Source organism: Shimia marina (assembly GCF_001458175.1).
Taxonomy (GTDB): domain Bacteria; phylum Pseudomonadota; class Alphaproteobacteria; order Rhodobacterales; family Rhodobacteraceae; genus Shimia; species Shimia marina.
This window is the reverse complement of record NZ_CYPW01000009.1, coordinates 1-57,159: the sequence shown is the minus strand read 5'-3', so window position 1 is coordinate 57,159 and position 57,159 is coordinate 1. Positions and strand designations below refer to the sequence as shown.

General features: G+C 57.1%; 51 protein-coding genes, 1 tRNA gene, 2 pseudogenes and 1 riboswitch (1 of these 55 only partly in view). Of the genes and pseudogenes, 29 read left to right on the top strand and 25 right to left on the bottom strand.

The genetic code is table 11. The features are described from left to right. The 3 genes from SHM7688_RS06760 to SHM7688_RS06750 form a co-directional block, all read right to left on the bottom strand. Positions 1-230, bottom strand: partial view of an ATP-binding cassette domain-containing protein gene (locus SHM7688_RS06760; protein WP_058239176.1) — the 5' portion only. 1,582 nt of this gene lie to the left of the window's left edge; 230 of the gene's 1,812 nt are visible here — the first part of the coding sequence; the start codon lies at positions 228-230; the stop codon falls past the left edge of the window. A gap of 32 nt (positions 231-262) precedes the next feature. Then, on the bottom strand, positions 263-1,009 hold the full coding sequence (locus SHM7688_RS06755) for a GNAT family N-acetyltransferase (protein ID WP_058239175.1): 747 nt from the start codon (positions 1,007-1,009) through the stop codon (positions 263-265). A 96-nt stretch (positions 1,010-1,105) separates the two neighbouring features. Then, complete coding sequence (locus tag SHM7688_RS06750; protein WP_058239174.1) at positions 1,106-1,579, bottom strand: outer membrane protein assembly factor BamE; 474 nt, start codon at positions 1,577-1,579, stop codon at positions 1,106-1,108. Between the two features lie 111 nt (positions 1,580-1,690). Here SHM7688_RS06750 and SHM7688_RS06745 point away from each other — a divergent pair, with 111 nt between their 5' ends. The 8 genes from SHM7688_RS06745 to SHM7688_RS06710 all read left to right on the top strand — a co-directional run bounded on the left by SHM7688_RS06745 (position 1,691) and on the right by SHM7688_RS06710 (position 7,695). Then, on the top strand, positions 1,691-2,251 hold the full coding sequence (locus SHM7688_RS06745; RefSeq protein WP_058239173.1) for a YceD family protein: 561 nt from the start codon (positions 1,691-1,693) through the stop codon (positions 2,249-2,251). A 138-nt stretch (positions 2,252-2,389) separates the two neighbouring features. After that, the gene (rpmF, locus tag SHM7688_RS06740; protein ID WP_058239172.1) at positions 2,390-2,596 is read left to right on the top strand and encodes a 50S ribosomal protein L32; all 207 of its coding nucleotides are present in this window, start codon (positions 2,390-2,392) and stop codon (positions 2,594-2,596) included. A gap of 20 nt (positions 2,597-2,616) precedes the next feature. After that, positions 2,617-3,705: a phosphate acyltransferase PlsX gene (gene plsX / locus SHM7688_RS06735; RefSeq protein WP_058239171.1), complete on the top strand. Its 1,089-nt coding sequence runs from the start codon at positions 2,617-2,619 to the stop codon at positions 3,703-3,705. 23 nt (positions 3,706-3,728) lie between these two features. Next, the gene (locus SHM7688_RS06730; RefSeq protein WP_058239170.1) at positions 3,729-4,703 is read left to right on the top strand and encodes a beta-ketoacyl-ACP synthase III; all 975 of its coding nucleotides are present in this window, start codon (positions 3,729-3,731) and stop codon (positions 4,701-4,703) included. A 139-nt stretch (positions 4,704-4,842) separates the two neighbouring features. After that, a complete protein-coding gene (gene ihfA / locus SHM7688_RS06725; RefSeq protein WP_058239169.1) occupies positions 4,843-5,145 on the top strand; it encodes an integration host factor subunit alpha in 303 nt (100 codons plus the stop codon). A 15-nt stretch (positions 5,146-5,160) separates the two neighbouring features. Beyond that, the gene (locus SHM7688_RS19370; RefSeq protein WP_083498974.1) at positions 5,161-6,408 is read left to right on the top strand and encodes a MerR family transcriptional regulator; all 1,248 of its coding nucleotides are present in this window, start codon (positions 5,161-5,163) and stop codon (positions 6,406-6,408) included. Between the two features lie 75 nt (positions 6,409-6,483). Beyond that, a tRNA-Pro gene (locus SHM7688_RS06715) sits at positions 6,484-6,560 on the top strand. Positions 6,561-6,618: 58 nt separating this feature from the next. After that, entirely contained in the window at positions 6,619-7,695 is a 1,077-nt protein-coding gene (locus SHM7688_RS06710) for a 2'-deoxycytidine 5'-triphosphate deaminase (protein ID WP_058239168.1), read from the top strand. 25 nt (positions 7,696-7,720) lie between these two features. Here SHM7688_RS06710 and SHM7688_RS06705 read toward each other — a convergent pair whose 3' ends face one another. From SHM7688_RS06705 to SHM7688_RS06675, 7 genes are all read right to left on the bottom strand, one after another. After that, positions 7,721-7,933: a hypothetical protein gene (locus SHM7688_RS06705; protein WP_058239167.1), complete on the bottom strand. Its 213-nt coding sequence runs from the start codon at positions 7,931-7,933 to the stop codon at positions 7,721-7,723. 94 nt (positions 7,934-8,027) lie between these two features. Next, on the bottom strand, positions 8,028-8,732 hold the full coding sequence (gene scpB / locus SHM7688_RS06700) for an SMC-Scp complex subunit ScpB (RefSeq protein ID WP_058239210.1): 705 nt from the start codon (positions 8,730-8,732) through the stop codon (positions 8,028-8,030). Further along, complete coding sequence (locus SHM7688_RS06695) at positions 8,722-9,525, bottom strand: segregation and condensation protein A (RefSeq protein WP_058239166.1); 804 nt, start codon at positions 9,523-9,525, stop codon at positions 8,722-8,724. The genes scpB and SHM7688_RS06695 overlap by 11 nt, the downstream gene beginning before the upstream one ends. A 24-nt stretch (positions 9,526-9,549) precedes the next feature. Next, positions 9,550-10,533, bottom strand: a complete 984-nt coding sequence (nagZ, locus tag SHM7688_RS06690; RefSeq protein WP_058239165.1) for a beta-N-acetylhexosaminidase — start codon at positions 10,531-10,533, stop codon at positions 9,550-9,552. Beyond that, entirely contained in the window at positions 10,530-11,549 is a 1,020-nt protein-coding gene (locus SHM7688_RS06685; RefSeq protein ID WP_058239164.1) for an SPOR domain-containing protein, read from the bottom strand. The genes nagZ and SHM7688_RS06685 overlap by 4 nt, the downstream gene beginning before the upstream one ends. A gap of 89 nt (positions 11,550-11,638) precedes the next feature. Then, on the bottom strand, positions 11,639-13,384 hold the full coding sequence (argS, locus tag SHM7688_RS06680) for an arginine--tRNA ligase (protein ID WP_058239163.1): 1,746 nt from the start codon (positions 13,382-13,384) through the stop codon (positions 11,639-11,641). Positions 13,385-13,459: 75 nt separating this feature from the next. Then, a complete protein-coding gene (locus tag SHM7688_RS06675) occupies positions 13,460-14,599 on the bottom strand; it encodes a deoxyguanosinetriphosphate triphosphohydrolase (RefSeq protein WP_058239162.1) in 1,140 nt (379 codons plus the stop codon). Between the two features lie 93 nt (positions 14,600-14,692). Between SHM7688_RS06675 and SHM7688_RS06670 the strand changes: the two genes are divergently transcribed. Together SHM7688_RS06670 and xth are read left to right on the top strand one after the other, a co-directional pair. Beyond that, positions 14,693-15,016: a HesB/IscA family protein gene (locus SHM7688_RS06670; RefSeq protein ID WP_058239161.1), complete on the top strand. Its 324-nt coding sequence runs from the start codon at positions 14,693-14,695 to the stop codon at positions 15,014-15,016. Positions 15,017-15,115: 99 nt separating this feature from the next. Continuing rightward, on the top strand, positions 15,116-15,895 hold the full coding sequence (gene xth, locus SHM7688_RS06665) for an exodeoxyribonuclease III (protein ID WP_058239160.1): 780 nt from the start codon (positions 15,116-15,118) through the stop codon (positions 15,893-15,895). Between the two features lie 30 nt (positions 15,896-15,925). Here xth and SHM7688_RS06660 read toward each other — a convergent pair whose 3' ends face one another. Beyond that, positions 15,926-16,600, bottom strand: a complete 675-nt coding sequence (locus SHM7688_RS06660) for an arylesterase (RefSeq protein ID WP_058239159.1) — start codon at positions 16,598-16,600, stop codon at positions 15,926-15,928. A gap of 18 nt (positions 16,601-16,618) precedes the next feature. On the opposite strand from SHM7688_RS06660, the gene SHM7688_RS06655 reads away from it, so the two are divergent. Together SHM7688_RS06655 and SHM7688_RS06650 are read left to right on the top strand one after the other, a co-directional pair. After that, the gene (locus SHM7688_RS06655; RefSeq protein WP_058239158.1) at positions 16,619-17,314 is read left to right on the top strand and encodes an ABC transporter ATP-binding protein; all 696 of its coding nucleotides are present in this window, start codon (positions 16,619-16,621) and stop codon (positions 17,312-17,314) included. Then, positions 17,311-19,827 (top strand): ABC transporter permease, encoded by a 2,517-nt coding sequence (locus tag SHM7688_RS06650; protein ID WP_058239157.1) that lies wholly within the window; start codon positions 17,311-17,313, stop codon positions 19,825-19,827. Before SHM7688_RS06655 ends, SHM7688_RS06650 begins: the two co-directional genes overlap by 4 nt. A gap of 103 nt (positions 19,828-19,930) precedes the next feature. On the opposite strand, the gene gcvP is transcribed toward SHM7688_RS06650, so the two are convergent. The 4 genes from gcvP to SHM7688_RS06630 all read right to left on the bottom strand — a co-directional run bounded on the left by gcvP (position 19,931) and on the right by SHM7688_RS06630 (position 25,216). Further along, the gene (gene gcvP / locus SHM7688_RS06645; protein ID WP_058239156.1) at positions 19,931-22,780 is read right to left on the bottom strand and encodes an aminomethyl-transferring glycine dehydrogenase; all 2,850 of its coding nucleotides are present in this window, start codon (positions 22,778-22,780) and stop codon (positions 19,931-19,933) included. A 139-nt stretch (positions 22,781-22,919) separates the two neighbouring features. Next, positions 22,920-23,279, bottom strand: coding sequence for a glycine cleavage system protein GcvH (gcvH, locus tag SHM7688_RS06640; protein WP_058239155.1), 360 nt, complete (start codon positions 23,277-23,279; stop codon positions 22,920-22,922). A 19-nt stretch (positions 23,280-23,298) separates the two neighbouring features. Then, positions 23,299-24,423 carry a glycine cleavage system aminomethyltransferase GcvT gene (gcvT, locus tag SHM7688_RS06635; protein WP_058239154.1) on the bottom strand — a complete coding sequence of 375 codons (1,125 nt, stop codon included), beginning with the start codon at positions 24,421-24,423 and terminating at the stop codon, positions 23,299-23,301. 163 nt (positions 24,424-24,586) lie between these two features. Beyond that, positions 24,587-24,673: riboswitch (glycine riboswitch) on the bottom strand. A gap of 96 nt (positions 24,674-24,769) precedes the next feature. After that, on the bottom strand, positions 24,770-25,216 hold the full coding sequence (locus SHM7688_RS06630; protein ID WP_058239209.1) for an RrF2 family transcriptional regulator: 447 nt from the start codon (positions 25,214-25,216) through the stop codon (positions 24,770-24,772). A gap of 93 nt (positions 25,217-25,309) precedes the next feature. On the opposite strand from SHM7688_RS06630, the gene SHM7688_RS06625 reads away from it, so the two are divergent. Further along, positions 25,310-25,891 carry a gamma-glutamylcyclotransferase family protein gene (locus SHM7688_RS06625; protein ID WP_223229265.1) on the top strand — a complete coding sequence of 194 codons (582 nt, stop codon included), beginning with the start codon at positions 25,310-25,312 and terminating at the stop codon, positions 25,889-25,891. Between the two features lie 91 nt (positions 25,892-25,982). Here the strand turns inward: SHM7688_RS06625 and SHM7688_RS06620 are convergent, their stop codons facing one another. Next, positions 25,983-26,918, bottom strand: a complete 936-nt coding sequence (locus SHM7688_RS06620) for an MBL fold metallo-hydrolase (RefSeq protein WP_058239152.1) — start codon at positions 26,916-26,918, stop codon at positions 25,983-25,985. A gap of 203 nt (positions 26,919-27,121) precedes the next feature. Between SHM7688_RS06620 and gltX the strand changes: the two genes are divergently transcribed. Next, positions 27,122-28,447 carry a glutamate--tRNA ligase gene (gltX, locus tag SHM7688_RS06615; protein ID WP_058239208.1) on the top strand — a complete coding sequence of 442 codons (1,326 nt, stop codon included), beginning with the start codon at positions 27,122-27,124 and terminating at the stop codon, positions 28,445-28,447. A gap of 87 nt (positions 28,448-28,534) precedes the next feature. Here gltX and SHM7688_RS06610 read toward each other — a convergent pair whose 3' ends face one another. Both SHM7688_RS06610 and SHM7688_RS06605 read right to left on the bottom strand, forming a co-directional pair. Next, positions 28,535-29,239 carry a GGDEF domain-containing protein gene (locus tag SHM7688_RS06610; protein ID WP_058239151.1) on the bottom strand — a complete coding sequence of 235 codons (705 nt, stop codon included), beginning with the start codon at positions 29,237-29,239 and terminating at the stop codon, positions 28,535-28,537. 166 nt (positions 29,240-29,405) lie between these two features. After that, positions 29,406-31,064, bottom strand: coding sequence for an NAD+ synthase (locus SHM7688_RS06605; RefSeq protein ID WP_058239150.1), 1,659 nt, complete (start codon positions 31,062-31,064; stop codon positions 29,406-29,408). A 215-nt stretch (positions 31,065-31,279) separates the two neighbouring features. Here SHM7688_RS06605 and SHM7688_RS06600 point away from each other — a divergent pair, with 215 nt between their 5' ends. Next, on the top strand, positions 31,280-32,686 hold the full coding sequence (locus SHM7688_RS06600; protein WP_058239149.1) for an MORN repeat-containing protein: 1,407 nt from the start codon (positions 31,280-31,282) through the stop codon (positions 32,684-32,686). A 57-nt stretch (positions 32,687-32,743) separates the two neighbouring features. On the opposite strand, the gene SHM7688_RS06595 is transcribed toward SHM7688_RS06600, so the two are convergent. Then, complete coding sequence (locus tag SHM7688_RS06595) at positions 32,744-33,403, bottom strand: SDR family NAD(P)-dependent oxidoreductase (protein ID WP_058239207.1); 660 nt, start codon at positions 33,401-33,403, stop codon at positions 32,744-32,746. A 466-nt stretch (positions 33,404-33,869) separates the two neighbouring features. Between SHM7688_RS06595 and SHM7688_RS06590 the strand changes: the two genes are divergently transcribed. Further along, positions 33,870-35,435, top strand: a complete 1,566-nt coding sequence (locus SHM7688_RS06590; RefSeq protein ID WP_058239148.1) for a 2-isopropylmalate synthase — start codon at positions 33,870-33,872, stop codon at positions 35,433-35,435. 43 nt (positions 35,436-35,478) lie between these two features. Next, complete coding sequence (locus SHM7688_RS06585) at positions 35,479-36,033, top strand: GFA family protein (protein WP_223229266.1); 555 nt, start codon at positions 35,479-35,481, stop codon at positions 36,031-36,033. Between the two features lie 86 nt (positions 36,034-36,119). Here SHM7688_RS06585 and SHM7688_RS06580 read toward each other — a convergent pair whose 3' ends face one another. The 3 genes from SHM7688_RS06580 to SHM7688_RS06570 are packed head-to-tail and all read right to left on the bottom strand — an operon-like array spanning position 36,120 to position 39,725. After that, positions 36,120-36,833, bottom strand: coding sequence for a ZIP family metal transporter (locus SHM7688_RS06580; RefSeq protein ID WP_058239146.1), 714 nt, complete (start codon positions 36,831-36,833; stop codon positions 36,120-36,122). Positions 36,834-36,888: 55 nt separating this feature from the next. Further along, entirely contained in the window at positions 36,889-37,275 is a 387-nt protein-coding gene (gene cueR / locus SHM7688_RS06575; RefSeq protein WP_058239145.1) for a Cu(I)-responsive transcriptional regulator, read from the bottom strand. Continuing rightward, on the bottom strand, positions 37,275-39,725 hold the full coding sequence (locus SHM7688_RS06570) for a heavy metal translocating P-type ATPase (RefSeq protein WP_058239144.1): 2,451 nt from the start codon (positions 39,723-39,725) through the stop codon (positions 37,275-37,277). The genes cueR and SHM7688_RS06570 overlap by 1 nt, the downstream gene beginning before the upstream one ends. Positions 39,726-40,094: 369 nt before the next feature. Here SHM7688_RS06570 and SHM7688_RS06565 point away from each other — a divergent pair, with 369 nt between their 5' ends. From SHM7688_RS06565 to SHM7688_RS06560, 3 genes and pseudogenes are all read left to right on the top strand, one after another. Then, entirely contained in the window at positions 40,095-41,411 is a 1,317-nt protein-coding gene (locus tag SHM7688_RS06565) for a cytochrome-c peroxidase (RefSeq protein WP_058239206.1), read from the top strand. 96 nt (positions 41,412-41,507) lie between these two features. Next, positions 41,508-41,618: pseudogene (locus SHM7688_RS19580) on the top strand (sugar ABC transporter ATP-binding protein); the annotation flags it as partial. A gap of 52 nt (positions 41,619-41,670) precedes the next feature. Continuing rightward, the gene (locus SHM7688_RS06560) at positions 41,671-42,591 is read left to right on the top strand and encodes a glucokinase (protein WP_158500670.1); all 921 of its coding nucleotides are present in this window, start codon (positions 41,671-41,673) and stop codon (positions 42,589-42,591) included. 47 nt (positions 42,592-42,638) lie between these two features. Here the strand turns inward: SHM7688_RS06560 and SHM7688_RS06555 are convergent, their stop codons facing one another. Further along, positions 42,639-43,556, bottom strand: coding sequence for a LysR family transcriptional regulator (locus SHM7688_RS06555; RefSeq protein WP_058239142.1), 918 nt, complete (start codon positions 43,554-43,556; stop codon positions 42,639-42,641). A 143-nt stretch (positions 43,557-43,699) separates the two neighbouring features. On the opposite strand from SHM7688_RS06555, the gene SHM7688_RS06550 reads away from it, so the two are divergent. The 3 genes from SHM7688_RS06550 to SHM7688_RS06540 all read left to right on the top strand — a co-directional run bounded on the left by SHM7688_RS06550 (position 43,700) and on the right by SHM7688_RS06540 (position 47,142). Beyond that, positions 43,700-45,277 (top strand): arylsulfatase, encoded by a 1,578-nt coding sequence (locus SHM7688_RS06550; protein WP_058239141.1) that lies wholly within the window; start codon positions 43,700-43,702, stop codon positions 45,275-45,277. Between the two features lie 264 nt (positions 45,278-45,541). Continuing rightward, positions 45,542-46,114, top strand: a complete 573-nt coding sequence (locus SHM7688_RS06545) for a lysozyme family protein (RefSeq protein ID WP_058239140.1) — start codon at positions 45,542-45,544, stop codon at positions 46,112-46,114. A gap of 290 nt (positions 46,115-46,404) precedes the next feature. Next, on the top strand, positions 46,405-47,142 hold the full coding sequence (locus tag SHM7688_RS06540) for a hypothetical protein (protein WP_144432509.1): 738 nt from the start codon (positions 46,405-46,407) through the stop codon (positions 47,140-47,142). Positions 47,143-47,310: 168 nt separating this feature from the next. Here SHM7688_RS06540 and katG read toward each other — a convergent pair whose 3' ends face one another. After that, entirely contained in the window at positions 47,311-49,494 is a 2,184-nt protein-coding gene (gene katG, locus SHM7688_RS06535) for a catalase/peroxidase HPI (protein WP_058239138.1), read from the bottom strand. A gap of 110 nt (positions 49,495-49,604) precedes the next feature. Here katG and SHM7688_RS06530 point away from each other — a divergent pair, with 110 nt between their 5' ends. After that, positions 49,605-50,528 (top strand): hydrogen peroxide-inducible genes activator, encoded by a 924-nt coding sequence (locus tag SHM7688_RS06530; RefSeq protein WP_058239137.1) that lies wholly within the window; start codon positions 49,605-49,607, stop codon positions 50,526-50,528. Between the two features lie 220 nt (positions 50,529-50,748). Here SHM7688_RS06530 and SHM7688_RS06525 read toward each other — a convergent pair whose 3' ends face one another. Further along, complete coding sequence (locus SHM7688_RS06525; RefSeq protein WP_058239136.1) at positions 50,749-51,252, bottom strand: hypothetical protein; 504 nt, start codon at positions 51,250-51,252, stop codon at positions 50,749-50,751. A 182-nt stretch (positions 51,253-51,434) separates the two neighbouring features. Between SHM7688_RS06525 and SHM7688_RS06520 the strand changes: the two genes are divergently transcribed. The 5 genes and pseudogenes from SHM7688_RS06520 to SHM7688_RS06505 all read left to right on the top strand — a co-directional run bounded on the left by SHM7688_RS06520 (position 51,435) and on the right by SHM7688_RS06505 (position 57,044). Beyond that, complete coding sequence (locus tag SHM7688_RS06520) at positions 51,435-52,682, top strand: MFS transporter (RefSeq protein WP_058239135.1); 1,248 nt, start codon at positions 51,435-51,437, stop codon at positions 52,680-52,682. A gap of 194 nt (positions 52,683-52,876) precedes the next feature. Then, positions 52,877-54,592 carry a methionine--tRNA ligase gene (gene metG, locus SHM7688_RS06515; RefSeq protein ID WP_058239134.1) on the top strand — a complete coding sequence of 572 codons (1,716 nt, stop codon included), beginning with the start codon at positions 52,877-52,879 and terminating at the stop codon, positions 54,590-54,592. A 727-nt stretch (positions 54,593-55,319) separates the two neighbouring features. Beyond that, positions 55,320-55,607, top strand: a pseudogene (locus SHM7688_RS20225) (Arm DNA-binding domain-containing protein); the annotation flags it as partial. An 18-nt stretch (positions 55,608-55,625) separates the two neighbouring features. After that, positions 55,626-56,579 carry a tyrosine-type recombinase/integrase gene (locus tag SHM7688_RS06510; protein WP_058239133.1) on the top strand — a complete coding sequence of 318 codons (954 nt, stop codon included), beginning with the start codon at positions 55,626-55,628 and terminating at the stop codon, positions 56,577-56,579. Between the two features lie 264 nt (positions 56,580-56,843). Beyond that, positions 56,844-57,044, top strand: coding sequence for a helix-turn-helix domain-containing protein (locus SHM7688_RS06505; RefSeq protein WP_058239132.1), 201 nt, complete (start codon positions 56,844-56,846; stop codon positions 57,042-57,044). Positions 57,045-57,159 lie beyond the last annotated feature (115 nt).

Genomic DNA, 57,159 nt, shown 5'->3' with positions numbered 1-57,159 from the left:
TCTTGCTCCATATATCCGACACTCACGCCAGGGGGCACAACGATGTCGCCACGATCCGCTTCCACCAACCCTGCCATGACTTTCATCAGGGTGGATTTGCCAGACCCATTGCGCCCCACCAGCGCCACACGGTCGCCAGGCTGCACCACAAGGCTCAGCTGATCAAATACGGGATCTCCGCCGAAAGTCAGGGAGATATCACTCATCTGCAAAAGAGGTATACGTGCCATGAGAAAGCGCGTAGCTCGCCCGGCGGCCAGCGTCAACCTCGACGCAGCCCCTCGCCAGAAATCGCGCGCAAGAGACGTTTGCGCGCAGGCGGAATGGCTTTCACTTCGACGCCCGTAAACACATGAAGTGTATTCATTTTTTGATCAACCACCGCATGATCGCTTACCCAGCCACCCATCATAAGATAACTGCGCAGCATCGGCGGCATCGCCAATTGCGCGGCCTTCAGATTGGGCTTGCGCCGCAACCGGTTGGCAAAACGGAAAACCTTGGGGGCTTTGACACGCGGCAACCAGCGTGGTGGTGCCAGATGACGGTCCCGCAACATGGCAAAACTGTCCAGATAGTGACTGGTATCCGTACCCTCAAAGGAGGCACAACCAAACAGAAGCTCCACAGCATGGTCGTCCACGTAGCGAGTCATGGCGCCCCATGCGATGCGCAACACATCCGGGTCATGGACGTCCGGATGCACACAGAAACGCCCCATTTCCACCATCGGTCCCGGAAAGGTCTTAAGCGCCTCAAGCTCGTAAAACTGCGCCGCATAAGAGCGCCCAATGTCCTGCCCACCGTTAAGGGATAACATCCTGAAAACACAGACCAAACGATTGGTCGCCGTCTCTTCGATCAAATAGTGTATGCACTGATCATCAAAGGCATCCACATCCAGCGCAGCGTCGGAGCCGTGAAATGCGAGATTCCGCAAACGCTGTGCCGCCTGCAAATCAGCCGCAGACGCGGCAGTTCTCACGCAATACCGGCCTTTTGTCAGCATGACGCCATATGCACCCTGTTGTTGCTTCACATCGGCACCCTAACAGAGATGCGGTGACACCCGAATGACAAAGCGCCGCCTTTGCAGACACAAACCTTAGAAGCCACCACCTGAAGAGCTTGGCACGCCCGTCGGGCCGAAGTTGCCAATGTTACCTGCCAACTGACGCAGCAACCCGCCACTTTCAATTCCGTTGTCAGTGATCCGACGCGTCAGAGGCACAACCTGACCGTCCTCCAGCGCATAGTGTTCAACATTTCGTGCAATGCCATTAGCATCAAATCCGATCGCCACAATCTGCCGCTCCACCACTTCCGGCTTACGCGGCCCAAAGTGTTTCACCCGCGTGCGCACATAGAGGTTCACATTGCCATCCAGCACACCCGTTGCAGAGGGCGGCCCAATCGTCTCAGTGACCGTATCGCGCGTATCAACCCCCAGCGTGATAGAAGAAAGCTCTTCTGTTGTAGGAACATAGCCGTGATTGCGATAGCGCGTTGCACAGGACGCAAGCGTCAAAACAAGCACTCCCATGACCGACAATTTGATCACCGTGTTGCGCGTCTTCATGCTTGCCCTCTTGTGTTGGCTCGTCTTGCCTTTTATCTCGCTTATAGAATGAATGCGCGACGTTCAAGAAACTAAGCGCCGTTTCAACACTTCAGTGCAAAGTCCCGCCGTATGTCCCAATCTTCCCTCCCGCAAACCTCGCTGCGTGTCGCAGATCTTCCGCAGAACCGCCCAACCGCCTTTGAAATCAAACCCGACACGGAGGCGCTGACCACATTGGCGGCAGAACTTGATATTCAACAAATCAAGAAACTTGTTTTCACCGGCGAAGTGCGGGCCTTTGGCGCCTCCGACTGGGAGCTTAAAGGGCAATTGGGGGCAACCGTGGTGCAGCCCTGCGTCGTCACCCTGTCTCCAGTGACCACCCGGCTGGATGAGCCCGTCGAGCGCCGCTTCCTCAAAACCGTGCCAGAGTTCAGTTCTGACGAGGAAGAAGTTGAAATGCCGGATGATGAAAACGCCGAGCCACTCCAATCTCATATCGATCTCAATGCCGTCCTGCAGGAGGCCTTGGCCCTGCTCATTCCACAGTTCCCGAGAGCTCAAGGCGCCCAACTGAAGGAATCAGTCTTTACGGAGGCCGGAAAAAAGGCCATGACCGACGAAGATGCGCGCCCTTTCGCCGGATTGTCTGCCCTGCGGGATCAACTCACAGCAAAAGACGACGAATAGGGCTTGCGTTGAGCGGAAATCGCAGTATTTTCGCGCGCTCATTCGAATTTAGCGTTGGACTCAGGCGCGCAGAACGCGTAGAGGCTCACAACGCTCAGGAAATCGGGCCTTCGGCCCCCGTAAATCAAAGGTTGCGACATGGCTGTCCAGCAGAACAAAGTATCGAAATCGCGCCGCAACAACCGCCGTGCTCACGACGCCCTGGTTGCAGCGAACCCTAACGAATGTGACAACTGTGGTGAGCTGAAGCGCCCCCACCACGTCTGCCCATCCTGCGGCACCTATGCCGAGCGTGAAGTGATCGCTATGGTCGACGACGTCGATCTGGACGACGACGCAGCATAAACAGTGAGATCATCGCCCGCATGGCCGGTTTGACTACATCAGCAAACCCCGATAGCGGGCGTACAGTGATCTCTGTTGACGCCATGGGTGGCGATCGCGGGCCGGCAGCTGTTGTTGCCGGCATTTCCCTGTCGGCCAATAAAAACCCGGATATTGCATTTATTCTTCACGGCCCCGAAGACGAACTCAAACGTCTGGTGGCGCGCAAGCGCAATCTTGAAGGCCGTGTGGAGATTCGCGACGCCCCGGATGTTGTCTCCATGGAAGACAAGCCGCGCGATGTGATCCGCCGTGGCAAAAGCACCTCCATGTGGTCCGCTTTGGAAAGCGTGCGCAGTGGCGAAGCTGACGGTGTCGTAAGCTGCGGCAATACCGGCGCCCTCATGATGCTGTCCGTGGTTCGGTTGCGCAAAATCCTCGGCGTGCATCGCCCGGCCATCGCCATTTTGTGGCCCTCGCGCTCCCCGCAGGGGTTCAACATCATGCTAGACGCTGGCGCAGACATTAGCGCGGATGAGCACGACCTGCTGCAATACGCACTCATGGGCGCATCTTATGCCCGCAATGGCATGGAACTCAAACGCCCCCGTGTTGGCCTCCTGAATGTTGGCACTGAAGAACATAAAGGGCGCAACGAGTTGAAGCTTGCGCATGATTTGATTGCGCAAAACGCCTCCATAGCCAACTATGACTTCGTGGGCTTTGTCGAAGGCAATGACATCCCCGGCAACCGTGCGGACGTGATCGTCACTGACGGGTTCACCGGCAATGTTGCCCTGAAAACCGGCGAAGGCACCGCCAGCCTGATTGGCAGCCTCCTGCGCGAAGCCTTCAAATTTTCGCCTCTCTCGCGGCTCGCTGCGCTGATGGCCTATACATCCCTCAATCGCCTTAATAAGCGCATTGATCCGCGTCGCGTGAACGGCGGCGTCTTTTTGGGGCTGAATGGCACAGTGGTGAAGTCGCACGGCTCCTCTGATGAAACAGGGGTATCTTCGGCCGTCAAACTGGCTTTCAAACTTGCGCAATCCGGCTTCTCCGAAAAGCTCGCTGCACGGGTTGCATCTGCCGTGTCCCTGCCGCAAGATGCCGAGAACACAAACGAATAAAAACAGCTGAGCAAGGCATCGATATGACGACACGCGCCGTGGTGATGGGCGTAGGCCACTACTTGCCGGAACGGGTCGTTCCTAACGCCGAGTTTGAACAAACCCTCGACACAACCGACGAATGGATTCGCACCCGCTCAGGGATCGAACGACGCCACTTCGCCGCCGAGGATGAAACGACATCAGATCTGGCCAGCTTTGCTGCCAAAGCGGCGCTGGAAAACGCCGGTCTGAATGCAGATGATATTGATGCCATCGTGGTGGCAACATCAACGCCTGACCTTACGTTCCCTTCCGTCGCGACAATGGTTCAGGAAAAGATCGGCATGACCCGCGGTTTCGGCTTTGATGTCCAAGCTGTCTGTGCAGGGTTTGTTTATGCCCTGACCAACGCGAACGCTTTGATCGTTTCTGGTCAAGCGCAACGGGTTCTGGTGATTGGCGCAGAAACCTTTAGTCGGATTATGGACTGGACCGACCGGGCCACCTGTGTGCTGTTTGGCGATGGCGCAGGGGCATTGATCCTGGAAGCTCAGCAAGGCAAAGGCGGTTCCGATGACCGCGGCGTTCTCAGTGCCGATCTGAATTCTGACGGCAGATACCGCGATATGCTTTACGTGGATGGGGGCGTCTCAACCAATGGGGAATCAGGCAAGCTGCGCATGCAGGGCAATGCCCTCTTCCGTCAGGCCGTCGAGAAACTGACATCCACAGCACATACTGCGCTGACCAAAATCGGCCTCACCGACGATGCCGTAGACTGGATTGTGCCACATCAAGCCAATATTCGCATCATCCAGGGCACAGCCAAGAAGCTTGGCATCCCAATGGAGCGTGTCATCGTAACAGTGCAGGACCACGGAAACACTTCCGCAGCGTCAATCCCTCTGGCCCTGTCAACAGGTGTTGCCAATAGACAGATCAAACGTGGCGATCTGCTCGTGACAGAAGCAATTGGCGGTGGGCTAGCCTGGGGCTCGGTTGTCCTGCGCTGGTAAGGGTCCACAGCAAGCGATATGTTCTAAGTCTTTGGCGAACATCAAAGATAATCTGGCTTAGCCGGGCGCTAGTCATTGACTTATAAATTGTGTTGCTTCTATGCTTTTTGAACGAAACACCGGTGACAGGGGGGAACGTATGACTGCCAAGACATTGACTCGAATGGATCTCAGCGAAGCGGTGTTCCGCGAAGTTGGATTGTCTCGCAACGATTCCGCACAACTTGTGGAAAGCGTACTCATGCACATGTCCGACGCGCTTGTCAGTGGCGAACAAGTCAAGATTTCCTCTTTTGGAACCTTCAGCGTGCGAGACAAAGCCGCACGTGTGGGTCGCAACCCCAAGACCGGCGAAGAGGTTCCGATTAACCCGCGTCGCGTTTTGACATTCCGGCCGTCACATCTCATGAAAGACCGTGTTGCCGCTGGCAACAAAAAATAAGGCGATACATAGCCCATGGCGAAATCTCGGGAGGCTTTTCGAACCATCAGCGAAGTCGCTGATTGGCTCGGTGTGCAGACCCATGTCCTGCGTTTCTGGGAAAGCAAATTTTCTCAGGTGAAACCCGTGAAACGTGCAGGTGGGCGTCGATATTATCGCCCACAAGACATGGAACTTCTCGGCGGCATTCGCAAACTGCTGCATGAAGATGGCATGCCTATCAAAGAGGCGCAGCAGCTTCTGCGTGACAAAGGCGTGAAGCATGTCTCCGCCATGTCACAACCTCTTGATGCGCCAGCTCCGAAAGCCAAGGATACCATCGAAGCGCAGGCGGAGCCTGTCGCAGCGGACGAGCCTTCAGACATCGAAGTTGCAGCCCAAGAGCAGTCCGCTTCTGAAGCGCCAGCTCCAGAAGCCCAGGATCTTCCGGCTGAAGATGAGGTCGATTCTGAGCAGGATGCCATTGCAGATCAGGAACATGTCGCGGATACGGCCCCGGTTGACGAGGACCTTGCGACTGACCCAGCTATCACGCCGTCTGAAGAGACGCTTCAGTATGAAGCAAGCCCAGCTGCAGACGCGCCAGAGCTGTCCGAACCTCAACCCAAAGCCACTGAGGTTGCAGAGGAACAGAGCGCAGACCTTCCCTCTGATTTGAATGCGCAACAGGAAGATACGCCATCCATGGAGCAGCAACCTGCACCTGTGATGGAAGATCTTTTTGCAGCGGCTCAAGAACCACAAGAGACACCGCCCCAACCAGATACTGCGGCGCCTCCATCTCAAACTGAGCCTAACACTGCGGTACAAGATATCCCGCCTGTCGCCACTGAAGAAGCTCCAGCGGCGCAGGGCGATGCAGCTCAGACCGAGGCATCCAACGCGCTCACGCCTCCATCGGACACTGCAGCGCCACAGGAACCAACAGCGCCACCTACAGAGTCAATGTCGATCACGGAGCCGCCAGCGCCCAGCGAAACTGCTTTGCAAAGCGATATCGAGACTGGCGCGGAGCCACCTGCCGAACCACTCTCCCCTGCCCCAGAGCCAACGGTGATGCCGGAGGCGTCCAGCGCTCAGCAAACAGACGTGCCCGCACCACAAGCTCCAAAACGCACCGCGCAGGACCTCGCCGATCAAGAAATCAAACGCGACGAGTTCCTAATGGTATTCAGTGCGCCAGCGCGCGTGGCCGACGCAGATAAAAGCCGCGCAGCTGAACTTCTCGCCCGTCTGGAGGCGCTGCACGCCAAAGCAAGCTGATCGACGCAAGTGTCGTAGAAAGATGTCATTTTTGACTTGCTCCCGCCCGCATTTAGGTTATGAAAAGCCCATCGTCGGGCTATGGCGCAGCCTGGTAGCGCGTCCGTCTGGGGGACGGAAGGTCGCAGGTTCGAGTCCTGCTAGCCCGACCATTAAAAACCGCCCGTGTGCCGAAAGGCCCGGGCGTTTTTTGTATTCTGGAGGACCGCGATGACTGGCGTATTGCCCAGCCAAACCATTGAAACCATGCTGCAATCTGGTGAAATCTCTGTAGATCAACCGGTTGCAGAAGGTCAGGTTCAACCCGCATCGCTTGATCTGCGTCTTGGGACTGTGGCCTACCGCGTGCGCGCCTCCTTCCTTGCGGGGCAGGAACGCTCTGTAAAAGATCGCCTATCCGAATTCGAAATGCACCGCATTGATCTGACCAATGGGGCAGTTCTGGAAAAGGGCTGCGTCTATGTGGTGCCCTTGATGGAAAGCCTTGCACTGCCTCAAGATGTGCAAGCCGTCGCAAATGCCAAAAGCTCGACGGGGCGTCTGGATCTCCTGACGCGCACCATCACCGACGGTGGCACAGAATTTGATCGAATCGCGCCGGGCTATACTGGCCCGCTTTATGCGGAAATTTGCCCGCGCAGCTTCTCTGTGCTTGTACGCCCCGGCATGCGCCTGAACCAAATACGCTTTCGCAAGGGGCAGAGCATTCTGACAGACGCCGATCTGCGCGTCCTGCACGACCGCTCACCGCTTGTGGACGGAGAGGCCGTGATTGATGACGGTCTGGGGTTTTCCGTCGATCTAAAGCCGCAGTCCGGAACTCTGGTGGGCTATCGTGCTAAACCCCATACTGGCGTCATCGATCTGGACAATATCGGGTATTACGACCCTGCGGAGTATTGGGAAGAGCTGCACGCCTCAGACGGCAAAATCATCCTTGATCCCGGCGCCTTCTATATTCTGGTGAGCCGCGAAGCGGTGCACATACCCCCAGCCTACGCGGCGGAAATGGCGCCATTCCTTGCCATGGTCGGCGAGTTCCGTGTGCACTACGCTGGTTTCTTTGATCCCGGCTTTGGCCACGATGCCGTCGGGGGCAGCGGATCACGTGGTGTGCTCGAAGTGCGCTGCCATGAGGCACCCTTTGTGCTGGAGCATGGGCAGGTTGTTGGCCGTCTGGTCTATGAGCGCATGTCAGAAGTGCCAGAACAGCTCTATGGCGCAGGCATCGCATCCAATTATCAGGGTCAGGGCCTGAAGCTTAGCAAACATTTCAAGGCGACCTAAGCAGCCTTGAGGCAGTACTAATCCTTCAGAATTTGTTCATACGGCGCATCGCGCGCATCGCCTGTTTGGCTTGCTTCGCTTGCGGCTGTGGCGTATTGCTCTGCGCTTGCTCATTGGGGGTGTTCTGGCCAGATTTTCCGCGATTGGACATCGCCTTAAACCCAGCGTTGATGCCACCATTGACCAAACGGCGGATGATTTGGCGGGTGATCATGTTCACAATCTGATTGGCATTCATTGAGCGCGCTCCATTCTCTCAAGGCGTTCATGTAAGCGACAATTGCGCCAATATTAAGACCCAAACACCAATCTGTGTTCAATAGTCAAGCGCGTCAATCTTCAAAAAGCTCCGGTTGCCCGTCGCTCAGATCCAGCACTTCGTCTTCTTCTTCGTCCGATTTAACGCCAAGTGGAATCGTTCCCGGCGGTGGACGGTTCTCCAAGAGACCGGCAGCCCGCAACTCTTTGAGCCCCGGCAAATCACGCGCACTGGCCAGCCCAAAATGATCCAGAAATACCGGCGTCACCACAAAAGTCACCGGGCGGCCCGGCGTCATCTTGCGACGTCCAAACCGGATCCATTCCATCTCAAGCAATTGGTCCACCGTACCGCGGCTCACACTCACACCGCGGATTTCTTCGATTTCGGCGCGTGTGACCGGCTGATGATAGGCAATGATGGCAAGCGTTTCGATGGCCGCACGGGACAGCTTACGCGTTTCAACGGTTTCCTTCTGCATCAGAAAGCCAAGATCAGGTGCCGTGCGCATCGCCCAGGCATCCCCCACTTTCACAACATGCACGCCCCGCCCTTCATAGCGTTTGCGCAGATGCACCAGCGCCTCTGCCGCATCCGCCCCATGCGGCATCCGGTCGTTCAGTTCCCTGACACTCACCGGTTCCGCGCTGGCAAAAAGGATCGCCTCACACATGCGCTCCTGCTCCGCCAATGGTGGCGCTTCAAACAGGCTTTCCTCCGGCGCGTGACCGCCTTGCGCAACCGTGTCCTCTTCAACCGGCGTCACGTCATCGCTCATCTCGGCCATCCCTCTTACGAACTTCAATTGGCGCAAAGGTCTCGCTCTGCCGAATGAAGACCTTGCCTTCTTTGGCAAGCTCCAGCGAGGCTGCAAAAGTGGCCGCCGTTGCGGATCTGCGCTTCTTGGGATCATTCTCCCAGCCATCTGGTAAATAACTCAGAATATCGGTCCATGTGCCCGCAAACCCGATCAACCCGCGCATACGCTCCAGCGCTTCTTCCATGGTAAACACCGAGTCTCGGTCCATGATGAAAGGACGGAATTCATCCCGCGTGCGCAATCTGGCATAGCCCTGCATCAGATCCAGCAGCGTTGCGGTGTATGTCACCCGGCGCACGCGCTCCATCTTTTCAGGCACGCCACGCGCGAAAAAATCTCGTCCCAGACGATTTTGCGCCATCAATTTGGCGGCCGCATCCCGCATCGCCTGCAAGCGTTCCAACTGAAAGGCCAGATGAGCCGCAAGCTCTTCACCCGATGGCCCCTCTTCCGTGGGATCCGGCGGCAAAAGCAGGCGTGATTTCAGAAAGGCCAGCCAGGCCGCCATCACCAGATAATCCGCGGCCAGCTCCAGCCGCAGACGCTTCGCACGTTCCACAAAGTTCAGATACTGTTGCGCCAGATCAAGAATGGAAATCTTGCGCAGATCCACTTTCTGCGTCCGCGACAGTGTCAGCAACAAATCCAGTGGCCCTTCAAACCCATCGACATCCACGATCAGAGCTTCCGCCGCCATTCGTTCGGCGACAGACATCTTCTCCATGTCTTCAAAAAGGTCTGTGTCGGCCATGCCCCCTGCCCTTAAAGCGCCCCGTCAGAGCGCTTTAAGTTCCTCGGCGAGCGCTTCAATGTCAACAGGCTTGGGCGCACGACGCGCCGCCAGCACAGCCTCAGATCGCGCCTGTGCTGCAGGGGTCATCGCACCAATGGCTTCTGCCACAGCCTTGCGCTCTGCCAAACTGCCGTTGCAATGCAAAATCACATCACACCCAGCCTCAATTGCGGCCTTCGCCCTCTGATCCACGGTTCCATTCAGGGCTTCCATGCCGATGTCATCGGTCATGATCAGCCCACCAAATCCAATATCATCCCGCATGAAGCGCATCATTTTATCTGAAATGGTGGCGGGGCGGTCATCTAACGCTTCAAAAACAATATGCGCTGTCATTCCCATGGGCATGTCATTGAGCGCGCGGAACGGTGCAAAATCGCCTTCCAGATCTGCTTGTGATTCAGTCACCCGTGGCGGCTCTTTGTGGCTGTCCACCACCGCGCGCCCATGTCCGGGCATGTGCTTTAGGATGGGATAGACGCCACCATCCCATAGCCCCTCTGCCACGGCGCGCCCGATCCGTGCCACCGACGCAGGATCCGCGCCATAGCAGCGGTTTTTCAAAAACGGATGTGTCTCATCGCGCGCGACATCCACCATGGGCGCACAATTGGCATCAATGCCAAGCGCCATAAGCTCATGCGCAATCAGGCGATAGCGCAGATACATCGCTCGCTCGGCCTTTTCCCCAGCCTGCATCACCTGCTCCAAAGGCGGCAACCAATCGCGCACCAAAGGCGCGCGCAACCGCTGCACACGCCCGCCTTCCTGATCAATCAGGATCGGAGCCTCATGCCCTACGGTCGCGCGCAACTCCGCGCATAGGGCCTTTACCTGATCCGCTGTATCAATATTGCGAGCGAACAGAATGAAGCCAAACGGCTGTACATCCTTGAAAAACTGCTTTTCTTCTTCACTGAGACGCAGACCATCACAGCCAAAAATGGCAGCGCAGAAACCGCTCATCGTGTGGTCACCGGAATACAATCCGCATTTTCCGCTTTCAGCGCAGAACACAAACGCCGCGCATCACTCACGGTATCAAAGCCCATGGCGCGCAAACGATAGAACACACGCCCACCGCTGCTGGCCTTCTGAATCACGCGCGTTTTGTCCCCGAGATAAGGCTCAAACCGGGTCTGCAAGCGCGTCCACTCTCTTTCGGCAATCTCCGTGCTTTCATAGGCCCCCAGTTGCACAAGCCGCGTGCCGGCAGGAATCGTTGAAGGATCGGCCGTTTTGAGAACGGATCCAACGGCGGCATCAATAGAGGCGATCTGCTGACTGGAGGCGGCAGACGACAAGGATACAGGGCGCAAGACAGGGCGCAGCGACCGCTTCAGGCCACCCTGCACCTGAGGTGCTGGTTGCGCGTCCACCGCGACAGTTTCGCTTTCTGGAACAGAAAGAGAGGCCTGCACGGGCTGCGTTTCCGTCGCTTCAACCGCTTCCAGAGGCGTGGCGCCTGCGGCCAGTTGGGCCGCCAGCTCTTCGACAGACAGCGGCGCGCTTACATCCAAAGGTTCAGGAGCCACGATGGGGGCTGGCGTCTCCACCTCAAGTGTTTCGCTATCAACCGCAGGCACCTGCGCTGCGATCTCAGCCGCTGCAGCAACAACCGCGGCCTCCACAGCGGAGGCATCCACGATGTCACGCTCAGTGATGGCAATCGGAGGCGGCGCAACAATCACCTGATCCGCTGGGCCAGCTGCGCTGCCATCGGCAGCAACCTTATTGACCATCAACCCCTGATGCCCGGCAAGGCGCCCACCCGGATCTTCGGGCTGCACCCGCATCGGGCCTTCCAGCGCACGCACAACTGGCACGCCACTGACATCGCGGGACAAAATTTTATACCCCCAGACACATGTTCCAGCGACCAACGCCAAAGACATGACCATGCCAGCTCGGTTCACAAGAAGCGCCGCATTCGGGGATTCGCCTTTGGGTGCGTGCGGCGCACCCATCGGAATTTCTGCCATTTTTGCCTCACTGCCCGTTTTCCACCAGCTGTGAAGCGGTGTCGCCGGGGTCGTCTTGCCTTGTCCTCAACCCCGACGAACGTGCAGCTTTAGCGCATCTCTTGCGCCGGAGTTACACCCAGAATACCAAGACCTGCGGAAATAACAACGGCCACGGCACGTGCGAGGCCGATTTTCGCCTGAGACGCCGCCGCATCACCTTCTTGCAGGAAGCGCAGGCTGTGATCCTCATCACCCTTCTTGTAGTGGCTGTGCAATTCGCTTGCCAATTCATATAGATAGAAGGCAATCCGGTGCGGCTCATTGGTGCGTCCGGCAATCTCCACAAGGCGTGGCCATTCCGCAACCTTCTTGGCCACATTGATCTCCGCATCGCTGTCCAGCTTGGTCAGATCCGCAGCCAGCAATGTGCTATCATCCACGGAAATCCCAGCGGCCTCGGCTTTGCGGATCACGGAACAGACCCGCGCATGGGCATATTGCACATAGAACACAGGGTTGTCTTTAGATTGCTCCAGAACCTTGTCAAAATCAAAGTCCAGCGGCGCATCGTTTTTGCGGGTCAGCATCACAAAGCGGGTCACATCCGGCCCCACCTGATCGACAACATCGCGCAGGGTCACAAATGTTCCGGCCCGCTTGGACATCTTGAACGGCTCGCCGTTTTTGAAGAGCTTCACCAACTGGGTCAGCTTGATGTCCAGAGGCACCTGACCATCTGACAGCGCAGAAACCGCGGCCTTCATGCGTTTCACATAGCCGCCATGATCGGCACCAAACACATCGATCAGCGCGTCAAAGTCGCGGGTGACCTTGTCATAGTGATAAGCGATGTCTGGCGCAAAATAGGTCCAGCTGCCATCAGATTTCTTCACAGGGCGGTCCACGTCGTCGCCATGGTCTGTGGAGCGGAACAGGGTCTGCTCACGCGGCTCCCAGTCTTCGGGCTTTTTGCCTTTTGGCGGCTCAAGTACGCCTTCGTAGATCAAGCCTTTGTTTTCAAGCGTTTCCAGCGCTCCTTCGATGCGACCGGTACCATAAAGCGACTTTTCGGAGAAGAACACATCCATCTCCACGCCCAACGCCTTAAGGTCGGCACGGATCAGATCCATCATGGCTTCGGTGGCAAATTCGCGGATCTCTTTCAGCCAAACCTCTTCTGGCTGGCCGACAAATTTGTCGCCATATTGCGCCTTCAGCTTTTCGCCAACCTCAATCAGGTAATCCCCCGGATAGGTGCCCTCTGGAAATTCAACGGTTTCCCCGTGCTGCTCCAGATACCGCAGGTAAGACGACCGGGCGAGCACATCCACCTGCGCGCCCCCATCGTTGATGTAATACTCCCGCGTCACATCATAGCCGACAAAATCCAGCAGCGATGCCAGCGCATCCCCAAACACAGCACCGCGGGTGTGCCCAACATGCAGTGGGCCGGTGGGGTTGGCAGAAACATATTCAACGTTGACCTTTTTATCTGCGCCCATGGCAGAGCGGCCAAAGTCCTGCCCTGCCTCAAGCGCGGCCTTGATCACATTTTGCCACAGCACCGGTGCCAGCCGCAGGTTCAAAAAGCCCGGACCGGCGACTTCCGCAACAGAGACACGTGCGTCTTCGGCGAGCTTTCCTGCGAGCACATCGGCAATGTCGCGTGGTTTCATCTTGGCAGGTTTGGCCAGCACCATCGCGGCATTGGTGGCCATATCCCCATGCAACGCATCGCGGGGCGGCTCAACAGCCACGTTTTTAAAGTCCAGTCCTTCAGGCAGCTTGCCTTCGGCTTGCATCGCTTCCAGCGCCTCAATCACAAGCGCGCGGATTTCGGAAAACAGGTTCATCAGACCGTCCTATGTATGTGTTATGGTCTTTTTTGGATTTGCGCTGGTTTACCACCCTAATCCGCCACGTCAACGCTACTCGCCAACAAGCCGCGCATGTTGCTGCAGCGCATATCGGTCTGTCATCCCGGAAATATAGTCCGACACTTTGCGCGCAATCGCCGTTTCATCCTGACAATGCTCCAGATCCGGATGCCAACGCTCTGGCAACAACATCGGGTCTTTGAGAAAGAGCGGGAACAGCTCTTCCACCACCAAAGTCACCTTCTTGCGCATCTCAACCACGGAAGGCGCACGATACATACGGCTGAACAAAAACGCGCGGATCTGCTTGAGATCCTGCCAAAGCGCGGCGGAAAACTGCACCATGGGCCTGCCACAGGCGCGCAACTCTTCCACGGATTGCGGACCCACTTCGGCCAGATTTTGGCGTGATGTGTCGATCACATCTCCGACCATCACGCCAAACACCAGGCGCAGGGCCTCATGACGGCGGCGAATATGCTCTAAACCGGGATAAATCCTGTCCACCTCGGCAAAGGCCTCTCCCACGATGGGCAGATGGCAGATTTCCTCTTCCGTAAACAGACCTGCGCGCAAACCATCATGCAGATCATGGTTGTTGTAGGCCACATCATCGGCCAGCGCCGCAACCTGCGCCTCGGCACTGGCATGTGTGTGCAGCTCAAGATCATGCACCGCATTGTAATCAGCCAAGGCATAGGGCAGCGCGCCTGTCACCGGCCCATTGTGCTTGGCGATGCCTTCCAGTGTTTCCCAAGTGAGGTTCAGCCCATCAAAATCCGCGTAGTGCCGTTCCAGAGATGTCACAATCCGCACGGCCTGTGCGTTGTGATCAAAGCCCCCATATGGGGCCATCAAAGCATGCAGTGCGTCCTCACCGGTATGGCCAAAAGGCGTGTGCCCAAGGTCATGTGCCAGTGCAATGGCCTCCGTGATCTCCTGATTGAGCCCAAGCGCGCCCGCAATGGTGCGCGCCACCTGCGCCACCTCAATAGAATGGGTCAGCCGGGTGCGGAAATAATCGCCTTCATGCTCCACAAACACCTGTGTTTTGTGCTTGAGCCGCCGAAACGCGCTGGCGTGAATGATCCGATCCCGGTCTCTTTGAAAAGACGACCGAAAACTGCTTTCCTCTTCCGGAAAACGCCGCCCCTTGGCGCGTGCCGGATCTGAGGCATAGGGCGCATACATGTGCGAGGTCCTTGTAGCCTGTCCTTAGCTTTTCTATATTGGGTTTTGCCCCCTCAAGGAACCGGGCAAATCGTGCGAATAGGACAAAAAATCATGCAGTTGCCTCCTAAAGTGACCGAAAGAGCCTTCGAAAGACTCGCAGAGATTGGGGCCGCCGATCAAGGTCAGGCCCTGCGCGTGGCGGTTGAGGGGGGCGGATGCTCCGGATTTCAGTATGAAATCAAGCTCGACACGCAGAAAGAAGATGACCTTGTGCTGGAAGGCGCAGGAGAAAAGGTTCTGGTGGACAGCATCTCTCTGCCCTTCCTCGCAGATGCGGTGATCGACTTTACCGAAGAATTGATTGGCGCGCGGTTTGTGATCAACAACCCCAATGCCACAAGCTCCTGTGGCTGCGGCACCAGCTTCTCCATGTAACCTGCGATGTCGCGCCTGCCTGCTATTGTGGCGGCTTCCCCCTTGTGGTTCCCGCCCATGGCTGGATAGATACAGCCATCCAGCAGACAGGAGCGCAGCATGAAAATCGCCACTTTCAACATCAACGGCATCAAGGCGCGCATTGAAACCCTGCCGCGCTGGCTTGATGAGGCGCAGCCGGATGTGGCGCTCTTGCAGGAAATCAAATCCGTTGATGAGGCTTTCCCGCGGGAAATCTTCGAAGAACGTGGCTACACTGTCGAAACCCATGGCATGAAAAGCTTCAACGGCGTTGCCATTCTCTCCAAACTGCCGCTGGAAGATGTGACCCGAGGCCTGCCCGGCGACGATAATGACGAACAGGCGCGCTATATTGAAGCCACTGTGATGGGCGAAAGGCCCATCCGTGTGTGCGGCCTCTACCTGCCCAATGGCAATCCCGCCCCGGGACCAAAGTATGACTATAAACTGGCGTGGATGAAACGCCTTCAGGCCCGTGCCGAAACCCTTCTGGCGCAAGAAGAACCCTTCCTGATGGCCGGAGACTACAACATCATTCCCCAAGATGAGGACGCCGCCAAACCCGAAGACTGGCAGGAGGACGCCCTCGCCCGCCCTGAAAGCCGCGCCGCCTATCGCCGATTGCTCAACCTCGGCCTGACCGAGGCGTTCCGCGCGCGAAACAAGATGGCTGGCATGTATTCTTTCTGGGACTATCAGGCCGGCGCATGGAACCGCAATAACGGCATCCGCATCGACCATTTCCTGCTCAGCCCGCAATGCGCGGATCTGCTGCTCGACTGCCAGATTGACAAGGAAGAACGCGGACGTTCCAAACCCTCCGACCACGTGCCGGTTTGGATTGATCTGGCCGCCTGACGCGTCAATTTCCCCCCGCGCTTTCGGCTCCTATCGCGACTGCATCTCAAGCAGTTGCACCACATAGGGGCCCAACTCGGGGACAATCCTTGCCACACCCTCTGCATTGGGGTGAATCCCATCCGCCTGCATCAGCCCGCGCAGCTCGTCAGCAGGAAGATACCGAATGGCCGCAAAGAAATCCGGCGCAAGCGACACGTCATATTGCGTGGCCAAGGCCCCATACATGCCGTCAAACGCCTGTTTGTAATCCGCGCCAAAATTCATCGGGGCCTCAACCCCAACCAGCAACACATCCACATCCGCGGCCTGACCGGCCTCAATGATGCCCGCGAGATTGGCTTTGCTGACCGCAGGATCCACCCCGCGCAGCGCATCATTGCCCCCAAGCGTGACAATCATGGCATCCACATCCGGCCCAAGGGTCCAGCCCACGCGCGCCAGACCACCCTGTGTGGTGTCCCCCGACACACCTGCATTCTGCACCATGACATCCAGCCCATGCCCGCGTAGCCAGCTTTCCAGTTGCGGCACAAAGCCCGCCTCCTGCGCAACCCCGTAGCCATGCGTCAGGCTGTCGCCCAAAGCCGCCACCACCACAGGCTCCGCCAATGCTGACCAAGCGGTTAGCGGAACCGCTAAAATGCTCAACGCCAGCGCCTTGCCCCGACGCACAAGCGCCCCATATAGAAAAGAAAATTTCATCAACAGGCGGCCTCTTTCATGTCCTCTATTCTCTCCCTCCAAGATGCGACTTTGGCGCTGGATAGCAATGCCGGACGGATAGAAATCTTGCATGGCATTACATTGGATGTTCAATCCGGTGAGACTTTGGCGCTGGTTGGCCCCTCCGGATCCGGGAAATCTTCGCTGCTTATGCTGATGGGCGGGCTTGAGCAGGCCACATCCGGCACCATCACCGCGCTGGACCATGATCTCTCCGCGATGGACGAAGATGCGCTGGCCCGGTTTCGCCGCGCGCACATGGGGGTGGTGTTCCAAAACTTCCACCTGATCCCAACCATGACCGCTCTTGAAAACGTCGCAACCCCTCTGGAACTGGCAGGTCGCAAAGACGCACAGGAGCGCGCCAAAGCGGAGCTCGCGGCCGTGGGTCTGGCCCATCGCGCCGAGCACTACCCCTCACAGATGTCTGGCGGCGAGCAACAGCGCGTGGCGCTGGCGCGGGCCTGCGCCCCCTCTCCGCGCCTGCTTCTGGCGGATGAACCCACCGGTAATCTGGATCATTCCACAGGCGAGACCATCATGGATCTGCTGTTTGATCTGCACGCAACACGCAACACAACTTTGGTTCTGGTCACCCATTCCAATGCGCTTGCCGCACGCTGCGAACGCGTTGTGCGCCTGAAAGATGGCCGCATCGACAGCGCCCTGACACCTGTTGAGGCCCGCGCATGAGTGTCGTCGCGGCCAGCCGCATCGCGCGACGGGAGATCCGCGGCGGACTGCGTGGATTTGCTGTTTTCCTCGCCTGCCTGATCCTCGGCGTCACCACCATCGCCGCCATTGGATCGGTACGCAGCGCCATTCAAACAGGCCTCGCCTCCGAAGGCGCCACATTGCTTGGCGGTGATGCTGAGATGAGTTTCACCTATCGTCGCGCCACCGATGAAGAGCGCGCATGGATGGTGGAAAACACCGAAGACAGCTCAGAAATCATTGATTTCCGCTCCATGGTTGTGGTGCCCAAAGAGGCTGGCACGGAACGCGCCCTTGCGCAGGTCAAGGCTGTGGATGACGCCTACCCTCTCGTCGGTCGCGTTGCCCTCAGCCCTGACATTCCCATAGCGACCGCGCTTGCAGGAAAGGGCAACCTGCCCGGCGCGGTTTTGCATGGATTGCTGGCTGATCGTCTGGCGCTCAACATTGGAGACAGCTTCCAGTTGGGCACACAGGTGTTTCTGCTCACCGCCCGTCTGGAGCGGGAACCTGACACCGCTGGCGGGTTCAATTTCGCCCCCCGCGCCATTGTCCGCACCCAAGACCTCGCACAAAGCGGGCTGCTTGCGCCCGGCACGCTGTTTACAAGCCATTACCGGCTCATGCTGCCGGATCAGGCCGACCTCGCCGCATTGGAGGCGGATGCACGTGCTCAATTCGAAAGCACGGGCCTGCGCTGGCGAGACAGCCGCAATGGCGCGCCGGGCATCACTCGATTTGTGGAACGCTTTGGCGCATTCCTGATCCTTGTAGGACTTGCCGGTCTTGCGGTGGGCGGCGTCGGCATCTCCACCGCGATCCGCGCCTATCTGGCACGCAAGACCGAAACCATCGCGACACTGCGCAGCCTTGGGGCCGAGCGCAGCACGATCTTTCTAAGCTACTTTTTACAAATCGGCTTCGTCGCCTTGATTGGCATTGCCGCAGGGGTGTTACTCGGCGCAGCTCTGCCCATCCTGCTGGGCCCGGTGATTGAAACCCTCTTGCCCTTCCCGGCAAAATTTCATCTCTATCCGATCCCCCTGATGGAAGCGGCACTCTATGGGGCACTTGCAGCCGCCATCTTCACGCTTTGGCCGCTGGCACAGGTGGAAAATGTCCGTCCCAGCGCGCTGTTTCGCGATCAACTGGGCCAAAACCGCCCCTTCCCCGCCCCCCGCTTTGTGCTTGCAACGGCTCTGCTCATCGCGCTGCTGTTGGGGCTCGCCAGCTGGCTGTCAGGCTCGACGCGCCTGACGCTCTGGTTTGCAGCGGGCGTGGCCATTGCCATGATCGCGCTCTCTTTGGCGGGCGCAGGTCTGCGCGCCGGTTTGCGCCGCCTGTCGCCCAAACGTCCAGAACTGAGGTGGGCGGTACAGTCTCTGGGCCGCGCAGGCGATGCTACAACTCCGGTGATCCTCTCTCTTGGCCTGGGTCTCAGCGTTTTGGCCACAGTCGGACAGGTGGATGGCAATCTGCGCAACGCCATTGCCAGCGACTTGCCAGAGGTCGCGCCCTCATTCTTCTTTGTGGACATCCAACGCGATCAGATGCCCGCCCTGCAAGACAACTGGCGTAACACCCCAACAATCAACAAAGTCGAAACCGCGCCCATGCTGCGCGGTGTGATCACCCGCATCAATGGCATGCCCGCCAAAAACGTCGCGGGCGATCATTGGGTCATCCGAGGCGATCGCGGCGTCACCTACGCCGGTGACATGCCGGAAAACACCAAGCTGACCGCCGGGACCTGGTGGGATCCAGATCACGCAGGCACACCTCAGATCAGCTTTGCCGAAGAAGAAGCGCTGGAAATGGGTCTTGAGCTGGGGGACAGCATGACCGTCAACATTCTCGGCCGCGACATCGAAGGCATCGTCACAAGCTTTCGCGAAGTGGATTTCTCCTCCGCCGGCATGGGCTTTATTCTGGTCATGAACGAAGCCGCTCTCGCGGGGGCCCCGCACAGCTTCATCGCAACCGTCTATGCGGAGCCAGCGTCAGAGGCCGCCTTGTTAAAATCTGTGTCCGAAGACTACCCAAATGTCACCGCCATCCATGTGCGGGACGCCGCCCAACAGGTCTCACGCCTCGTGGCGCAGCTGGCCAATGCCACCACTTACGGTGCCTCCACCATCCTGCTCACGGGGCTTCTGGTGATCTTTGGCGCGGCGGCGGCAGGTCAATCCGCGCGCACCTATGAAGCAGCCGTCTTAAAAACCATTGGCGCCACGCGCCCCCAAATCCTGCGCAGCTTTGCCTGGCGCGCAGCCCTGCTTGGGGCCGCTGCAGGCGCTGTGGCTCTGACCGTGGGGGTGACAGGCGGCTGGGCCGTGATGACATTTGTCATGGAGAGTGACTTCGCCGTCATCTGGCCCAATGCCGCAACGATCTTGGGCGCGGGCATTCTGGCAAACCTTCTGGCCGGTCTGATCTTTGCCCTGCCCTCTCTGGCCACACGCCCCGCCCGCATCCTGCGCGCGCGCGACTGATCCCATAAGGCTTGATCGCAAACAGCAGATCACAAAAAAGCCGGGCATAACGCCCGGCTTTTCTGTTTTCAGATCATAGGCTCACAAACCCTTAGAAACGACCCTACTCCGCCGCCTCATCATAGGCGTCCATAGGCGGGCAAATGCACACCAGATTGCGATCCCCATAGGCATTATCCACGCGGTTCACCGGCGGCCAGTATTTGTCCACACGGAACGCACCCGGAGGGAAACAGCCCTGCTCACGGCTGTAGGGACGCTCCCAATCTTTCACCAGATCTTCCATTGTATGCGGCGCGTTCTTGAGCGGATTGTTCTCCGCATCAATCTTCCCGTCTTCAATGGCGCGAATTTCTTCACGAATGGACAGCATCGCCTCACAGAACCGATCCAGTTCTGCCTTGTTCTCCGACTCCGTTGGCTCAATCATCAAAGTGCCCGCCACTGGCCAGCTCATGGTGGGCGCATGGAAGCCTGAGTCAATCAACCGCTTGGCAATGTCATCCACAGTCACCCCCGCACTTTCCGCAAATGGGCGCGTGTCGATGATGCACTCATGTGCCACCCGACCTGTCGGCCCTTTATAGAGCACGTCAAACGCTCCTTCGAGCCGCTTGGCAATATAGTTGCCGTTCAGGATCGCCACACGCGTGGCCTGCGTCAGACCTTCGCCCGCCATCATCAACACATAGGCCCAGCTGATCGGCAGGATCGACGGAGAGCCGAATGGCGCTGCAGAGACCGGCCCTTCTTCGCCACCGGTCTCAGGATGGCCGGGCAGATGCTCGGCAAGATGCGCCTTCACCCCAATCGGTCCCATGCCGGGGCCACCACCGCCATGCGGAATGCAGAAGGTCTTGTGCAGGTTCAAATGGCTCACGTCGCCGCCAATATCGCCGGGACGGGAAAGCCCGACCATGGCGTTGAGATTGGCCCCATCAATATAGACCTGCCCGCCAAACTCATGGGTGATGCCACAGACGTCATGCACCGTGTCCTCAAACACACCATGGGTCGACGGATAGGTGATCATGCATCCTGCCAGCGTATCGGCATGTTTTTCCGCCTTGGCGCGGAAATCTTCCACATCAATATCGCCATTCTCTGCCGATTTCACAGGAACCACTTTCCAGCCCACCATCTGTGCGGACGCTGGGTTGGTGCCATGCGCGCTCATCGGGATCAGACAGACATTGCGATGCCCCTCACCACGGGCCCGATGATAGGCCGCAATGGTCAATAGCCCCGCATATTCCCCCTGCGCCCCCGAGTTGGGCTGCATGGAGATCGCATCATAGCCCGTGATCTGACACAGCCGGTCGTTCAGATCCTCGATCATCCGCGTGTAACCCTGCGCCTGTGCCTTGGGCACAAAAGGGTGGATCTGGGAAAACTCAGGCCAGCTCACTGGCATCATTTCTACCGCCGCGTTGAGCTTCATGGTACAGGACCCCAGCGGGATCATCGCCCGGTCAAGCGCAAGGTCGCGATCTGCCAGCCGCCGCATGTAGCGCATCATCTCGGTTTCGGCCCGGTTCATGTGGAAAATTGGGTGTTCCAGATAGGCACTGCTGCGCAGCAATGCTTCGGGCAGACGATATTCCGGCGTGAAATCATCATCAGGCTGCACAATCCCAAAGGCGCGCCAGACCGCTTCAATGGTCTTGGGCTCGGTGGTTTCATCCAATGAAATGCCCACTTTGGTCTTGCCGACTTTACGCAGGTTGATGCCTTCCTGCACCGCGTGCTGTAACACTCCGCGCTGCAGCAAGCCCACATCCACAGTCACCGTGTCAAAGAAATGCGTCGGCTCTACGGTAAAGCCCGCCGCCTCCAGCCCTTTGACCAGACGCACCGTCTTGCGATGCACGCGCTGCGCAATGGCCTTCAGCCCTTTGGGACCATGAAACACCGCATACATAGACGCCATGACCGCCAACAAGGCCTGTGCCGTGCAGACGTTGGAATTGGCTTTTTCCCGGCGGATATGCTGTTCGCGCGTCTGCAGCGACAGGCGATAGGCGCGGTTGCCATGGCTGTCGATCGACACACCAATGATACGCCCCGGCATGGCGCGTTTGTAGGCGTCTTTACAGCTCATATAGGCTGCGTGTGGTCCACCATAGCCGATGGGCACACCAAACCGCTGGGTACTGCCCACCGCGATGTCCGCGCCCATGGCACCCGGCTCTTTCAACAAGGTCAGCGCAAGCGGATCCGCCACCACAATGCCAATCGCCTTGGTCGCATGCAGCGCGTCCATTTCTGCGCTGAAATCACGCACATCCCCATAGGTGCCCGGATATTGGAAAATCGCGCCAAAGACCGCGTCAGCCTTCAGATCATCCGGGTTGCCAACGATCACCTCAATATCCAGAGGCGCGGCACGGGTTTTCATCACGGCGATATTCTGCGGATGGCAGTTTTCATCCACAAAAAACGCCTTGGCTTTGGATTTTGACACCCGCTGCGCCATGGTCATGGCTTCCGCACAGGCGGTGGATTCATCCAGCAGCGACGCATTCGCAATATCCAGCCCGGTCAGATCCGTGATCATGGTCTGGAAGTTCAGCAAAGCCTCAAGGCGGCCCTGCGAAATCTCTGGCTGATAGGGCGTATAGGCCGTGTACCAGGCCGGGTTTTCCAAAATATTGCGCTGAATGGCGGGGGGCGTCACAGTGCCGTAGTAGCCTTGGCCGATCAGGCTGGTCATCACCTCATTTTCGGAGGCAATCTCTTTCATGTGGTTCAGCACTTCGCGCTCAGACATCGGGCGGCCAAAATCAAGCGGCTCTTTCTGACGGATGCTTTCTGGCATCGTATCGTCAATCAGCGCCTCAAGACTGTCCGCGCCAATAACTTCAAGCATCTCGGCCATTTCTTCTGGCGATGGGCCAATATGGCGACGGTTGGCAAAGTCATACGGCAGGTAGTCAGTCGGTTTGAAGGTCATCTTCGTCTCCTCAAAAGGGCCGCGGCAACAGGTGCGGCGAAGAATAGATCATCGTTTGGATCAGCGGCACGCCGACCCATCAGCGCCCGAAAGCGCAAAAACAAAAGGCAGCCCCAACCGGAGCCGCCCCATGGAAACATCAGCCGATAAAGTCCTTGTAGGCGGCTTCATCCATGTAGTCGTCCATCTGGGACAGGTCGGATGGCTTGATCTTAAAGAACCAGGCCCCTTCCAGCGGGTCGTCGTTCACCTTACCCGGCTCGTCCACCAAAGGATCGTTCACTTCGACAATTTCACCGTCCAGCGGTGCCAGAATGTCAGAGGCCGCCTTCACGGATTCAATCACACAGACTTCTTCGTCCTTGGTCACTTCTGTGCCGGCTTCGGGAAGTTCAACAAAAACCACATCGCCCAGTTGCTCGCTGGCGTGTTCAGTGATGCCCACCACCACAACATCGCCCTCAACCCGCAGCCATTCGTGCTCTTCGGTAAATTTCATGTGCTTGCTCTCCTGTTGCTCAACGTTTGAAATTGGCAGGCACCAGCGGCATCTTCGCCACTGTCACAGGCATACGTTTGCCCCGTACCTCGCCAAAAATTTCTGTTCCGACAGCGGCCTGTGCCGCGCCGACATATCCCATGGCCACCGGGCCTTCGTAGGTCGGACCAAAGCCGCCAGAGGTCACTTCCCCAATCGGATCGCCCCCTTCCGCAGCGGCAAAAAGCTGCGTGCCCGCGCGCATCGGGGCCCGCCCCTGTGGCGCAAGCCCCACGCGTTTGCGGGCCACACCCTCTGCCAGATCGCCATAAATACGATCCGCACCGGGGAACCCGCCAGCGCGCGCACCATCTGCGCGGCGCACCTTTTGAATGGCCCAGGTCAAGGCTGCCTCAATCGGGGAGGTGGACGCATCAATGTCATTGCCATAAAGGCAAAGCCCGCCTTCCAGACGCAGGCTGTCACGCGCGCCAAGACCGATGGGTTCCACGTCGTCCATGTCCAGAAGTTTGCGGCAAAGCCCCGCAGCCTCAGTCTCGGGGATGGAAATCTCATAGCCGTCTTCACCGGTATATCCAGACCGGCTGACCCAACAGGCCACCCCATCCAGCTCCACCTCGGCAAAATCCATAAAGGCCATATCGGCCACCGCCGGGTTGAGCCGCGCCAAGGCCGCTTCCGCCGCAGGCCCCTGCAAGGCCACAAGCGCGCGATCGGTGATTTCTGTCACCACAACATCCGGCGCAAGAGCCGCTTTCATGCGCGCAATGTCAGCCTCTTTGCAGGCCGCATTCACCACCACAAACAGGTGATCCCCACGGTTGGCAAACATCAGGTCATCTTCAATGCCGCCAGCCTCATTGGTAAAAAAACCATAGCGCTGTCGCCCAGCACCCAGCCCAAGCACATCCTGCGGCACCAGCGTTTCAAACGCACGCGCAGCGTCCTCATAGCTCTTTGCTTGCAACACCACCTGCCCCATGTGGCTGACATCAAACAGGCCAGCGGCCTGTCGCGTGTGCAGGTGTTCTTTCATCACGCCAAGCGGATATTGCACAGGCATGCTATAGCCCGCAAATCCCACCATCTTGGCGCCGAGTTCTACATGCAGATCAAAAAGCGCTGTCTGTTTCAGCTCTTCCATTTGCGTCGCCCTCTTGCTTCCGGGCGTATCCATCAAATGGTCACATCCGGCATCCCATTACCGCGTACTGACGTACACGAGCGATGCCCCCTCTGTCCCTGCGCCTGAGATCGTTATCCCTTCGGCGGATGCCCTGATCTGAGCATCACTCTCCAGAGTGTTATGTCGGTGGTCGGTCCCGTTGGCCTGAGAGTTTCCGGGGCGGTTGCTCCTTCGGCACTGGAAAATCCAGTTCTCCCGATTCACCTTAACCGGAACCTAGTGTGCGATTTACGAGGTGGCAAGTCACTATATCGCGTAATTTTATTGCGCGATCACCGTTGCTTATTGCAGCACACGAACGGGCCTATGCCGAGCACCGAACAGGCGCCAAAATACTAAGCAACGCCTGATTGTTGCAAGTCAGCGTGTCCAGCGTGACCTCATCAAGCTTTTTGTAGAATGCCTCCGCCGCATCATGCAGCGCATCCCGCAAACGACAGGCAGACACCAAAGGACAGGTGTCATCCACATCGGCAAAACACTCCGCCAAAGGCACCGGTGCCTCCATCTCCCGAAAAATCGCGCCCACCTGAATTTCGGAAGGTTCATGCGCCAACTCAAGCCCCCCATTGCGCCCGCGATGGGTTTTCAGAACCTTCATCAAAGCCAGTTGATGGATCACCTGCGCCAAGTGGTTTTCAGATGCGTTACACGCTTTGGCAATCTCGTGTTTGGTGACCAACCGTCCACGGTTTGCCGCACAAAACATCAGCACGCGCATGGCAATATTGGTCCGTTTGGTGATGCGCATCTGGCTGCCTTCTTCAATGCACCGCGCAAGGCGGCCAAGTGGCAGAATACTGTCAGACACCTTTTTGTGAGGCATTGACATGGATCAACACACATGGTCGGTCATACTCTCATGAGCGGATCTTACTTCTTCGGCTACGGCAGCCTCGTCAACTTGCACACCCATGGCTACGATGAAGCCCATAATGCAACCCTGCATGGATGGCGCCGTGTCTGGTATCACACATCTCTTCGGCCCATTGCCTTCCTGTCCGTGGAGCGCCACGCCGCAAGCCAAATCCACGGACTGATCGCTCAAGTCCCCAACAATGATTGGGCCGCACTGGATGAAAGAGAATTTGCTTACGACCGCATTGGTATCTCAACACAGGTGGCACACCCGTTGTCTGACGCGCTTGATGTTGCGGTGTATCAGGTCTCGTCCGATCACAAAATCGAAGAAGACATTCAGCACCCGATCCTGCTGAGCTATATTGATGTGGTCGCACAGGGATTTCTGCATCGTTTGGGCGAAGACGCCGTGGCCGATTTTTTCACAACAACGCAAGGATGGGATGCGCCGATACACAATGATCGCGCCGCACCAATCTATCCGCGCCATCAAACGCTCACAGGCTCAGAAACCGCAATGGTGGACCACCACCTCAAAACACTTGGTGCCAAAATCATAGACTGACCCCGATCCAAAGGTGAGCAAGCTCTCTTTGGTCTCTGAAAGTGTCAGCAGCGCTCTGCTTCAAACACCGCTGACACTCCGCAGAGCACCGTCAGCCAAGCATCAATTGATAGCTGGCAGGCGCGTATTTATAGCCACCGTCATGTGTTTCAACATATCCCACACCGGGCCAGGGCATGTGGTAGCCCACAAAGGGAATCTGATCCGCAGCCAGCATGTCCAGCATCTTACGACGGGTCGCTGCGGCGGCGGCCTTGTCGCGGTCAAATTTCACTTCCCAGTCCGGATAAGCCAGCGACCAGACATAGTGATTGGCAAAATCCGCAGCAATCATAAGCTGCTTGCCCTCACTCTCGATGCGATAAGCCATATGGCCAGGCGTATGACCAAAGGCAGCTTCCGCCGTAATCCCGCTGGCCACGCTGGCACCGGCTTCAATCATGTCAAAGCGCTCTGCATTTGGGCGGATCTTGCCCTCAAAGGCCTTATTGCTGTCACTTGCGGCCCAAGCATCAAATTCCACACGCCCGGTGACATGCTTCGCATTGGCAAATGTCACACCGTTTTCACCGGCCACACCCCCAACGTGGTCTCCATGCATGTGGGTGATCACCACTGTGTCGATCTGATCCGCCGCATATCCCGCCGCCTCCAGAGCGCCAGTGATGCTCTCCGGGCTCAGCCCTGCGTCAAACAAGACAAGCTCATTACCGGTGTTCACCACGGTTGGCGTAAAGAAGAACTGCGCCGCGTCGGTTGGTATATTGGCTGCCGCAGAGACCTCCGCAAACTCTTCACCACTGACATTCATACCAAAAATGTTTTGCGGGTTTTCAACGGTTCTTGTGCCCACCAGCAAAGTGGTGACTTCAAAATTGCCAAGCTTCATGCGGTTAAAACGGGTCATGCCAACCCCCTTCATCTCCGCTTTGGCCCGCGCCATTTGCGGTGCAATGGTGGCCGCAATCGGCACCGCCGCCGCACCCGCAATCAATCCACGCCGCGTCACTCCAGTCTTATTTGACATTGGTCCTCTCCCGCTGCTGTCAAAATATCGTCTGTTGAATGTAATAGCGTTGTTACGCAAAGCCCCAGTGTTTGGATGCATTTTCACACAAAGGTGACACGGCGTGGGGCATACGGTGTCACCTGTGAAATAAGCGCAAAACAGCCCGAACAGTGGACAAGACGCGCAACTTGTGGAAATGGAAACCCCAACAGGAGAATCTGATGACCACCACCCGTTTCGCCCCCTCGCCCACTGGCTATATTCACGTTGGCAACCTGCGCACTGCGCTGATGAACTACCTGATCGCCCGCAAAGCCGGCGGCACCTTTATTCTGCGCATCGATGACACAGACCCAGAGCGCAGCAAGCAGGAATATGTGGATGCCATTCAGCAAGACCTCGAATGGCTTGGCCTGACATGGGACCGCATCGAAAAGCAATCTGACCGGTTGGAGCGCTATGAAGATGCTGCGCAGCAACTGCGCGACATGGGCCGCTTCTATGAGTGTTTTGAAACACCAACGGAACTGGATCTGAAGCGTAAGAAACAGCTCAACATGGGCAAGCCTCCGGTCTACGACCGTGCCGCACTGGCGCTGTCTGACGATGAAAAGGCCAAACTGCGCGAAGAGCGCGGCAACGGCCACTGGCGCTTCAAACTCGATCACGCCCGAATTGAGTGGACAGACGGCATTCTGGGAGACCGCTCGATTGACGCGGCCTCCGTTTCTGATCCGGTGCTGATCCGCGCAGATGGTCAGTTCCTCTATACGCTGGCTTCGGTCTGTGACGACATCGACTACGGCATCACCGATGTTGTGCGCGGCTCTGACCACGTGACCAACACCGCCACCCAAATTCAGATCATCGAAGCACTGGGCGGCGCTGTGCCAAACTTTGCACACCATTCCCTGCTGACCGGCCCACAGGGCGAGGCGCTCTCCAAACGCCTTGGCACATTGGCGCTTCGCGATCTGCGTGAAGCGGGTGTGGAGCCCATGGCGCTGCTGAGCCTGATGGCCCGTCTGGGCAGCTCTGATCCGGTGGAACTGCGCGCCAATCTTGACGAAATCGCCGAGGGCTTTGACACCTCCAAATTCGGTGCCGCGCCCACCAAGTTTGACGTGAACGATCTCTACCCGCTGACCGCCAAAGTGCTTCACGAAAAACCCCTCGCAGAGGTGGCCGACGCCATCACCGCAGTGGGTGTGCCCGCCGACAAGGCCGAGCGTTTCTGGAACGTGACCCGCGACAATATCACCACGCTCAACGACTTGGGCAAATGGTGGGATCTCTACACCAATGGGGCCGAGCCAGAGATTGACGACGAGGATAAAGAGTTCATTGCAGAAGCCATGAAACTCCTGCCCGAAGGTCCGTTTGACGACGACACATGGTCCACATGGACAGCCGCCGTCAAAGAGGCCACAGGCCGCAAAGGCCGCGGCCTCTTCATGCCGCTGCGCAAGGCTCTGACGGGTCAGAAAAATGGTCCAGACATGGCCTCCCTGATGCCACTGCTACAGGTCATCAAAGCACGCGGCTGATCGCCATATTGCAAAAACAAGAAAAGGCGCTCCCCACTGGAGCGCCTTTTTCTTTGCCACCCTCTGGGGCACCACCTGAGCGTTAGCTTAAGCGGCTTGGGACACCACCTTGTTACGCCCATCACGTTTGGCCACGTACAGCGCCTGATCCGCCGATGTGAGCGCCTGATCAACATCACAGGCCTCCCCCATAGGCTTGAGACCAATGGAAACGGTCACTTTCAAAACCTCTCCTTCCAAATGCACCTCCTGCTGCGCCACAGCGGCACGCACCAATTCCGCCAAAGCCACGGCATCCTCCGCAATAACGCCCGGACAGAAGGCCACAAATTCCTCCCCCCCAAATCGTGCAACCACGCTGCCTTGGCCCGCTTGCGCATGGATCGTCTTGGCCACGGAACAAATCACTTTGTCACCTACGTCATGCCCAAACGTGTCATTGATATTTTTGAACTTATCGATATCGGCCATCATCAGCGCCCCAGATCTCTGTCTTCCGAGATCTTCCAGTCGCTCAAAAAACGCGCCCCGATTTAAAAGTCCGGTCATCTGATCATGGGTCGCAAGATAGGTCAGACGCGCATTCAGTTCATAAATCCGCAACATCATCTGCGCCGCCACATAGGAGGCGATCGGAGCAACAATCAACGGAACCGATACCGCGGGAATGAAGGCGACAGAACTCAGCCCCGTTGGTGACAAAAACGCTGTAATGATCAGCGAAGCCAGAACGGAACTCGCCGTAACAATAAGAACAAAAAGCCACTTCTGCCGAGTATTTGTAACACGCATGGCGCCCTCTGATGACCGTTTACTGGCACGATAGCATAAAAAGAATAAAGGAGTTCTGGATCCGAAAAAGGAAACTAGAAATTTTCAGAGAAGCCCACGCCAATTCAGGCTACGGGCTCCTCTGCTCAATTGAACTGAATTACGTTTTTGCCGCGCTTTACACGCGTCAGCTTGGATCGCGGAACCGGTTCACAATCGGATAGCGGCGATCCAGCCAAAAGGCTTTCTTGCTCAACCGCGCACCGGGGGCAGACTGAAAGCGTTTGTACTCGCTGATGTAGACCAGATGCTCCACCCGCTTAACAGTGTCCCGATCATATCCGGCGGCCACACAATCGGCGACGGATTTATCCTCATCCACCAGCATGTAAAGGATCGCATCCAGCACGTCATAAGGCGGCAGACTGTCTTCATCCTTCTGATCCGGGCGCAGCTCCGCAGAGGGCGGCTTGTCGATGATGTTCACCGGAATAACCTCACCCTCTGGCCCCATCATCCAGTCGCGATGCACCGCATTGCGCCAACGCGAGGTCTCAAACACACGGGTTTTATACATGTCTTTGATCGGGTTATAGCCACCCGCCATATCGCCATAAATCGTGGCATAGCCCACCGCGACCTCCGATTTATTGCCCGTGGTCAGCAGCATCTCGCCAAATTTGTTGGACATGGCCATCAACAGCAACCCGCGCAGACGGCTCTGGATGTTTTCTTCGGCCAGACCCTCTTCCATGCCCGCAAAAAGCGGTGCCAGCGTATTGGTGATTGCCGCGCGCCCTTCGGCGATGGGCACATAGTCGTAATGCACGCCGAGACGCTTGGCGATGTCTTCGGCGTCATCCAATGAGCCTTGCGAGGTATACTCAGATGGCAACATCACACAGCGCACATTCTCAGCCCCCAACGCATCCACCGCAATGGTGGCCACCAGCGCGCTGTCGATGCCGCCAGACAGCCCAAGCAGCACCTTCTTGAAACCACTCTTGCCCATATAATCGCGCAGCGCTTCAACACAGACGCGATAATCCTGCTCTTCGCCGGCAGGCAAAACCGCCTTGGGCGCGTCCTGACACCGCCACCCATCCGCAGTGCGCTCAAAATCAATATGGGCCACCGCCTCATCAAACACCGGCAACTGCATCGCCAGCTGCCCACCGGGATTGAGAACAAAAGAGCCGCCATCAAACACCTGATCGTCCTGCCCGCCCACCATATTGAGATAGACCAGAGGCAACCCGGTTTCGATCACCCGCGCCACCATATGGTTGATGCGCCGGTCAAACTTGTCACGGTAGTAAGGGGAGCCATTGGGCACCACGAGGATTTCCGCCCCGGTTTCCTCCAAGGTTTCCGGCACGTCTTCAAACCAGGCATCTTCGCAGATCGGCGAACCCACCCGCACCCCATTCACGTCATAAGGGCCGCCCATAGGGCCCTGTGCAAAGAGACGCTTTTCATCAAAGACCGTGTAATTGGGCAAATGGTGCTTGCGTTGAATATGCGCAATCTTACCACCTTTGAGCACAAAATAGGCATTAAACAGATCGCCATTTTCGCGCAGCGGCCCGCCAACCGTCACAACCGGCCCCTCGGCACACTCCCGTGCCAGCGCCTCAATTTCGGCCACCGCAGCATCCTGCAACGCCGGCTTGAGGATCAGATCCTGCGCGTTGTAGCCCACGATGAACATTTCAGGAAAGGCCACCATATCTGCGCCGGCTGCCTTGGCCTGCGCCCATATTTCACGCACTTTATCGGCATTGCCCGCCAAATCCCCCATGACCGGATTGGCCTGTGCCAACGTCAAACGGAATGTATCGGCCATATCTGCTCTCCTGTGCCAACAGCTTTGAGATGAGATGTAGCAGAGATCACAGCGAGGAAAAGTGCAAAGCATACCTTCACGAAAGAGGAAGTTTCGCGCCCTTTGTGCGTGATCTCGCAAAACCGTTTGCTCCGAAAGAGCCCTTGGCCTAAAATCATGTTAACGCCCTGCTCTACAACGCATGGCAGATTTGGGGAAAATTCGGGTCCAAAATTATGAGAAGAACTCAGGCACTTACTCTAGCCATCCTGCTGGTAGGCACATCGGCCTTCGCGCAGGACAGCCAAGTTCTGACCAAGCAATATGACGACGGCGGCGTATACGAAGGCACCTTCAAAGGTGGGCTTCAACACGGAACCGGCACTTACCGTTTGCCCAATGGCTATGAATATGAAGGGGAATGGATCGACGGCGAAATTCGCGGACAAGGCCTCGCCCGTTTCCCAAATGGCTCCGTCTATGAAGGCAGCTTTGCCAAAGGCAAACCCGATGGTTTTGGCAAAATCACCTTCACAGATGGCGGCACCTACGAAGGCGACTGGTCCGACGGTAAGATCACCGGAACAGGGGTGGCGCTCTATGCCAATGGCGTGCGTTATGAAGGCAGCTTCCAAAATGCCAATCACCACGGCAAAGGTGTGATGATCAGCCCGGCGGGCTATCGCTACGAAGGGGATTGGATCAATGGTGTCAAAGAAGGCCTTGGCAAAATCACCTACAAAGACGGCACCATTTATGACGGTGAGATCAAAGCAGGTGAGCGCGCAGGCCAGGGCCGTCTGACAATGCCCGGTGGGCTGATTTACGAAGGCACATGGGCCGCAGGTCAGATCGAAGGCGATGGCACCCTGACACAACCCAATGGCGACATCTATGTTGGTCAGCTTGTGGGCGGTCAGCGTCAGGGACAGGGCACCGTGACCTATGCCAATGGCGACACATATGCAGGTGATTTTCAAGCCGACCTGCGCCATGGCGACGGCACTTTCACCGGCACTGACGGCTATGTCTACACAGGCAACTGGGTGGGTGGCCACATCGAAGGCAATGGCAAAGTCACCTACCCGGACGGCTCCATCTATATTGGTCAATTCAAGGATGATCTGGCCGATGGTCAGGGCAAAATCACCTATACAGACAATTCAACCTATGAGGGGGATTGGAAAGCTGGCGTGATTGATGGTGTTGGCAAAGCGACTTATTCCAATGGTCTCATCTATGAAGGTGAATTTCAAAGCGCCAAAAACCACGGTCGTGGCGTGATGACCTATGCCGATGGCTATCGCTACGAAGGCGAATGGCAAAATGGCCAGCGCGAGGGCATGGGCAAAGCCTCCTATGCAGATGGCACAGTCTACACAGGCCAATTCACCGCCGGTCAGCGCCACGGCATTGGCGAAATTGTCATGCCGGACGGCTTCAAATATGCGGGCGAGTGGCAAAATGGCGAAATCGACGGTGTCGGCACCGCAACCTATGCCAATGGCGACGTCTATGAAGGCACATTCAAAGCCGGCAAACGTCAGGGAGAAGGCACGATGAAATACGCCTCCGGCGAGGAGCGCAGCGGAAACTGGAGCGATGGCACCCTCTCCGAAGCCGCCCCACAAAACGACGGCTGACCCCTCTATTTCCGTGAAGCAGCAAAGCCGCGCCCCTCTGCGCGGCTTTTTTATGGGCTACCAGACAACCTTTGCACCAGAGTAGTCAAAGAACCCGCCGCTGTCCTCAGCCTTCAATCCATCAAGCACCGCAAGCAACTTCACGGCGGCGGTCTGCGCGGAGTGTTTTTCATGGCTGGGATAATTGGCCGTAAAAGCGGTCTCGACCGTGCCGGGATGCAGCGCCACACAGACTGCCTGCTTGTGACTGCGCGCCAGTTCAATGGCCCCAGAATGGACAATCTGATTGAGCGCCGCCTTTGAGGCGCGATAAGAATACCAGCCCCCTGCGCGATTATCGCCAATCGACCCAACCCGCGCCGACAGGGCTGCAAAAACACCGCGCTCCCTACGGGGCAGTAAGCGCGCCGCATGTTTGAGCACCAAAGCAGGCCCAATTGTGTTGACCGCAAATTGCGCCGCCAGTTCCTCTGCACTCAGATCACGCAGAGATTTTTCTGGTCCTGTGCGTGTGACCGTCAGAGCCCCCGAAGCCACAAAAATCAGATCAAACGCCCCAGTGAGCGCCGATAGCGCGCGATCCGCCTGTTCCGGCTGCGTCAGATCGAAACCATCCCGACTGCGTGAGAGACCAACAACCTCCCCGCCCTTTGCCCGAAGCGCCTGTGCCACAGCCGCGCCAATGCCACCACTATCCCCAATCACCAAGGCCCGCATGCCGCGCCCTCCTTCTGTCTCTTTCGCATTACGCAGCATGACCCCGCTTGGATCCAACACTGCGCAGCAGATTGCCCCGTGCAAGATCCACGCAATTTTGCTCTTTTCATTTATCAGACGGCATGTATAAATCGCGCCCATGATGACCAACGCCCATATCGCAAACACTGCGCGCCTTCCGGCGCCTTTTGCGCGTGGCCTTGACCTACTCCTAGTCCGCCTCTGAGCGTGACCCTGTCGGCGCGCGTGCTCAGAGGAGAATTGGACGCGTCACACTTGCCCACACCACTGGCGAAGACAGATATCAGGACCGTAGGAACATCCTCGTGAAAATCGCATATCACACTGATCCAAAATCGTTTTTATGCACCTACAGCTCTAAAAAAGCGCTGCGCCAGCCCTTGTATTCAGGCATCTGTGTCACCACACAGCCTGCCGCCCCGCATATCTGAATAGGAAGCTCCCCATGTCCGACAACCGCGTCGTTATTTTTGACACCACCCTGCGCGACGGCGAACAAAGCCCAGGTGCCACCATGACCCATGATGAAAAGCTCGAAATTGCCGAGATGCTGGATGACATGGGCGTGGACATCATCGAAGCCGGTTTCCCAATCGCGTCGGAAGGCGACTTTGCCGCCGTGTCCGAAATTGCCAAACGCTCCAAGAATTCCCGCATCTGCGGTCTGGCGCGGGCCAATTTTGCTGACATCGACCGCTGCTGGGAGGCGGTGAAACACGCGGAGAAAAACCGCATTCACACCTTCATCGGCACCTCCCCGCTGCACCGGGCCATTCCCAATCTCACCATGGATGAGATGGCCGACAAGATCCACGAAACCGTCAGCCACGCCCGCAACCTCTGTGAAAACGTACAATGGTCTCCCATGGACGCCACCCGCACCGAATGGGATTACCTCTGCCGCGTGATCGAAATCGCCATCAAGGCGGGGGCCACCACGATCAATATCCCCGATACCGTCGGCTACACCGCCCCCATGGAAAGCGCGGATCTGATCAAGAAGCTGATCGAGACCGTGCCGGGTGCGGATGATGTGATCTTTGCCACCCACTGCCACAATGACCTTGGCATGGCGACAGCCAACTCACTGGCCGCTGTGGCGGGTGGCGCGCGTCAGATTGAATGCACCATCAACGGTCTGGGCGAACGTGCGGGCAACACCGCGCTCGAAGAAGTCGTGATGGCGCTCAAGGTGCGCAACGACATCATGCCATGGTCCACGGGCATCGACACCACCAAGCTCATGAACATCTCCCGCCGTGTGGCCACCGTCTCTGGCTTTCCGGTGCAGTTCAACAAAGCCATCGTTGGCAAAAACGCCTTCGCCCATGAAAGCGGCATCCATCAGGATGGCATGCTCAAAAACAAAGAGACCTTTGAGATCATGCGCCCCGAAGATGTGGGCCTCTCCGGCACCTCCCTGCCACTGGGCAAACACTCCGGCCGTGCGGCGCTGCGCGACAAGCTCGAACAGCTGGGCTTTGAAGTGGCCGACAATCAGCTCAAGGACATCTTTGTGCGTTTCAAAGAGCTGGCCGACCGCAAGAAAGAGGTGTTTGACGACGACATCGTGGCGCTGGTGCGCGCGGGCAGCGGCGAAGATGAAGCCGACCGCCTGCAACTGGTCTCCATGAAAGTGGTCTGCGGCACCGGTGGCCCGGCGGAGTCTACTGTGGAAATGGAAGTGGACGGCAAAGACATCACCGCCACCTCCGAAGGTGACGGCCCGGTTGATGCGACCTTCAAAGCGATCCGTCAGATCCACCCCAACACGGCCCGCCTGCAACTCTATCAGGTACACGCCGTGACCGAAGGCACCGATGCGCAGGCGACTGTGTCTGTGCGTCTGGAAGAAGACGGCGTGATTGCGACAGGGCAGTCAGCCAACACCGACACGGTGGTGGCCTCCGCCAAAGCCTATATCCACGCGCTGAACCGCCTGCTGGTGCGCCGTGATAAGGTGGGCGAAGGGGTAGATGCCAAAGAGGTCTCTTACAAAGACCTCGCCTAAACAAGCACTTCACACCGAGCTGTGCCTGCCTGGGTAGGCGCAAATGCGCCTGCCGGGGGGCAGGCAGGCGCAGCTCAGGACGCAAAGCGTCCTTCACACCCAATCCAATCCCAATGTATTGTTTAGTTTGAAAGGTTTTCCCATGTCGAAGTCAACATTTCCGCTCACCGCGTCCTGCCTATGCGGGCAGATAAAGATCACTGTTGACTCTGAACCAATTTTGACACTTGCGTGCCATTGCCAAGACTGTCAGAAACTCACCGCTAGCGCCTTTTCAATGACAGCCATGTTGCCAACGGAAGCGACATCAATCGAAGGTCAGCTAACATCCGGCGGTCTTCGTGGGACAGAAAAAACGCATTATTTCTGCAAATCTTGCCTGAGCTTCATCTATACTCAGATGCATTACGCGCCGGAGCGCGTCAACCTTCGCACGGCAATGCTCCAAGAACTCTCGTGCAACGCACCTTTTGTTGAACTCATGACCGATGAAAAATTGCCATGGGCGCAAGTTCCGGCACAACATAGCTATGCCCAATATCCCGAAACATCAGACGAGTTTCATTGGCTCTTGAGCGAATACGCCAATCAGTCCTAAGCCAAAGCTGCTCATAGCACTCACCCACTCTAAGGCATTGCTTCTCTCCGGGAACAACACCCCAAGGGTCTGAGCCAGCGCCGCCCTCACCCAATCAGCATATCCCCTGCCAGTCCCAGCGCAAAGCCCGCCACGGCCCCCAGCGCTGGCGCATAAAGCCCCGGCTCATGCGCCTCGGGCGCAATGTCCTGAAACACCAGATAGAGAATACCTCCGGCGGCAAAGATCATGATGCCGCCCAGAATTTCAGGATCATCGGACAACACCGCAAATCCAATCCCGGCACAAAGCGGCCCCAGCCCGGCCAGCGCAACAAACACCAAAAGCACCTTACCCGCGCTCAGCTTGCCCTGCGCCCAGATGTCGCGAAAGGCGGCGAACCCTTCCGGCAGATTCTGCAAAAACATCATCACCGCCAAAAGCTTCGCCGTGGCCGCCTCGGTCACCAGCAGGGCTCCAAGCGCCATGGCTTCAGGCAGAAAATCCAACAGCATCGCCAGAACCAACGCACCACTGCCCCCTGCCCGCGCCAGCACCCAATCCACAATGGCAAAACACAGACCACCCGCCAGCAAGAGCCCGACAGCCAGCGCAGCAGGCAAAGCCTCCGCCCCTTCCGGCACCAGCACCAGCGCAATAGCAGAGAGCAACGCTCCGCCGCCAAAAGCGGTCACAGATTTGAGAACCCGCGCCTCCACAGCACGGTTGGAAATATGCTCCCAGCGGGCCAATGCGCCCCCAACGGGGATCGCCAGACCGGCAAACAAAGATAGCAAAAGCGCGTAATGAATGGGTTCCATGTGGCCATGCTACTCCGGCGCAGGCATTGCGCAATCCTTTTGTGACATCAAGGCGTTACCTGCGCCCCAAATCCTCCAAAATCGGGCAATCTGGCCGCCCGTCGCCTGCACAGGTCGCCACCAGATGGCTCAATGTGCCGCGCATCGCCTGCAAATCTGCAATCTTGCGATCAATCTCATTGAGGTTCTTCTGCGCAACCCGCTTCACGTCCGCGCTCGCACGGCCCTGATCCTCGTAAAGCGCCAGCAGAGTGCGACAGTCCTCAATCGAAAATCCCAGCCCGCGCGCACGTCCCAGAAAGGCCAGCTTGTGCAGGTCTTTCTCCCCAAAGCTGCGATAGCCATTGTCCCCCCGCGCCGGGGTCACAAAGCCAATGTCTTCATAATACCGAATGGTTTTTGCTGGCAGTCCAGACCGCTTGGCGACTTCTCCGATATTCATCACACATCCTTCTTCCATAATGGTGGCTGTATCCGGCGCAACCTCAGCGCGTTTGAGAGAACAAACACACTCGACAGAGCCATCGCCCCCGCGCCCAGCATGGGGGACAGCGCCGGTCCACCAAAAGGCACCAGCACACCTGCCGCCACCGGGATCAGCGCCACATTGTAGCCAAAAGCCCAGAAAAGATTCTGTCCGATATTGCGGATCACCTGACGGCTACAATCAAACGCCGTCACCACGCCGCTCACATCTCCCGACATCAACACAACATCCGCGGATTCAATCGCAACATCCGTGCCCGTGCCAATGGCAATGCCCACGTCTGCCGCCGCCAAGGCCGGCGCATCATTGATGCCATCCCCCACAAAGGCAACCGCGCCAAACTCCGCGCGCAATGTCTCAAGCGCGTCCACTTTTCCGGCAGGCAAGACATCCGCCACAACATGATCCACCCCCAGCGTTTTTGCCAGGGCCTGCGCCGTTTGCGCGCGATCCCCACTTATCATGGCCACCTTCAAACCTTGGTCGCGCAAGGCCGCAACCGCCGCCTGCGCGCCGTCTTTGACCGGATCTGCAACAGCCATCACCGCTGCCAACACCCCATCAATCGCCACAAAAATCGGCGTTTTTCCCGCTTCGGCAAGCCTGTCGGCCTGCGGCGCAAGCGCAGCAACCGCCACGTCGCAGGCAACCATGTAACGCGTTGCACCAACATGCACCTGCTGCCCGGCCACTGTAGCAGCGGCGCCCATACCGATTTCGGCATGAAAGCCAGACGCCTGCGGCAGCGTCAGCCCCCGCTCCTGCGCCGCCAGCATCAGTGCACGTGCCACCGGATGTTCCGAGTGTGCTTCCACAGCTGCCACAGCCGTCAGAACCAGCGCCTCATCAAAGCCCTCAGCGACTTGCAAATCCGTCAAGGCTGGCGCGCCCTTGGTCAGCGTGCCGGTCTTGTCAAACGCCACCACCTGACAGTCACGCAGAGACTGCAACGCATCACCTTTGCGAAACAAGACGCCAAGCTGCGCCGCACGCCCTGTGCCCACCATGATCGACGTTGGCGTGGCCAACCCCATGGCACAGGGGCAAGCAATGATCAGCACGGCAACAGCAGCCACCACCGCCGGGCCAAAGCTCGGCTGCGGCCCCAGAACAAGCCAGACAAGGAAGGTCAAACAGGCCACCGACATCACAGCGGGCACAAAGATTGCCGTGATCTTATCAACCCGTGCCTGTATCGGCAGCTTCGTGCCCTGCGCCTCCCGCACCATCGCAATAATCTGCGCCAGCATGGTCTCCGCACCAATTTTCTCCGCCTCAAAGCGCAGGCTGCCCTGTCCATTGATCGTCCCCGCCACAACCTGCGCATCGGCTGTCTTCAACACGGGTACTGGCTCACCAGAAATCATGCTTTCATCCACATAGGATTGCCCATCCAGCACGCGCCCATCCACCGCAACCCGCTCACCGGGCCGCAGATGCAGCACGTCACCAGAGGCCACCTCCTCAATCGAAAGCTCTGTGATCTCACCCTTGCGCTCCACGCGCGCCACACGCGGCTGCAAGCCGATCAACTGCCGTATTGCCTCCCCCGTGCGCCCCTTTGCCCGCGCCTCCATCCAGCGCCCTGACAGGATCAACACCACAATCACCGCGGCGGCTTCAAAATAAACATGCGCCGCGCCCACCGGCAAAAGCTGCGGGGCAAAGGTCGACACCACGGAGAAAAGATAGGCCGCACTGGTGCCCACCGCGACCAGAGAATTCATCTCAGGCGCGCCCTTAAGCAGAGCTGGAAAGCCTTTGACATAAAACTGCCGCCCCGGCCCGATCAGCAACAGCGTGGTCAGGATAAACTGCATCACATGCAGCTGCGTCACGCCAAATGTCCCCATCAGCCAGTGATGAAACGGCGGCACAAGATGCCCCCCCATTTCCACACAAAACACCGGAAAGGCCAGCACCGCCGCCACCAAAACATCACGCCGTAACTTGGCCGCTTCATCTGCCTTGCGATCCACCACAGGCGCCCCGCTCTGTTGCGGGCGCGCCGGATAGCCCGCCTTGGTGCTCAAGGCCGCAATCTGGCTTGGCGTCACAGACCCCTCCAGATAGCGCACCGTCGCCGTCTCAGCCGCAAAATTGATCGCCGCCTCCAACACGCCCTGACCTGCGGACAAAGCCGCCTCAGCCCGGCGCACACATCCCGCACAGCTCATGCCGGACACATCCATGGTCACACTGGCCTCCCGCGCCGGATAGCCTGCGGCCTGCAAGGCAGACACCAGCTTATCCGCAGACAGCGCCTCGGCCTCCACCCTTGCCGTCTCATCTGCGAGGTTCACATGCGCGTTGCGTACCCCCTCCGTGGCCGCTAAAGCTTTCTCAGCACGCGAGACACATCCGGCACAATTCAGGCCATCAATTTGAAACGTCAGTGTTTGCATCGGTCTTTCAATCCATCCGTCACCCCGCGAGTCTCCCTGTGAGTCTCTGTTGGGTGCTCGCCCTCTATAAAGGTTCCAGCAAGTGGAAGGTCAAGCACAGCACGCCACATCAGCACGTTGGATGTCTGCGCATGGGAGCGGAAAGCCGCTGCCAAGACGTTTTTGGAAGGCGACCCGGACAGCAACTTTGCCGATGTGCTGCGCGGAAAGATCAATCCAACTCCAAAATCCGGACATCAGGAGACAGTGGAAAACCACATCAACGCCTTCGCTTAAAAAATTGTTTTACAATGACTTTTAGACATACTTAAATCAAATCCACCGCACCACGTCATGGGCGCGGTAGATTTTGCCAAAGGAAGATCAGCCATGCGCCACCTCTTGCTCTGCATCGCCGCCCTCATGCCTATCATGCTTGCCGCGGCCCCCTTGCCAGAGGCCGATGCACACTTCCCAGAACAAGATATGGCCGAAGTCAAACTCGGCCAGTTTCTGTTTTATGATCCGATCCTCTCGGGCAACAAAACCGTTTCCTGTGCCAGCTGCCATCACCCGGATCTCGGCACATCCGACGGCCTGTCTCTGGGGCTGGGGGATGGGGCCACGGGGCTGGGACTGCAGCGCAAGATTGATCCACAAAACCCACCAGAACAGCGCATCCCCCGCCATGCCCCCGCGCTCTGGAACCTCGGTGCGACCGAGTTCACAGTCTTCTTTCACGATGGCCGGCTTGAAGATGATCCCAGCCGCCCCTCCGGCATTCGCACACCACTGGGGTCTGAAATGGAAATGGGCTTTGACAACGCGCTCTCTGCGCAGGCCATGTTCCCCGTCCTCTCCCCTGATGAAATGGCCGGGCATTACTCCGAAAACGATGTCAGCCAGGCCGTGCGCCTTGGGCAGCTCACCGGGCCCGGCGGAGCCTGGGACATCCTGGCGCAGCGCGTGGCCGCCATCCCCGCCTATCGCAACGCGTTCGACGACGTGATCGGCGCGCAGGCCCCGATCAAATTCCACGACATCGCCAACGCCATGGCCGCCTTCATTGCCTTTGAATGGCGCGCCAACGCTTCCGCCTTTGACGCCTTCCTGCGCGAAGAAACCCCACTGTCAGAAGAGGCACTTGTGGGCATGGAGCTATTTTATGGCAAGGCGCAGTGCAGCAGTTGTCACGCCGGGCAGTTTCAGACGGATCATAGCTTTCATGCCATTGCCATGCCACAGATCGGCCCGGGCAAAGCCGCACGGTTTGAGCGCCACAACCGCGATGTGGGCCGAGGGCGCGTCACCGGGGCGGAGGAGGATTTCTACCGCTTCCGCACGCCCTCCTTGCGCAATGTCACGCAAACCGCCCCCTATGGGCACAGCGGAGCTTACACGCGCCTTGAAGATGTGGTGCGCCACCACCTTGATCCGGTCCCGGCGCTGCTCACCTATGAGGCCGATCAATCCACATTCTCGGATGGGAATTTTAATAGCGACTTCATTGTGTTAGATCGCAAAATTGACGTCCTGCAAATCGCCGGAGCCAATGAGTTGCCAGCGATCGACCTCACTGATCAGGAGGTCAACGACATCATCGCCTTTCTCGAAACCCTTACAGATTACGATGCGCTCAAAGGCCGTTTTGGCGTACCTGATGCCGTGCCTTCGGGCCTGCCCTTGGATGGGATCGAGGCTCAGTAGCGCCGCGCCAAGACCACCCCCTCTCGCTCAAACCGCAGACGCTGACCGATCTTTAGAACTTTGGGTGATGGAACTACAGGCCGCGTTCCTGCGAGAAAAAACAGCAAACTGGTCGGCACTGTGGATATGAAAGACGTGACCGATGATGACCTCCTTGGCATGATTATTCTGGGCAAAAAGCCGGAAGGCGTGCCTGTTCAGGAGTAACTTAATTCGGTAAACGAATTTTCGAAGCACAATGGAAGAAAGCACCTCACGCATGACCTATCTCGTTGGCGACATCGGCGGCACGAATACCCGTCTCGCATTGGCAGATGTCACTGGCGTCCAGCCCGCCTCTGTGATGCGAGCCAGCAATGACGCCTACGAGAGTTTTGATGCGGTGCTGTCGTCCTATCTGCAAAAAACAGACCCCGATAGCCTTGCCGGGGTCTGTATCGCTATCGCTGGCCCGGTGCAGGCCGGCAAAGGCACCCTGACCAATCGCAATTGGTCTCTGGATGTGGACAGTCTGCGCGCACAGGCGCGCGCCCCGCATGCAGAGCTGATCAATGATCTCTCTGCGCTTGGCTACGCCCTTGCACGTGTGTCAACCGAACATGTATTTGGCTCCCATCAAGGAGCCACCAACGGGCAACGGCTTGTTGTCGGCATGGGAACAGGTTTCAACGTAAGCCCCACTCGGGCCACGGCCTCCGGCGTGACCGCTATGGAATCCGAACTCGGCCATGCAGAATTGCCGTATTCCGTGAGCCAACTTCTGCAAGACGCGCTCGGCGCCGCGGCGCAGCCCTTCAACACCTATGAAGACTGTTTCTCCGGCAGAGGGCTGGAGCGCCTGCATGACGCCGTGTGCGGTGAGAAACAGGATGGCAAATCCATCATGGAGAGCTTCGCCGCCGAGCAACCTGACGCTCAGCGCACTGTCCTTCTCTTTGCCCGTGCACTCGGGCGCATGACCCAATCCGTCATTCATCAGTTCATGCCACGCGATGGCATCGCCTTTGCAGGATCTGCCTCCCGCGGCATCCTGACGTCAAAAGCTTTGCCCGCCTTTGTCGAGGAACTGACCGCAGATCATCATGGCATCGTCGACGCCCATCACTTCCCGATCAGCTTGATCACAGAAGACGTGGCCGCGCTCGAGGGGTGCCTGCAGTATCTGTCGCAAACCAGCTAACGCCAGAGACGGGCTGTTTGGCCAAAAACACTGACGAAGCGCTGGAATTAGGCCGCCACCGGGTTGACGCCAAAAGCTCTCAAATGATCCCAGAAAGCCTGCACCCCCACAGAGCTCGTACCGCTTTTCTTCACCGCACAAATATTCCAGATCACCGGCGTGTGCATCTCAATTACCTTCAGCCGCCCAGCGGCAACAAACTCCGCAAGAGTTTCCTCCATCGCGCCCAGAACATAGCGCCCAGTCAACGCCATATCGATCAGGAAGCTGTAGTCATCGCTCTCAATTTGCGGCAGCGCGTTCACCTTGTCCTGCGCGTCCTGATCCCCTCCGAGCAACTTGATGAACGTATTGCGCCAATGCCTGTGCAAATGGCCGGAGGCCAACGGATAGCTCACCACATCCGCAATGCTACAGGCTCCGAGATCGTGAATGGGATGATCCGGCGTCGCCACAAACATCACACTGCGCTTCTCCATCATGAGAATATCGACATTCTCCGCCTCCGGCGTATGGGTCAGATCTCCGATGAAAATATCAATATCGCCGCTCAGCAACCCTTCCAGCGGTGCCACGCGCGCGTTCACATCAAGATAGAAAGCAAGCTCTGGGATCTCTTCCACCACCCGCTTCAGGACAGGTGCCACCACAGTCCGTGTGGTCAATGGCCCACATCCGACCCGCAAGCGGCGCCCCTTGCCATCGCGCAACAAATCGACATCACGGGTAAATCGCCCAATATCTTCGCGCAACGCTCGCGCGATGGGCAAAAACGCCTGCCCCGCATCCGTCAACTTACAATTGTTGCGATTTCGGTGAAACAACACCAATCCTGATTGCGCTTCCGCCTGTGCGATATAGCGTGACAACGAGGCGTTCGAGACCCCCATCCGGCGTGCAGCCTCTTGAAAACTATTGGCTTCTGCCAAATGGAAAAAAGCGGCTAAGGCAGTCTCGTTCAACATGGGCGTCTCAGTTTCATCATCTGGTGAGAAATTTTCAGATCATGAAACGAAAGTAAACCGCTCTTGTGAAAATGCCCCACTGCTCACTACTATTCGCGTTATTGGAGAAGTCTATTCAAGCAACCTTCGTAGAAAGATAAGATATGTCGAAAACACATGCATTTATGCTATCAATAACAACGACGATCGCATCTGTAGGCATTGCCGCCCCTGCGTTTGCACAAGACAGTCAACAACCCAATATTCTCGTGATTATGGCCGATGATGTCGGCTGGGCCAGCCTCGGCAGCTATCATCAGGGCGTCAAAAGCATTCAAACACCCAATCTTGATCAGCTGGCCGCAGAAGGCGCGCGCTTCACCGACTACTATGCACAGCCCAGCTGCACCGCGGGCCGCTCTGCCTTCATCACCGGCCAGTATCCGGTGCGCACAGGCATGCACACTGTCGGTCTGCCCGGCGACCCTGTAGGCCTCAATGAAAACGATCCAACCCTTGCCAATATGCTCAAAGGTCTTGGCTACACGACAGGCCAATTTGGCAAAAACCACCTTGGCGACCTGAACAAATTCCTGCCCACCATGAAGGGCTTTGATGAATATTGGGGCTGGCTCTACCATCTCAATGCCATGGAATACACCACCGATCCGGATTGGCCGGACGACCCCGAATTCGCCAATCAGTTTGGCCCGCGCAACATCATCCACGCCTATGCCACAGACACTGTGGATAAAACCGTAGAGCCGCGCTGGGGCATGGTTGGGAAACAACGCATCGAAGACGACGGCGCTGCGCCGCCGGAACGACAAAAGACGCTCGACGACGAAGTCACCACTCACACCATCAACTTCATTGACCGCGCTGTGGAAAGCGACACGCCATTTTTTGTTTGGATGGCCCCTGCCCGCGCCCACGTCTGGACTCACCTGAGCCCGGAATATGAAGCCATGCTCGGAGACGGGCGCGGGCTTCAGGATGTGGTCATGAAGGAACTTGATGACAACGTCGGCAAGGTGCTCGCTCATCTGGATGATCTCGGCGTCAGTGACAACACCATTGTGGTGTTCACCTCTGACAACGGCCCTGAGACCATGACATGGCCAGATGGCGGCACCACCCCATTCCACGGCGAGAAAGGCACCACTTGGGAAGGTGGCTTCCGCGTGCCTGCGATCATCCGCTGGCCCGGCCAGATCGCTGAAGGTCAGGTCCTGAACGGTATTTTTGACGGCATGGACTGGATGCCCACTCTCGTCGCCGCCGCTGGGGGCCCAGAAGATCTGCCCGCCGCCCTGCTCGACGGATACCAAGGCTATCAGGTGCATCTGGATGGCTACAACCAACTGCCCTACCTGACCGGTGACACGGACAGTCAGCGCAAAGAGATTGTCTATTATGAAGGCACTGATCTACAGGCCGTGCGCTACAATGACTGGAAAGCCCATTTTGTGGTTCAGGAAAAAGGTTGGGCAGGCCCCAAGGAAGAACTGAACGCGCCATTGCTGTTTAATCTGCGGCGCGACCCCTATGAAAAAGCGGCCGAAGAGTCCGGCATGTACACCCGTTGGATGGGCAACAAGATGTGGGCCTTCGGGCCTGCGGCACGCCTCGTGCAGTCCCATCTGTCCACCTTTGCTGATTTCCCGCCACGTGGCGCGGCATTGGGCAACGAGGCGCATGTGCAGGAACAGGTCACAACGGAAGGTGGCATATCTCAATAGAGACCCGACGACGAGGGCATCATCCCAGTCTTCTCGTCATAAGCCACTGTCAAAGGCGTAGCCCCTCGGCTGCGCCTTTGGCTTTTTCAAAGACATAAACGCCCTTTATAAATAAATCGCATATTTTCTCATCAATTATTTAGAATAATATCAGCAACACGACGCAAATCACTCCCATAGACGTGATAAAGATACATTCAAAAATCACTTTCAATAGAATTGTATAAATCCTGCCAATCCCATGCTGATTTAGGAGACCACACCATGTCGGAAATGGTACAACGTATCGTGAACAGTGAAGCCCGCCGGAATGCTCGCGGTGAATTAGTGGTTTACGCTTTGCGCCCAGAAGATGGAGGGGGGAGATATGAAGTTGCGGGCATAAACGAACGCTACCACTCTGAAAAAGCGGCCGAGCTTAAAGCCCTGATCGAGGCCGGACATCCAATCCAAGCAGAACGAGAAGCTGTAAGATACATTAAAGAATACACAAATACTTCAGGAGCTATTTCAGAAAATCCGGGCCTATCCTACAATCTCCGAGACTGCGCTTGGAATAGAGGCCCTACAGGTGCAATCAAAATCTTACAAGGTGCCTTGGAGGTTGCTACTGACGGCCACTTCGGCCCAATCTCACAAGCGGCTCTCACCCAAGCTTCCAGAGACTTTACAGCTTTACTCCAGAGTATTCGCACATCGCGCGAGAACTATGAACGCACTCGCGGCCGAGACGAATCCTCGATTTTTTGGAACGGGCTAAAGAAACGCTGGAATCGTGTCTTGACCGAGGGAATTTCTTACAATGACGGAACAATCGAGCTCGTGCCGGTCATGTAAACAATACAAGACGATTGTCTTCCTAGCCTTTTTTGCCCTGACTGGCTGTGCTTTTTCAAAAACCGCAGATGATGGAACAACTAGGGTAGTTGGATTTGTGGCAATGAAATTTGCCACAAATCCAGAAATAAATGCATGCGCTAATGGCTTCTCCATGAAAACCTTCGGCGCATCAACCTTAGTGACTCCCGAAGCAACAACGATAAACCTAGGATATCAAACACACAAAATCATCCGACTTAAGAACGACTGTTTAATAATTGGCGACCCATTATTATAGGTAAGTTAAAATGAGAGTTTTTACACCACTTCTATTGGCAACTGTACTTTGTGCTTGCGTCAGCAAGGATAAACTCACCTTTGCGACATCAACCGAAATTGCTTTGAGCGCAGACCCTGCTATCGGTCAAGTCAATATAGGATACGATAGAACAGAAGCAGTTGTGACACCCAATAGTGCGGAAACAGGAGCCGTGCCATCAGTCATTGCCAGCCTGAACTCAAACAACAACCCCTTTAAACCCAGAGTCGATCAAGTGTTTGCAACAGGCAGATCCGCAGAGTTGGCAAGCGGTGCTGAAAATTCACCTAATAATGAGCAGTCAGAAACACTCGAAAAGGCCTCAGAGCGTGACCTTCTCGTCTTCACAACATCCAGCAATATTGGCTTGAATACATCTTTTGATGGCACGCAATTGCCAAATATCGCGTTTGGATACAAAAGACGGGAAGCGGCCGTAATTCCGCTTGATCCGCAAGAGATGGATGTCGCTGCAACCTCATCTGTCTTTGCCTCACTTTCCGTTAACGGCAAGGCGTCAAGCGTGGACAACACCCAGCTTACCGTTCGCCAGTTCATGGCAACTGGAAAGGCCGCCGAGGGGTTGGCTGGCTCCGACTGTGTCAAAACGGGCTTTAAAGAACAAGCGGCCAGCGCTGCGACCCCTATCGATATAAAAGCAACTCAAGCCGCCGCGGACTCCGACAGCGATGTATTTACACAACGAATTGCTGCATGCGCGAATTAAAGAATTGCGCAAACGGGAATTCCGAAACCAAACAAGAGCCTCTTTGTCCTCACAAGATATGGCGTTTCCCTCAATCAGAGGCCGCTCAGATCAACACAAACTCACCATAGTGCTCACACCAAAAGGGCGCGACCAAAGCCGCGCCCTTTCAATCTCATGCGTCTAAGATCACGTCAGATCAAAGCGATCCGCATCCATAACCTTGCACCAAGCGGCCACAAAATCCTGCACCAGCTTGGCTTCCCCATCTGCCTGACCATAGACTTCCGCCACGGCCCGCAGCTGCGAGTTTGACCCAAAGACCAGATCCACACGGGTCGCAGTCCACTTCACCTCACCAGAGGCGCGGTGCGTGCCCTCATAGATCCCTTCGCCAGCGTGGCTCCAGTCATTGGCCATATCCAGCACATTGACAAAGAAGTCATTGCTGAGCGTGCCAACCCGATCGGTGAAGACACCATGCTTGCTGTTGCCATGATTGGCGCCCAGCACACGCAGGCCACCCACCAATGCGGTCATTTCCGGCGCGGTCAGCGTCAGCAATTGAGCCTTGTCCACAAGCAGCTCTTCTGGCGACACAGTGTATTGCGCCTTCTGATAGTTGCGGAACCCATCGGCCTGTGGCTCCAGCATGCCGACACTTTCCACATCGGTCATCTCCTGGGTCGCATCCCCACGACCCAGGGAGACCGGCACGGAGACGTCATGCCCTGCGTCCAGAGCCGCCTTCTCCACCGCCGCAGCACCGGCAATCACGATCAGATCCGCCGTGCTGACAGGCTTGCCAAATTCCGCTTTCACCTCTTCCAGCTTGCCCAGAACCCGCGCCAACTCTTCTGGCTCGTTGGCGGCCCAGTCCTTCTGCGGTGCCAAACGCACACGGGCCCCATTGGCCCCGCCGCGCATGTCGCTGCCACGGAAGGTGGAGGCCGACGCCCAGGCAGTTTTCACCAGATCACTCACCGACAGGCCAGAGCCGATCACAGCAGCCTTGAGTGCGGCCACATCATCCTCAGACAGAGCAGTTTCGCTGGCCGGAACCACATCCTGCCAGATCAGCTCTTCGGCAGGCACTTCTTCGCCCAGATACCGCGCACGTGGGCCCATATCGCGGTGGGTCAGCTTGAACCAGGCGCGTGCAAAGGCATCGGCAAACTCTTCGGGGTTCTCATGGAACCGCTTGGAGATCGGGCCATAGATCGGATCCAGACGCATTGCCATATCGGCGGTGGTCATCATGGTCTTCACCTTTTTGCTGGCGTCATGTGCCGCCGGGGCCATGTCTTCTTCTTTGACATCAATTGGCTCCCAGATCCACGCGCCCGCCGGGCTCTTGGTCAGGTTCCACTCATAGCCAAACAGCAGATCAAAAAAGCCATTGTCCCACTGGATCGGGTTCGCCGTCCACGCGCCCTCAATACCAGAGGTCGTGGTGTCATCCCCTTTGCCGGTACCGTGTTTGTTGATCCAGCCAAGACCCATGGTCTCAATCGACGCCGCTTCTGGCTCTGGTCCCACCAATTCAGGATTGCCCGCGCCATGCGCCTTGCCAAAGGTGTGCCCCCCAGCGACCAGCGCCACGGTTTCCTCATCATTCATCGCCATCCGCGCAAAAGTCTCACGAATGTCACGCCCAGAGGCCAGCACATCCGGCTGCCCATCCGGACCTTCCGGGTTCACATAGATCAGACCCATCTGCACAGCCGCGAGTGGGTTCTCCAGATCACGCTCCCCGCTGTAACGCGAGTTGTCTGCTTCAGAGCTTGCAAGCCACTCCGCTTCCGCCCCCCAATAGACATCCTCTTCCGGCTCCCAGACATCGGCCCGGCCACCGGCAAAGCCAAAGGTGGTGCCGCCCATGCTCTCAATCGCCACGTTGCCCGCGAGGATATAGAGGTCCGCCCAGCTGATCTGATTGCCGTATTTCTGCTTGATCGGCCACAACAGACGGCGCGCTTTGTCGAGGTTGCCATTGTCAGGCCAAGAGTTCAGCGGCGCAAAACGCTGCTGCCCGGTGCCGCCACCACCACGGCCATCTGCCGTGCGGTAAGTCCCTGCAGAGTGCCACGCCAAACGGATGAAGAGCCCACCGTAGTGCCCATAATCCGCAGGCCACCAATCCTGACTGTCCGTCATCAACGCGGTCAGATCCGCCTTCAGCCCCTTGTAATCCAGATTTTGAAACGCTTCCGCATAGTCAAAGGCGGCGCCCATTGGGTCGGACTTGGCAGAATTCTGATGCAGAATGCGCAGGTTCAGCTGATTGGGCCACCAATCCCGGTTGCCCCGTGTTTTGTTGCTCACGGCACCATGCATCACCGGGCAGCCGCCTGCTTTGATATCTCCGTCCATATCGTCCTCCTGTCAGATAGATGGGTCTGTCGATTGTCTGGAACAATTCTAAACACGGGCTACCCATAAACAGAAGTTGCATTTTTTAATCACTGCGATAATCAAAACCTATGACAAATCTGACCCTGCGCCAGCTCCGCTACTTCGAAGCCCTCGCCCAACATCAACACTTCGGTCGTGCCGCCGACGCCTGCGCCATTTCGCAGCCTGCCTTGTCCGTGCAAATCAAAGAGTTGGAAGAAGATCTCGGCCTCCCCCTGTTTGAGCGCACCGCTCGACAGGTCCGCCTCACGGCCTTTGGCGAAGACATGGCCAGTCGTGTCCGCGACGTGCTGCGCGGGGTTGATGAAATTGGCGAAATGGCGCGCATGGCGCAATCTGGCATGGTGGGGCGTCTGCGCCTTGGTGTGATCCCAACAATTGCCCCTTACCTGCTGCCCCGCTTCCTGCGCCAGCTGCGCGTGGATTTTCCCGATCTGGAACTGCACGTGCGTGAAACCATGACAGCCAACCTGATTGAAGAGCTGCGCCGTGGCCGTATTGACGCCGCCATCGTCGCACTCCCGGTCTCAGAACCCACATTTGAGGAAATGCCACTGCTGTCTGAAAGCTTTGTGCTGGTCCGCCCAAAGTCCGAAGCAGACGCCCCTGTGCCCGCGCCTGAGCATCTGGAACGCGAACGCCTCCTGCTGCTGGAAGAGGGCCACTGCTTTCGCGATCAGGCCCTGTCGTTCTGCGGCATGCCTACCGCCCGCCCCCATGAAGGGCTGGATGGCTCCTCACTGTCCACGCTTGTGCAAATGGTCGGCGCAGGCCTTGGCGTGACTTTGATCCCCGAAATGGCCGTGCCCATAGAAACCCCCTCCGCAGAAGTCACCGTGGCACATTTCAAAGGTCGCGAGCCCAACCGCAAAATCGGCCTGATCTGGCGCAAAAGCAGCCCTTTGGGGCCGCAATTGCAAAGGATTGGCTACACCGTGCAGACGAGTGCGGTGAGGCAGCCACCATCTGTCATCTCCCAAGACTCAAATTGATCTCAGCTCAGGGCACTCTCACGCGCCTAATCAGATCGAGATACACCGCTCCTCGGATGCTCAAACCGAAGCAATTCACGAGAAGGGTTCTGGTATTGCTCAGCAAGCGACGAAACACTCTGGGTATTCTGTACGCTTTGATCACCTGTCTCAACCTCCCCCGATCCGTTGGAAGTGTCAGACACCCCCTGTACATGAGATGTCGGGCCGTTCTGTTCTGTCATAGCGTCAAACCCTCCATCAGGTAACGTAGTAACCCTGTGTTCATTATCCAGAATATAGTGCTGGCTGCAAAGGAATACGACGCATACCTAAAATTCTCATGCGCCCTCCGCACGATCTTTTCATTTTCTGTTTGATCCTCATCAGTCTTGATCGCAAGGATGCCAAGCACCTGATACGCCTTAAGATGCTGATTATTATCAACAAAACTTCGAACTATTTGCCCGCCACTTTTGGTCAAACGCCAATCGCCACTCGGGATCATCACGCGAATGCAAAACAAATTGCATGCGACAAATCCCAAGATTGCCAAGGCTGTGACAAAACTTGCAACAAATGAGCCAGTAATTTCTACGAAAAGCGCAGAGGACAGAGCATTGATCGTGATCAGAAATGACGCCCTGAGCCGAACAGACTGAACCTCCTGATACTGCTCAGTAATCGAGTCATCGCCCGTTTTGAGCGCATATTTCGCTATCTCAAGGAGGTCCTTTTCACCCACAACAGTCACCCATCAACGCATAACACAAACTATGGCGCATATTGGAGCCGCCACGTACTGCATCTGTCAAGCTCCGCCCCCCCTAAAATACATCAAGATCGGCGCGGCCTATAGCCGAGAAGCACTCTGCCCTCCCCCAACTTTCCCCTAGCTTTCCCCCCATATTCCGCCATGGTGCTCCCATGCGCATGATCATCACATTCTCGGCCCTGTTCCTCTCGGTCATCCTGCTGCAGCTCAGCTCCGGCGGTGTGGGGCCATTGGATGCGCTCTCCGGCATCGCTCTGGGCTTTACCACGGAACAGATCGGCCTTTTAGGATCGGCGCATTTTCTTGGCTTCTTCATCGGCTGCTGGTGGTCGCCCCGCCTCATGGGCAGCGTCGGGCACTCCCGCGCCTTTGCCACATTCACCGCCCTTGGGGCCATGGGGCTGCTGGGCCATTTCATTTTCGTGGATCCTATCGCATGGGCCGTTATGCGCATCGCCTCTGGCCTCTGCGTGGCAGGCTGTTTCACGGTTGTGGAAGCCTGGCTGCAATCCAAGGTCACCAATGAAACCCGCGGCCGCGCCATGGGTACCTACCGCGTGGTCGATATGGTCGCCTCACTGGCCGCACAGCTGGTGATCAGCGTTTTAGAGCCCGCCTCTTATGTGTCCTACAACCTTCTCGCCCTGCTCTGCTGTGCGGCGCTCCTGCCGATCACCTTGACCACCTCGCCACAGCCCAAAACCCCAGACGCCCCCCGCCTGCGTCCCAGACTGGCCTATGAGCGCTCCCCACTTGCCGTCGCGGGCGTGATTGTGGCCGCGCTCAGCTCTGCCTCCTTCCGCATGGTCGGCCCGGTCTATGGCACCGAGGTGGGGCTGGCCGTGGGGCAAATCGCATGGTTCCTCGCGGCCTTTGTGCTGGGCGGGGCCATGGCCCAATATCCGGTCGGCTGGCTCGCCGATAAATTTGACCGGCGCTGGGTGCTGATCTGGCTGTCTGCCGCCGCTGTCGTGAGCTGCGCCACAACTGTGACTCTCGGCGGTGGCAACACGGCCATGGTCATGCTGAATGCAGGCTTCTTTGGTTTCACCTCTTTCCCGATCTACTCCGTCGCCGCTGCCCACGCGAACGACTTTGCCACCTCTGAGGAACGGGTGGAGCTTTCAGCAGCGCTGATGTTTTTCTTCGCCGTCGGCGCCATCGGTACGCCGCTCTTTGCCTCAGGCCTGATTGAGCGATTTGGCCCTGCTGCGCTGTTCATCATGATTGCCGCCGGGCATGCGCTTCTGATCGTCTTTGGTCTCACCCGTATGCTGGCCCGCCCAACAGTCGCCGACCGGACCCGTTATGTCTACGCGCCGCGCACCTCTTTCACCGTGGGTCGCATCACCAAACGCCAGCGCGAAGCCCCCACGCGAACCGATGAGAGCAAAGATTAACGCCACAATCGGCGTGAAAATGACACCGCCGCGTCACCGACGCAAAACAGACGGGATACCGACAGGATACCGACGCGTCATTTTCAGGTTAATACCGCCGCCACAAGGCCGCTTTCAATTCCCCTGTTAATTCCACTGTGGAATTGCCCCGCCCTTTGAGCTAATTGGGGCCAAACAGTTAAGGAACACTCAAAATGGCGCGCCATCTGATCACCTCGGCCTTGCCGTATATCAACGGCATCAAACACCTCGGCAACCTGGTTGGCAGCCAGCTGCCCGCCGATCTGTTTGCCCGCTACATGCGCGCGCGCGGCCACGAAGTTCTGTTTCTCTGCGCCACGGATGAGCACGGCACCCCTGCTGAATTGGCAGCGGCCAAAGCCGGCAAAGACGTGGCGGATTACTGCGCCGAAATGCATGACGTGCAGGCCAAAATCGCCGAGGGTTTCCGCCTCAGCTTTGATCACTATGGCCGCTCGTCCAGCCCACAGAACCACGCGCTGACCCAACATTTCGCAGGCCGCCTGGCCGAGATGGGCCTGATCCGCGAAGTCACTGAAAAGATGGTTTATTCCAACGCGGATGGACGCTTCCTGCCAGACCGCTACATCGAGGGCACCTGCCCCAACTGTGGCTTTGACAGCGCGCGCGGCGACCAATGTGACAACTGCACCAAACAGCTCGATCCAACCGATCTGATCAACCCTTATTCCACCATCTCCGGCTCCACCGATCTGGAAGAGCGCGAGACCAAACATCTCTTCCTGTGTCAGTCGCAAATGCGCGACACCCTGCAGGCCTGGATTGACAGCAAGACAGACTGGCCCGTGCTGACCACCTCGATCGCCAACAAGTGGCTCAACGACGGTGACGGCCTTCAGGATCGCGGTATTACGCGCGATCTGGACTGGGGTGTGCCAGTTAAGAAAGGCGGCGCAGACTGGCCCGGCATGGAAGGCAAAGTCTTCTACGTCTGGTTTGACGCCCCCATCGAATACATCGCCTGCGCCCAGGAGTGGGTCGATGCCGGCAAAGGCAACGATTGGGAACGCTGGTGGCGCACCGACAAAGGTGCAGACGACGTGACCTACACCCAGTTCATGGGTAAGGATAACGTCCCCTTCCACACGCTGTCTTTCCCGGCCACCATTCTCGGCTCTGAGGAGCCTTGGAAGGCGGTAGATTACATCAAGTCTTTCAACTACTTGAACTATGACGGCGGCCAGTTCTCCACCTCACGTGGACGCGGTGTTTTCATGGATCAGGCGCTGGAAATCCTGCCGTCTGACTATTGGCGCTGGTGGCTGCTGAGCCATGCCCCGGAAAGCTCTGACAGCGAATTCACTTGGGAGAACTTCCAGCAATCCGTGAACAAAGACCTCGCCGACGTGCTTGGCAACTTTGTCAGCCGAGTCACCAAATTCTGCCGCTCAAAATTTGGCGAAGAGATCCCCGCAGGCGGCGCGCTCGGCGAAACCGAAACCGCTCTGATCAACGAACTCACCACCCGTCTGCGGGCCTATGAAGACCATATGGCGGATATGGAAGTGCGCAAATCCGCTCAGGAATTGCGTGCCATTTGGGTTGCGGGCAATGAATACCTGCAAACGGCAGCGCCATGGTCCACATTCAAAGAGGATCCTGAAAAAGCCGCGGCTCAAATTCGCCTCGCGCTCAACCTGATCCGATTCTATGCTGTTGTTTCTGCGCCGTTTATTCCGGATGCCTCCGCCCAGCTCATGGCAGCGATGCACACAGACGACACCAGCTGGCCCGAAGATGTCGCAACCGCGCTGGAAACCCTCGCGCCCGACCATGCCTTCACAGTGCCGGATGTCACCTTCCGCAAAATCTCTGATGACGAACGCGAAGAGTGGCAGGAAAAATTCGCAGGCAAACGCGAAAGCTGATCCCCTTCCAAAGGCGCTGCACCACCGCAGCGCCTTTTTTCTGACCAGAGCATGGTTTTCTCCAAAACAGCTGGATCGAAACTGACATAGATCAACATCGCGGCAGAGCACGTGGGCTATGGCTTCGGCGACTTTGAAAAATGTGCTAAACTGTCCGCACATCACAAGGAGAACGCCTTATGGAAGCTTTCCTGAATATCATCTGGAGCCTAATCGAAGCCGTCCCACCGGTCATCATGGCCTCCATAATGTTGCTTGGCCTCAGCGCGATCGCAGCAACCCTTCTGTGTCTTATCGTAGCAGCCGTGACGATGCGCAAAGAGCGAAAGCACGCATAAGCCAGTTGCGATTCCTGTGATGCCCGCATAAGAAAATACGGGCATGTGCATTTGCGGAGCGCCCATGCTCTCCCGACTTTGCCAGTCAGCCCGCATGCTGCGGTCAAAATCCACCTGCTTTTGGTCAAAACGGCCATACTGCCGCCAGCCTTAACGGTCGCTCTGAATCGCCCGAAAACTCTTCATATTAAATGCCTTACTGGGATTTTTTTTAGTGGTACCCGCGGCAGGAACCACTCTCAGTTAACACTGACAAACAAAAACAAACATCATTTTACACCTAGAAACACATATTGCCTTATTTTGTGTGGAATTACACTAAACTCTGTTGTGTGATGTGCATGATGTTAAACGTTGTTGGCCAGACAAAATGAGGGGCCAAATTAGGGTTGAGGGGCCACGCACATGCTGAACAAGCTGACAGACCGCCGGATCAAAGCGATCAAGGACTTACCGAATGGAAAAACAAAGCACCCTTCCCCGATGGCGGCGGTCTCTTTCTGCTCGTTCGTTCAAGCGCCAAGGGCGGGGTGCGGAAAAGCTGGATCTTTCGGTACTCCCTGAACAAGAAACGATCTGACCTTGGCATGGGATCATATCCGACTGTCTCACTGTCAGAAGCTCGCACCATGCGGGACAGGTACAAAAAGGCTCTATCCGCTGGGCAAGACCCTAAAGCCGTCAAAGACGTTGAAATGAGCGAAGCACTGGCCGTATCCAGAGCAGCAGCCAATGTGCCAACTCTTGAGAGCATGAGACATCAGGCGTTTGAGGCGATCAGAGCAACACTGAAAGAGAGCGCGGCCCACCGCTGGATGACACCTCTGCGTCTTTACGTTCACCCGACAATCGGCAATGTGCCAATCACCCAGATCGACCAGCACGTACTGCATGACTGCCTCAAGCCTGTGTGGCGCACCAAGCACCCAAGCGCGGTGAAAGCCCTTCGCCGCGTCAACATCGCCCTAAAACACGCCACAGCGGCTGGCCTCGACGTTGACCTGCAGGCCGCACAGAAAGCCAAAATCATTCTCGGAGAGGTGGATCACGAGGAAGTAGGACGGCCATCGCTGCACTACAGGGATGCCCCACACTTCTATGCTCAATTGCCCAACGATGGCGCGGCGCTGCTGCTGAAAGCGTTGATGCTGACCGGCGTTCGCTCTGCTGAAATGCGCCTAGCCAGGATCGAAAAGATCGAATGGAACGAGGCCATATTAACCAGCCCGCGCGAGATCGTGAAGGGCCGGAAACGGACCACGAAAGACAATCGGATTGCCTTGTCCAGCGAGGCCGTGCGGGTTTTGCGATGCGCGGCAGGTGACCGCACAGAAGGCCATATCTTCCGCAACATCCAGCGCAGCGCCTATTCCGACAATGCCGTGTCCAAGCTGATGCGGGACAGTAATTGGCTGAAAGAGCGCGAGATTAAAGCCACTCCGCACGGCATGCGCTCCACCTTCAAAGCGTTCATCCTTGAGCGTCACCACGAGATCCCACCGCACATCGTTGAACTGGTCCTGTCCCACACCATCGAAAACAAGGTTGGCGCTGCATACACCCGCACCGACCAAATCGAACAACAACGGTGCGCTCTGGAGCGTTGGGGGCGCTTCCTTTGCGGCGACAAGACCCCTGTGATCGACTAATTCAGCCCAGATGAAAAAAATTTGAGGCTCAATAAACGTTATTTTGCAATAAACGGGACAAACGATGCATTTGCGAGGCGAACGAAAACTCGTTCGGAACAATGACTTTCACTAAAGCAGAGGGCAAGGTATCTTTTTTCCAGCATAACAATTTGTAATTTTCCATTATTTTCATATGCTTGGTGAAAATTTAAGGGGGTTGTGTCGTAGAGTTTACTGCTGTTTTTTGATGTCAAATCAGACACAAAACAACGGAGACACACTATGAGCGCCCCCCTCAATACACCAAAGAAACGGTTCACCGTGGCTGAGGTCGCGAAGGATTTCGGTATCTCCAACATGACTGTCTATCGGGCGATCCGTGACGGCAAACTCAAGACCGACCGCTTCGGCCAGCAGCACCGCATCACGCAGGCTCAGATCGACGCATGGGGCTTCACGTCGGTATTGACGTGCTCCCCTTAGAGTCCTCACTTTGAGGTTAGCCTGTTCTGACCCAGCCCCTTGATCCGGGCCGTTTGGATGTAGAATCCGTTCCTGTTTCTTTCTTGTGATTAGGTTGCGGTCAAGGCCTGCTGAG

Excerpts from the sequence above, each read along its gene's own strand:
- SHM7688_RS06755 (WP_058239175.1), bottom strand. The coding sequence starts at position 1,009 with ATGCTGACAAAAGGCCGGTATTGCGTGAGAACTGCCGCGTCTGCGGCT.
- SHM7688_RS06750 (WP_058239174.1), bottom strand. The coding sequence starts at position 1,579 with ATGAAGACGCGCAACACGGTGATCAAATTGTCGGTCATGGGAGTGCTT.
- SHM7688_RS06745 (WP_058239173.1), top strand. The coding sequence starts at position 1,691 with ATGTCCCAATCTTCCCTCCCGCAAACCTCGCTGCGTGTCGCAGATCTT.
- rpmF (WP_058239172.1), top strand. The coding sequence starts at position 2,390 with ATGGCTGTCCAGCAGAACAAAGTATCGAAATCGCGCCGCAACAACCGC.
- plsX (WP_058239171.1), top strand. The coding sequence starts at position 2,617 with ATGGCCGGTTTGACTACATCAGCAAACCCCGATAGCGGGCGTACAGTG.
- SHM7688_RS06730 (WP_058239170.1), top strand. The coding sequence starts at position 3,729 with ATGACGACACGCGCCGTGGTGATGGGCGTAGGCCACTACTTGCCGGAA.
- ihfA (WP_058239169.1), top strand. The coding sequence starts at position 4,843 with ATGACTGCCAAGACATTGACTCGAATGGATCTCAGCGAAGCGGTGTTC.
- SHM7688_RS19370 (WP_083498974.1), top strand. The coding sequence starts at position 5,161 with ATGGCGAAATCTCGGGAGGCTTTTCGAACCATCAGCGAAGTCGCTGAT.
- SHM7688_RS06710 (WP_058239168.1), top strand. The coding sequence starts at position 6,619 with ATGACTGGCGTATTGCCCAGCCAAACCATTGAAACCATGCTGCAATCT.
- SHM7688_RS06705 (WP_058239167.1), bottom strand. The coding sequence starts at position 7,933 with ATGAATGCCAATCAGATTGTGAACATGATCACCCGCCAAATCATCCGC.
- scpB (WP_058239210.1), bottom strand. The coding sequence starts at position 8,732 with ATGAGCGATGACGTGACGCCGGTTGAAGAGGACACGGTTGCGCAAGGC.
- SHM7688_RS06695 (WP_058239166.1), bottom strand. The coding sequence starts at position 9,525 with ATGGCCGACACAGACCTTTTTGAAGACATGGAGAAGATGTCTGTCGCC.
- nagZ (WP_058239165.1), bottom strand. The coding sequence starts at position 10,533 with ATGAGCGGTTTCTGCGCTGCCATTTTTGGCTGTGATGGTCTGCGTCTC.
- SHM7688_RS06685 (WP_058239164.1), bottom strand. The coding sequence starts at position 11,549 with ATGGCAGAAATTCCGATGGGTGCGCCGCACGCACCCAAAGGCGAATCC.
- argS (WP_058239163.1), bottom strand. The coding sequence starts at position 13,384 with ATGAACCTGTTTTCCGAAATCCGCGCGCTTGTGATTGAGGCGCTGGAA.
- SHM7688_RS06675 (WP_058239162.1), bottom strand. The coding sequence starts at position 14,599 with ATGTATGCGCCCTATGCCTCAGATCCGGCACGCGCCAAGGGGCGGCGT.
- SHM7688_RS06670 (WP_058239161.1), top strand. The coding sequence starts at position 14,693 with ATGCAGTTGCCTCCTAAAGTGACCGAAAGAGCCTTCGAAAGACTCGCA.
- xth (WP_058239160.1), top strand. The coding sequence starts at position 15,116 with ATGAAAATCGCCACTTTCAACATCAACGGCATCAAGGCGCGCATTGAA.
- SHM7688_RS06660 (WP_058239159.1), bottom strand. The coding sequence starts at position 16,600 with ATGAAATTTTCTTTTCTATATGGGGCGCTTGTGCGTCGGGGCAAGGCG.
- SHM7688_RS06655 (WP_058239158.1), top strand. The coding sequence starts at position 16,619 with ATGTCCTCTATTCTCTCCCTCCAAGATGCGACTTTGGCGCTGGATAGC.
- SHM7688_RS06650 (WP_058239157.1), top strand. The coding sequence starts at position 17,311 with ATGAGTGTCGTCGCGGCCAGCCGCATCGCGCGACGGGAGATCCGCGGC.
- gcvP (WP_058239156.1), bottom strand. The coding sequence starts at position 22,780 with ATGACCTTCAAACCGACTGACTACCTGCCGTATGACTTTGCCAACCGT.
- gcvH (WP_058239155.1), bottom strand. The coding sequence starts at position 23,279 with ATGAAATTTACCGAAGAGCACGAATGGCTGCGGGTTGAGGGCGATGTT.
- gcvT (WP_058239154.1), bottom strand. The coding sequence starts at position 24,423 with ATGGAAGAGCTGAAACAGACAGCGCTTTTTGATCTGCATGTAGAACTC.
- SHM7688_RS06630 (WP_058239209.1), bottom strand. The coding sequence starts at position 25,216 with ATGCGCATCACCAAACGGACCAATATTGCCATGCGCGTGCTGATGTTT.
- SHM7688_RS06625 (WP_223229265.1), top strand. The coding sequence starts at position 25,310 with ATGGTCGGTCATACTCTCATGAGCGGATCTTACTTCTTCGGCTACGGC.
- SHM7688_RS06620 (WP_058239152.1), bottom strand. The coding sequence starts at position 26,918 with ATGTCAAATAAGACTGGAGTGACGCGGCGTGGATTGATTGCGGGTGCG.
- gltX (WP_058239208.1), top strand. The coding sequence starts at position 27,122 with ATGACCACCACCCGTTTCGCCCCCTCGCCCACTGGCTATATTCACGTT.
- SHM7688_RS06610 (WP_058239151.1), bottom strand. The coding sequence starts at position 29,239 with ATGCGTGTTACAAATACTCGGCAGAAGTGGCTTTTTGTTCTTATTGTT.
- SHM7688_RS06605 (WP_058239150.1), bottom strand. The coding sequence starts at position 31,064 with ATGGCCGATACATTCCGTTTGACGTTGGCACAGGCCAATCCGGTCATG.
- SHM7688_RS06600 (WP_058239149.1), top strand. The coding sequence starts at position 31,280 with ATGAGAAGAACTCAGGCACTTACTCTAGCCATCCTGCTGGTAGGCACA.
- SHM7688_RS06595 (WP_058239207.1), bottom strand. The coding sequence starts at position 33,403 with ATGCGGGCCTTGGTGATTGGGGATAGTGGTGGCATTGGCGCGGCTGTG.
- SHM7688_RS06590 (WP_058239148.1), top strand. The coding sequence starts at position 33,870 with ATGTCCGACAACCGCGTCGTTATTTTTGACACCACCCTGCGCGACGGC.
- SHM7688_RS06585 (WP_223229266.1), top strand. The coding sequence starts at position 35,479 with ATGCGCCTGCCGGGGGGCAGGCAGGCGCAGCTCAGGACGCAAAGCGTC.
- SHM7688_RS06580 (WP_058239146.1), bottom strand. The coding sequence starts at position 36,833 with ATGGAACCCATTCATTACGCGCTTTTGCTATCTTTGTTTGCCGGTCTG.
- cueR (WP_058239145.1), bottom strand. The coding sequence starts at position 37,275 with ATGAATATCGGAGAAGTCGCCAAGCGGTCTGGACTGCCAGCAAAAACC.
- SHM7688_RS06570 (WP_058239144.1), bottom strand. The coding sequence starts at position 39,725 with ATGCAAACACTGACGTTTCAAATTGATGGCCTGAATTGTGCCGGATGT.
- SHM7688_RS06565 (WP_058239206.1), top strand. The coding sequence starts at position 40,095 with ATGCGCCACCTCTTGCTCTGCATCGCCGCCCTCATGCCTATCATGCTT.
- SHM7688_RS06560 (WP_158500670.1), top strand. The coding sequence starts at position 41,671 with ATGACCTATCTCGTTGGCGACATCGGCGGCACGAATACCCGTCTCGCA.
- SHM7688_RS06555 (WP_058239142.1), bottom strand. The coding sequence starts at position 43,556 with ATGTTGAACGAGACTGCCTTAGCCGCTTTTTTCCATTTGGCAGAAGCC.
- SHM7688_RS06550 (WP_058239141.1), top strand. The coding sequence starts at position 43,700 with ATGTCGAAAACACATGCATTTATGCTATCAATAACAACGACGATCGCA.
- SHM7688_RS06545 (WP_058239140.1), top strand. The coding sequence starts at position 45,542 with ATGTCGGAAATGGTACAACGTATCGTGAACAGTGAAGCCCGCCGGAAT.
- SHM7688_RS06540 (WP_144432509.1), top strand. The coding sequence starts at position 46,405 with ATGAGAGTTTTTACACCACTTCTATTGGCAACTGTACTTTGTGCTTGC.
- katG (WP_058239138.1), bottom strand. The coding sequence starts at position 49,494 with ATGGACGGAGATATCAAAGCAGGCGGCTGCCCGGTGATGCATGGTGCC.
- SHM7688_RS06530 (WP_058239137.1), top strand. The coding sequence starts at position 49,605 with ATGACAAATCTGACCCTGCGCCAGCTCCGCTACTTCGAAGCCCTCGCC.
- SHM7688_RS06520 (WP_058239135.1), top strand. The coding sequence starts at position 51,435 with ATGCGCATGATCATCACATTCTCGGCCCTGTTCCTCTCGGTCATCCTG.
- metG (WP_058239134.1), top strand. The coding sequence starts at position 52,877 with ATGGCGCGCCATCTGATCACCTCGGCCTTGCCGTATATCAACGGCATC.
- SHM7688_RS06510 (WP_058239133.1), top strand. The coding sequence starts at position 55,626 with ATGAGCGAAGCACTGGCCGTATCCAGAGCAGCAGCCAATGTGCCAACT.
- SHM7688_RS06505 (WP_058239132.1), top strand. The coding sequence starts at position 56,844 with ATGAGCGCCCCCCTCAATACACCAAAGAAACGGTTCACCGTGGCTGAG.